Genomic DNA, 52,286 nt, shown 5'->3' with positions numbered 1-52,286 from the left:
AGAGACAGAGGCGGCACCGCGCGCAGCGGCGTGGGCGCGGCGCGCGCGGGCGGCGGGGTGGGGGCGGCGATGGGCTCCGGATCCACCGGCGGCATGAAGCCGACGACGGTCTTCTCCTCCGGTTCGTCCAGGCTGCCCAGCATGTCCAGCGAGTCGTCGTTGTCCGGGCCCAGCGAGTCGAGCGCGGAGATCTCCTCCAGGCCGGACGGGGACTCCATCTCCTCCGGCGGCGCGACGACGGGCTCCTCTTCCGTGCCCGTCACGGGCTCGGACATGTCGCTGAAGGCGTCGTCGAGCATGTCCAGGTCTTCCCCGGCCACCGCGGGCTCTTCGCCCGTGTCGACGGCGATCTCCTCGCCGAAGTCCGTCGCGGGCTCCTCGCCCAGCGAGTCCAGCGTGAGGCTCTCGTCCACCACCTCGTCGCTCGCGGGCGGCTCCGGGAAGCCGATGACGCCGCCCACGCGGTCGATGAGGACGTCCGTGTCCACCGGCTTCGCCACGTATTCGTCCGCGCGCGCCTTCAGCTTGCTGTGCGCCGCGAAGCCGTCCGGGCTGCCGATGATGACGATGGGCACCGTCTTCAGCTCGTCGTCCTTCTTCAGCTTGCCGCAGATGAGGTAGCCGTTCTGTCCCGCGGACAGGTCCACCGCCAGCACCACGAGGTCCGGACGCTCACGGCGGATCAGCTCCACGCTGCCCTTGCCGTCGCCCGTCGTCTGCGCGGAGAAGCCTCGCGACTCCATGGCCTGCTGCAGGGTGGTGGCGAGGGTGGCGTCGCTTTCGACGATCAGGATTCGCTTGGACATGAAGGGACGGCCATCCTGGGGGTGCGGCGCGCGGTGTGTCACCGCGTGAGACAGCAGCGGCGGCGCGCGAGAGTAAAGACGCCGTCGAGGCTATCGGCCATGCATGGGACCGTCAATCTTCACACCGGGCGCAACGCCCGGTATTCAGTTGAGCAGCCGACCACCCGAGCCCCCGGTTTCCGAGGGCTTCAGGGCTGTAGCGAGACAGGCTGCACGCTCACCGCGGGCTTCACCTGCGCGGGGCGCACGAGCCCGTTCGAGCGGTGCTCCTGATCCCGCAGCATCTGCAGGATGGCGGCGTCGTCCAGATCCGTCACCAGCTCGTAGGTGACGTCCTGATCACGCCACGTCACCACGTTGTACGCCTGGCTCGAGTCCACGGCGACGTTCTCCACCGTGGGGCCCTCGTCCTTGATCACCCGCTGACCCGTGGCCGGATACACGAACACGCCGATGTTGCGCTTGGGCTCGTTGGTGAGGCGGGGCTGCGTCTCGTAGCTGACGTAGACGACTTCCTGGCCGTTGAGCGTGGAGAAGCGCGCGCCCACGGGCCGCGCCTGCTGCAGGCGGGGCAGGGTGATGCGGTGCTCCACCTTGTCGTTGAACCACGCTTCGATCTGCTCCGGCGTGCCCGCGACGAACTCCAGGGGCCGCTGGCGCGTGTGGCGCTGCACGGCCTCCAGGATGGTGGCCTTCTGCGCCTTGCCGGACTGGTACATCATCCAGCCGCCGCTCACCGTCACGACCACCAGGGCCATGGCCCCGGCGCGCAGCCACTGGCCCACCTGCGCGCGGCGGTGCTCGCGGTGCAGGCCGGACTGGATGCCCGCGCGCAGTGAGGCCGGCGCGCGCGTGCCCTGCGTAGAGATGGAGTGCTTCGCCGCGCGGCGAAGCGTCTGACGAAGCTGCATCTCCTCGTCCACCCGCGCGACACACGCGGAGCAGCCTTCGAGATGCGACTCCACGTCGTGGCGTTCCTCGGGCTGGAATTCGCCGTCGAGGTACGGATACAGCAACCGCTCGAGTTCCTGGCAGGTCATGGGCGCTCGATGAGGTGGGCGGAGGGAAGCAACGCCCCTCCAACCTCTTTCTAGCCTGCCTTCTTCCGGCGCCTGAACTCTTCCAGATCCGCCGGGGCCGCCTGAACCGGCTCCCCGTCGTGCCGGAATACGCCCTGGCCTTCCGCGTACTCGCGCAGCGTCTTCTGCAGCAGCTTGCGGCCACGGAAGAGGCGGCTCATCACCGTGCCCACGGGGCACTCCAGGATCTCCGCGATCTCCTTGTAGGAGAACTCCTGGAGGTCCGCGAGGATGACCACCAGCCGGAAGTCGATGGGCAGCGAGTCGATGGCGCGCAGCACGTCGTCCGACAAGAGCCGGTCGAAGAAGTACTGCTCCGGGTTGGCCGCGAAGTCCGTCGCGTCCCGGCTCACGAAGCGCTCATGCACCGCCTCGCGCTCCACGCCCTCCACCACCGTGCGCTCCTTCACCTTGCGGCGATAGCGGTTGATGAAGGTGTTCGTGAGGATCTTGAAGAGCCAGGCCTTGATGTTGGTCCCGCGCTCGAACTTGTCGAAGAAGCGGTAGGCCCGCATGCAGGTGTCCTGCACCAGGTCCTCGGCGTCACGCTCGTTCTTGGTCAACCGGAGCGCCGCTGAATACAGCGGGTCCAGGTGCGCCAGCGCCAGCTCTTCGAATTCCTGCTTCGTCCGGTTGGGTTGCCTGAAGTCCAGCATCATGCTCCCGCCTTCCAGGGGCCCGAAATGATTGGGGAATGCGTCGCCTGCCTAACGGTCAATCTATGCACCGGAACAGACGGGTCAACAACGCTTTCCCCTGCCGCGCCGCCCGCATGCCCGCTTCTGGAGTGCGGAGACGTCCGGCGGGATCATTTATTCCACAGGGTGGGAACTGGACGGGACACCCGTCCAACCGTCCCCTCCAGGCAACCGGCCAGCACATGGCTGGCCGGCTGTGGAGCAGGCAACCGCTACATCACTTCTTGCCGCCGAGTGCGTCCATCAGGGGCACGTAGTCGTACCCCATGTCCTTGGCGACGGCCTCGTAGGTGATGTGGCCGTTGTAGGTGTTGATGGCGCGCTGAAGGGCGCGGTCGGACTTGATGGCCTCCACCAGACCCAGGTCCGCGATCTTCCGCGAGTAGGGGCGGGTGGTGTTGGTGAGCGCGAAGGTGGACGTCTGGGGCACCGCGCCGGGCATGTTCGCCACGCAGTAGTGGACGACGTCGCTCACCGTGAAGGTGGGGTTGTCGTGCGTGGTGGGCTTGCAGGTCTCGATGCAGCCGCCCTGGTCCACCGCCACGTCGACGACGACGGAGCCGGGCTCCATCTCGCCAATCAGCTCACGCGACACCAGCTTCGGGGCCTTGCCGCCGGGGATGAGCACCGCGCCGACGACGAGGTCCGACTCTCGCACGGTGCGCGCGATGGACTCCGTGTCCGACGCCAGCGTCTGCGCGTGGCCGAGGAACACGTCATCCAGGTAGGTGAGGCGCTCCAGGTTCACGTCCAGGATGGTCACTTCCGCGCCCATGCCGACGGCGACCTTGGCGGCGCACAGGCCCACCACGCCACCGCCGATGACGGCCACGCGACCGCGACGCACGCCGGGCACGCCGCCCAGCAGGATGCCCTTGCCACCGTGGGCCTTCTCCAGGCACGCGGCGCCCACCTGGATGGCCATCTTGCCGGCCACCTCGGACATGGGCTTGAGCAGCGGGAGGCTGCCGTCGTCCAGCTGGAGCGTCTCGTAGGCGACCGCCGTGACCTTCTTCTTGATGAGGGTCTTGGTGAGCTCCGGATCCACGCCGGCCAGGTGGAAGTACGTGTAGACGATCTGCCCGGGCTGCATGCGCTCGTACTCCGGCGCGATGGGCTCCTTCACCTTCACGATCATCTCCGCGCGCTTCCACACCTCATCCGCGGTGGTGATGATCTGCGCGCCGACGCGCTGGTACTCCGAATCCGGGATGCCGGAGCCGACGCCAGCGTTCGTCTCGACCAGCACCGTGTGCCCCGCGATGGTGAGCGCGCGCACGCCCGCAGGCACCATGCCAACACGGTACTCGCGGGTTTTGATCTCCTTGGGGACTCCGACGATCACGACTGCCTCCGACGAATGGGGGACTGCCTGGAAAACGTGGCGGACCCATAGACCAGGGCATGAGCGCTTTCAAGGCGCGCACGGGCGAGGCAAGGGGCCACGCGTGATGGGCCTCATTCATCCATCCATATGACGCGAGGCGTTGGACGCAAGGCGGCCCACCCGTGTTAGTTAACAGCGCATGACGCACGCGCCGAAACTGCTCTTCGCGGACCCCAAGGGCCGGGTCATGGAGCATCCCTACCTCATCGCCACCCTGCGCAGCGGCGAGGAGCTGGTGCCTCCGCAGGACAAGCCCATCGCCCTGCCAGCGACCGGGCGCCTGGTGCATCTGCCTGGCCGGCTGCCCGTGGGACTCAACCCGGACTCCGGTGAGCTGGAGCTGGTGCGCGAGATGAAGATGGGCGGAAAGACCTTCGTGCCCAATGCCGTGGGCGCGCTGCTGCCGCCGGGCTACACGCGCACGTTCCTGCCCGGGGAGGTGAAGGGCAGCGGACCCATCCTGCCGCAGTGGGCGTACACGGCGGCGGCGTGGGGGGAGAAGGGGCCGCTCGCGTGGGCCATCCACACCGACCGGCGCTCGCACTGGGAGCCGGAGGCGTACTCCACGCCGGAGCTGAAGGGCCTGGTCACGGCGCACATGGGGCGCTTCCCGGACAGCCGCGTGCTCAAGCAGCTGAAGACGTGCGCGCTGCTGTACCGGTGCTTCACGTCGCAGAACATCTTCTATGCGCGCGACGAGGGCGCCATCCCCGCGTCGGTGATGTGCAACGCGCGCTGCGTGGGCTGCATCTCGGATCAGCCCGCGGACGGCCCGCCGGCCTCGCACGAGCGCATGGATGACGGCCCCTCCGCGGAGGAGATGGCGGCCATTGGCCTGTACCACCTGGAGCACGCGCCGGGCCGCACCATGGTGAGCTTCGGCCAGGGCTGCGAGGGCGAGCCGCTCACGCGCTGGAAGTTCATCGCGGAGTCCATCCGCCTGATGCGCGCGAAGACGGACAAGGGCTCCATCAACATCAACACCAACGCCAGCCTCACGCACGGGCTCAAGGCCCTGCTGGACGCGGGGCTGGACGCCGTGCGCGTGTCGCTCAACTCCGCGTCCAAGGGGCTCTACGAGGCCTACTACAAGCCGGTGAAGTACGGCTGGGAGGACGTGGAGGCGTCCATCGCGCTGGCGCGCGAGCGGGGCGCGTACCTGGCGCTCAACCTGCTCCTGTTCCCCGGCGTCACCGACCGCGAGGGCGAGGTGCGGGCGCTGGAGGACCTGGTGCGCAAGTACCGCGTGGATCAGGTGCAGACGCGCTCGCTGTGCATTGATCCGCTCCAGTACCTGGAGGTCGCGCGCGGCGTGGGCGCGGGCGGCGAGCCGGTGGGCATCCGCACGTTGCTCCAGCGGCTGAAGGCGGCGCGGCCGGGGCTCATCATCGGCAACTTCGCGCGAGGCCTGGACGAGCGGGAGAACGCCGCGGGCTCACCGGAGGTTTGACCGTCCGGGAGGGAAGGGCTACGCAGGGCGGCATGTCCGCTTCCTCCTTCCGTTCCGCGTTCCGCCTCGCCGTCTTCTGTCTCTCCTCCGGCGCCGTCCTCGGTGCGTGCAGCAAGGCGCCCGAGGAGCCGGAGTTCGACCACGGCCTGAAGAAGCCGCTCGTGCGCAAGCTGCGCGAGGAGCTGACGGAGACGCCGTGCGACAAGGCGAAGGCGCAGCAGCTGGCGCAGCTGCTGCTGGACACCGGCGACATGAAGGGCCTCACCCGCGTGACGGACACGTTCGGTGAGAAGTGCGGCCCCAACATCGTCCTGCTCCAGCTGGCGTACACGGCCAACGCGCGCGCCGGGGAGAAGGAGCTGGCGCTGAAGGCCGCCACCGCGCTGGTGACGGCGCAGCCGGACAACGCGAGCTATCGCGTGTGGCGCGGCCTCTCGCTGGAGGCGCTGGGGCGGACCGAGGAGACCGCGGCGGAACTGCAGAAGGCCTTTGATCTTCAGCCCGGCCAGCGCCCCATCCTCAACGCGCTGGTGAAGTCCTACGACGCGCTGGGCAAGTCCTGCGAGGCGCTGGCCGCGTACCAGCGCTTCGTGGAGAACGCGAAGCCCTCCGAGGCGAAGTCCGCGGAAGTGCAGGAGCAGTTGCAGGAGCGGGCCGCCAAGACGAGCTGCCCGGCCCAGGAGACCGCGGCGACGCCCGACGCGTCCGTGACGCCCGAGGCGGCGGCGAAGCCCTGAAGCGCGCGGCGACTACTCGGCGCCAGGGGGCATCAGCTCCTTGGCGACGAGGTTGCCCATCACGGCGTCCTTGGGGATGTAGCCGTCGGCGCCGGCCTCGCGGCAGATGCGCTGGAGCTCCTCGACGTTCTCGCCGGAGCACAGCAGCACCTTGATGCCCTTGAAGAGGCTGTTGCTCTTGATGAAGCGGCAGAACTGTTCGCCGTTCACGTTGGGCATGCGCACGTCCAGCAGCACCAGGTCCGGGCGCGTCTGCTTCTTCAGGATGATCTTCGTGGCCTTGTCAGCGGTGTCCGCGACGTGGACCTCGAAGCCCTTGGACACCAGGTCCGCTTCGATGATCCGCGCGGTCATCTCACTGTCGTCCACGATGAGGATGCGCGGCTTGCGCCCCCCGGCGGCCATCGGGGCCTTGGGGAGTCCGCCGGAACCCGTGGCGGGTGCGGCCGGAGCCGGGGCGCCGATGAGGCCCATCACGCCTCCCAGCACGCCCTCCAGGCCTCCGCTCTTGAGGATGTAGCCGTCAGCGCCGGAGTTCTTCACCTTCGCTTCCAGCTCCTGCTCGGAGATGTCCGAGTAGAGGACGAGCTTGGAGGTGACGCCCTTCACCGTGCGGAGGTACTCGACGACGTCGTCGCCGAACATCTCCGGCATGTTCACGTCCATGAGGATGAGCGCGAACGGGCCCTCGGTGAGCTTCTGGTTGAGCGTAGCCAGGTCCGGCGCGCCAATGGCCTCATAGCCGGCGGCCGTCAGGGCCCGGACGGTAAGCTCCAGAAGCATCGGGCTGTCGTCAATGACCAGTACGCGGGACATCGTCCTCCTCAAGGGCTGCCAGCGCACAACCCTACACCTTTGGGTCACGATGGACCATCGAAACGGAGAGCAGGCGGCCGGTCCATCACCGGACGATGGACCCTTGACCCTCTTTATCCTGGTCTCGGATACTTCGCTGCCTTGACCCCGAACTCCTCCCCCCTCCAACGCGCCTTGCGCATGGCGCCAGACCGCACGGTGGCCGCCCAGGCCCGGCCGGAGCTGGAATTCTTCTGCTTCCGCGTGGGCGAGCTGCGCTTTGGCGTGCCCAGTGAGAACGTGCTCGAGGTGCTGCGCGCCGGGCTGCTCACGCCTCTGCCGCGCACGCCGTCCTTCATCCTGGGCGTCACCGGCCACCGCGGACAGGTGCTGCCCGTGGTGGACATGCTGCGCTTCCTCAGCAAGGGCGAGGCGCGCATCGGTCCGCGCACCCGCATCTTCGTGGGCGTCAGCGGCAACTACGTCTCCGGCGTGGTGGCGGACGTCGTGCTCGGCCTGCGCCGCATCCCCGTGGCGGACATCGTGCCGCCGCCCCTGGGCGGTGATCAGGCCGCGGAGCACCTGCTGGGCGTGGTGCATGGGTCGGGCCCGGCGGATGGCCTCAACCTGCTCAACTTCTCCAAGCTCCTTCAGACGGCCCGTCAGCGCGCGGTGGTGCGATGAGCGGCGACGTCTTCCTGGATGAGGAAGCCCCCGAGCAGGAACGGGTCCTGGGAGAGGTGGACGTCCTCTTCTTCCAGATTGGTGATTCGGAGTACGGCACGGACGCGTCGTCCGTGCTGCGCATCGACCGGGCGCTCCCGGACGACCTGACCGTGCGCGACCTGGGACTGCCCCACAGGGGGCACCGCGCGCTCGTGTTCGACACCCCCGAGGGCGAGGGCCACCTGAAGGTGGACGCCGTCAACGGGGTGCGCACCATCCCCGTCGCCGGGCTGCGCCGCATGCCGGCCGCCGCCTCGGCGGCTTCGTATGCGGTGGGCATCTGCCTGGATGAAGAGGCGGGCCGTCCCGTGTTGCTCATTGATTTGGCGGAAACCTTGAAGACGCAAGGAAGGCACTGACACACATGTCCCTGGAGAGCCCCAACGAGAAGCCCGCGAAGTCCCGCGGCGCGAGGAAGTCCCCGGGCGTGAAGGCCGGCGCGGAGTCCGTCATCGCCAACACCGTGACGGATCCGCTCAAGCCCTTCACCGACACGCTGATGGCGGTGCTGGCCGGCAACCTGAACGCGCGCGTGCCGCAGGACCGCGTGCAGGCGGACGCCACCGGCTTCGGCCACCTGCTCAACCAGGTGCTGGAGCAGTTCTCCTCCGCCGAACACCGCAAGCAGGTGGCGGCCCAGGAGATCGATCAGGCGCTCGACTCGCTCATCATCCTGGTGCGTGAAGGCGACCTGTCGCGCTGGAACACGTCCACCGAAGACCCCCAGCTCGGGCCCCTGCTGGAGGGCTTCGGCAAGGTCATCGAGACGCTGCGCATCTTCGTGCGGGAGATCAACGAGGCCGCGCTGCGGCTGTCGTCCTCCGCCAACCAGGTGCTGGCGGCGTCCACGCAGCATGAGACGTCCTCCACCGAGCAGGCCGCGGCCATCCACGAGACGACCGCGACCATGGAGGAGCTGAAGCACGCGTCCGCGCAGATCGCGGAGAACGCGGGCAGCGTGGCGCGCGTGGCGGAGGAGACGCTGGGCGCGGCCCGCGCGGGCCGTGGCGCCATTGGCGAGTTCATCCAGGCCATGCAGCAGATCCGCAGCGACGGCGTCGCGGTGGCGGACTCCATCTCCAAGCTGTCCAAGCGCGTGGAGCGCATTGGCACGGTGGTGGAGGTGATTGACGAGATCGCGGACCGCTCCGACCTGCTGGCGCTCAACGCGGCGCTGGAAGGCAGCCGCGCGGGCGAGGCGGGCAAGGGCTTCTCCATCGTCGCGGCGGAGATGCGCCGGCTGGCGGAGAACGTCCTGGAGTCCACCAAGGAGATCAAGAACCTGATCACCGAGATCCGCGAGGCCACGCAGGCCGCCGCGGGCGCCGCGGACGCGTCCAAGCACGCCACGGAGTCCGGCGAGAAGCTGGGCGCGGTGGCGGCGCAGGCCGTGGAAGGCATCCTCGCCGGCGTGCAGGAGACGAGCGACGCGGCCCGGGTCATCAACCTGGCGACCCAGCAGCAGCGCACGGCCACCGAGCAGGTGGTGGCGTCCATGGCGGAGATTGAAGACGTGACGCGCCAGACGACGCAGGCGTCGAAGCAGGCCACCGGGGCCGCCGCCGAGCTCACCCAGCTCGCGGCCCGGCTCGCCGAGCTCATCAAGCGTTTCAAGGCCGACTAGCAGGCGTTCTCCTGAGGGGAGAAAAGGGGACGAGGGGCGTGCATAGCGCCCTGACGCCCGCGACCCATGGACACCGAGGCCCTCAAGAAATCCCTCCTGAAGAAGTTCCAGGAGGTCACGGCCGACCGACTCCAGAAGATCCAACTGGGAGTCATCGACCTGGAGAAGGAGACCGCGGAGCAGGCCGCGGAGGACGTCGCGCGCGAACTGCACACGATGAAGGGCGAGGCCCGCATGTTGGGCCTGGCCGCCATCGGGCAGCTCGCGCACGCCGCCGAGGACGTCCTGCGCGCCGAGCGCGAAGGCAAGACCGCCACCGAGACGGCCACGGACGTCATGCTCCGTGCCTGCGACGTGCTGTCGGACCTCATCGAGGACCTGGACGCGGCCCACACCGGCTCGTCCGCCACCGAGGAGATGGTGAAGGCGCTGTCGGACGTGTCCGGCCACCCCGTGCCCGCGCTGGGCCCGGTGCGCAAGCCCGCCGCCGCGCCGCCCAAGCCCGCGGTGCAGGCTCCGGTGGCGCCTCCCGCCGCCATGGTGCAGGCCCCCGTGCCTGCTCCGGCGCCCGCGCAGGCCACGCCCCGTGCGGCGGAACCTGTCGTCGTGGCCGCGCCCGCTCCGGCCGCGAAGGAGGAGGAGGCTCCGAACACCGCGAAGAGCAACTCCATCGCGGACCGCAGCATTCGCGTGAACGTGGAGGTGCTGGACTCGCTGGGCCTGCTCGCCGGCGACCTGCTGGTGGAGAGCGCGCGCGGCCGGCTTCGCAGCACGGAGACGGCGCAGCTCTTCGAGCGCTTCAGCCGCCTGGGCGACCGCTTCCTGCGCATCTCCGAGGAGGTGGACGTCCCGGACACCATCCGCACGGAGCTGGAGCGCGCGGAGGCGGACCTGCACATGCTGCGCGACGACGCGTTCCGCTTCGTGCGCCGCAACGGGGACGGCATCAACACGCTGCACGGCAACCTGGCCCAGCTGGCGGACCACGTGGCCGAGGCGCGCCTGGTGCCGCTGTCCACCGTGTTCGACGCGTTCCCTCGCGCGGTGCGCGACATCGCGAAGACGCAGAACAAGGAAGTGGACCTGATCATCGAGAACGCCGACATCGGCGTGGACCGGTCCATGCTGGCGGACGTGCGCGACGCGCTGGTGCACCTCCTGCGCAACGCCGTGGACCACGGCCTGGAGTCCTCGGACTTCCGCCAGCAGATGGGCAAGCCCGACACGGGCCGCATCCGCATCCGCGTGCGCGTGGACGGCGACATGCTCCACATCGAGGTGGAGGACGACGGCCGGGGCATGGACACCGAGCGGCTCAAGCAGGTGGCCATCAACAAGCGCCTGCTGTCACCGGTGCAGGCCGCCGCGCTGTCGGAGCGCGAGGCCATCGAGCTCATCTTCCGCCCCGGCTTCTCCACGCGCGAACAGGTCAGTGAGCTGTCCGGCCGCGGCGTGGGCATGGACGTGGTGAAGCGCAAGGTGGAGACGCTGGGCGGGTCCGTGGGCGTGCAGAGCCGCCAGGGCCGCGGCACCACCATCACGCTGCGCCTGCCTCAGTCGCTGGCCCTCATGAAGGTGCTGCTGGTGCGCCTGGGCGACGACGTCTACGGCATGCCCGCCGCGGACGTGGTGGCCGTCATGCGCATCAAGCCGGATGACCGCATGGAGGTGTTCGGCACGCTGGCGGTGCGGCACCGGGGCAAGCCCACGGCGCTCGTGGCGCTGGGGCCGCTGTTGGGCCTCAACGGCGGCAACCGCTTCGACAAGCCCCCCGCGGTGGTGGTGCGCCACGGCGACGACTACGCCGCGCTGGTGGTGGACGGCTTCGTGGACGAGCGCGAGGTGGCGGTGAAGCCCTGTGGAGGAGAGTTCCTCAAGGGCGCGCCGTTCATCGCGGGCACGGCGGCGCTGGAGGACGGGCGCATCGCGGTGCTGCTGCACGTGCCGGACATCATGACGGAGGTGCGCCGCATGGCCCGCCCCGTCACCCAGGCGCCCGCCAGCCGCCGGCTGCGCGTGCTCCTGGTGGATGACTCGCCCATCGCGCGTGCGACGGAAGGCGCGCTCGTCAAGGCGCTGGGCCACTCCGTGGAGGAGGCCCAGGACGGCGAGGAGGCGTACGTGAAGGTGCAGAACAACACGTACGACCTCATCCTCACCGACGTGCAGATGCCGAAGCTGGACGGCTTCTCCCTCACGCGGCGGCTGAAGGGCACGCCCGCCGTGGCGCGCATCCCGGTCATCATCCTGTCGTCGCTCGCGTCGCCGGAGGACAAGCGGCGCGGCCTGGATGCGGGCGCGGATGCGTACCTGGTGAAGGGCGAGCTGGGGGTGGAGATCCTGGCGCAGTCCATCGATAGGCTGACCTGAGGAGCCTCTCGTGGGCGGCGGCACGGCGGTGATGGGACTGGCGTTCCGGGTACTCCTGGTGGGGCGGGGCCTGCGCGGGCTGGTGCGCGGGCTCTTCGAGGGCGAGTCTCTGGTCGCCGTGGGCCCGCCAGAGGCGGACTTCGTGGGCGCGGAAGCGGTGGTGCGCAGGCACTTCCCGGACGTGCTGCTGGTGGACCTGGTGTCGTCGGAGGCGCTGGGCGCCATCGAGCGCATCATGGCCCAGCGCCCCACGCCCATCCTCGCGCTGCACCCGGGCGTGCTCACCGGCCAGCAGGCGTTCCAGGCGCTGGCCATGGGCGCGCTGGACGTGATGGACCGGCCCATGACTCCGGGGCCGGACTTCTGGCACGCGGTGAACCGCAAGCTGGTGATGCTGGCGCAGGTGAAGGGCGTGCGCTCGCCGCCTTCCTCGCCCAAGGCCAAACAGCCGGTGCAGGAGGGGCCCACCGCGCCGTTCCCCCTGGTGGCGCTGGCTGCCTCGCTGGGCGGGCCGAAGGCCGTCGCGTCCGTGCTGCGGATGATTCCGCGGGGCTTCCCCGCGCCCATCGCCTACTGTCAACACATCAGCCAGGGCTTCACGGAAGGTCTGGCGCACTGGCTTTCCACGGAGACGGCGCTGCGCGTGGTCGAGGCGACGCATGACGCGTGGATGGAGCCGGGCACGGTGTACATCGCCCCTTCGGGAGGACATCTGCTGGTGAAGCCGGACGGCCGTCTGGAACTGGATACAGGACCTGCCCTGCGGGGCTTCCGGCCCTCGTGTGACATGCTGCTCACTTCGGCCGGGGAGTCTTTCGGCCGGCGGTGCATTGGCGTCATCCTGACGGGCATGGGCCGCGACGGCGCCAGGGGGTTGAAGGAGATTCGCGAGCGGGGCGGGCGCACCATCGCGCAGGACGAGGCCACGTGCGTCGTCTACGGCATGCCTCGCGAGGCCGTGCTCCTGGGCGCGGCGCAGCAGGTGCTGCCGCTGGACGTCATCGCGCCGACGCTCGTGCAGTGGGTGGACGCGTGCTGAACGTGGGCAACAAGGTGCTCCAGCAGCTGGCCGCGCTCCTCCTGGAACGCGCGGGGCTGAAGATCACCCTGGATGGCTACCACAGCCTGCGGCTCGCCCTGTCCACGCGCATGCCCGTGCTGGGGCTGAGCGACCCTGAGAAGTACCTGCAGAAGCTGATGAGCGTGAGCGGCGAGGAGGAGCTGCGCGCGCTCTTGCCGCTGGTGACGGTGGGGCACACGGAGTTCTTCCGCGACGCGAAGCAGTTCCGCGCGCTGGAGCAGAGCGTGCTGCCGGAGCTGCTCGCGCGGGCCCGGCGCGAGATGCGCAAGGTGACCATCTGGTCCGCGGGCTGCGCCACCGGCGAGGAGCCCTACAGCCTGGCGCTGGTGATGGCGGAGCTGGGGGCGCTCGCGGTGGAGGTGGACCTGTGGGCCACCGACCTGAACCTGGCCGCGGTGGAGGCCGCGCGGCAGGGGCGCTTCACCACGCGTCGCGCGATGGCCATTGGGCCGGAGCGGCTCAAGCGCTTCTTCCGGCCCGTGGAGGACGGCTACGAGGCGTCTCCCATCCTGCGCGAGTACATCCGCTTCGACGGTCAGAACCTGGCCGTGCCGGTGTTCGACAAGGTGGCGCCCGCGTCGTTGGACCTCATCCTCTGCCGCAACGTCATCATCTACTTCGACCTGCCCACCATCCGCGCGCTGATGGACCGCTTCCTCGCGGCGCTGCGTCCGGGCGGGCTGCTCTTCCTGGGGTACTCGGAGAGCCTGTTCAAGGTCTATGACCGCTTCGAGATGATCGAAGTGGACGGTGCGTTCGTGTACCGGCGCCCCTTGGGCGAGCGCCCCCGTCCGCCGCCGCCGCTGGCGCCCATGGCGTCGGAGCTCCGGCCGGGCAGCCCGGAGTCCTTCGCCGTGGAGCTGCGCCAGCGGATGCAGGCCAGCGCGGAGACCGCGGCCAGGCTGCGCACCGACGCGGCGGGTGCCAAGGCTCCGGACGCGCCCGTGCGCAGGCCCACCCTGGAGATGCCCGCGTTGGGCGCGCTGGCGGGGCGCCGCACCGGGGAGTTCCCCGCCGTCCGCCCGGAACCGGCCCGCACCGGGGAGTTCCCCGCCATCAAGGAGGATCCGACCCGTCCCGGAGAGCCTCCGCGCCGGACCGCGACGACTGGTTCCTTCGCGGCGGTGCGCGTGGATCCGCCCGCGTCCCGGCCGCTGACGGAAGCGGTGCCCGCGCGCCCCAGCGGTTCGTGGCCGCAGCTGCTGCCGCCCGCCGAGCGCTTGAACATGGCCGTGCGCAAGATGGCGCAGGGCGACTTCCCTGGCGCCATCGACGGCGTGAAGCGCCTGCTGGTGGACGAGCCCTCCGACCTGGACGCGCTCCTGACGCTGGGCAACCTGTACTCGCTCACCGGCCGCATCGACGAGGCGCGCGAAACCTTCGGTCAGGCGCTCCAGCGCGAGCCGCTGTGCGTGGAGGCGCGCGTCTTCGGCGGGGTGGCGGCGATGCAGGCGGGGAGCCTGACCGAGGCTCGCTCCGAGCTGGCCAAGGCCCTGTTCCTGGAGCCCACGCTGGCCATTGGCCACTACCTGCTGGCCCAGGTACAGGAGCGCACGCAGGACTTCGAGGCGGCCCGGCGCAGCTACCGCAACGCCGTTGCTCAGCTGAAGTATCCGCAGCGCCCGTTGGCGGGGCACTACCCGGAGATGCTCGACTCCGCGGAGGCCATCTCCCGCGCGGCCCGCTATGCGCTGGCCGCGCTGGAGGAGCAGCCGGGCTGAAAGCAGCACAGCCCGGCGCACGGCGGAACGACGTCAGTCCAGGTTGCCCTTCACCTGATCCAGGCTCTTGGACGGATCCAGCACCGCGCCGAACTTCTTCTGGATGTACGTCTTGGCCTGGCTGCGCAGCAGCATTCCGGGGTCGGTGCCCTCGCCGGAGATGGCCTTGTCCGTGATGACGAAGCTGGCGTCCAGGTTGATGCCCATCACCTTGCCGACGAGCTTCGCGCCCTCGTCGCCCTGCCAGTCGGACTTCACGCCGTACTTGGAGCCCCAGTAGTGGAGGAGCTGCTCGACGCGCTTCTTGACCTCGTCCTTGGGAAGGTTGTGGGGGACCTCGAACTTCATCGTGCCCATGGCTGACTCCTGATTCATTCCGCGAAAGCGGGTGCGTCCGTCCGGTTTAGTGACCCCGGGCCGGAAAGTGAACCGCCGTCTTCAGGGGGATGTCCACCGGCGGCCTACCGGGCTGTCTTCCGGCGGGACTTCTTCACGGTCGCGGGGGCCTCGGGCTGCTCGGCCGGGGGGCCCCAGCGCTCCAAGTACGGGTCCAGGTCGAACTTCTCCGCGGTGCGGAGCGAGCTCATGGGCCGCACCTTCCCAATCACCGCGCGCTCCTGGAAGGGCCGGTCGTGCAGCCCCAGGACCCACATGAAGTTGGAGACGCTCGCCGGGTCGCGTCCGTCCACCGCGTAGGTGTCGTTGAGCCGCGCGATGCGGGCCAGCGCTTCTTCCGGCGAGGGGCTCCACTCCAGGATCTTCTTCCCCCAGAGCATGCGCAGGTAGTTGTGGATCCGCCCTCGCTCCCGCAGCTCGCGCTGGGCCGCGTTCCAGAGCGCGTCCTGCGTGCGGCCCTGATCCAGATCCTCGAACGAGTAGAGGTGCGGGCGCGGATCCTTCCGGTGGCGTGAGAGCGTTTCGCGCGCCCAGCCGGGCAGGGAGTCCGTGCTCAGCTGCTTCGGGCCGGGCGTGTGGAAGCAGTAGTTGAAGCCCAGCTCACGGCGCACGAGCAACTCCTCCACGAAGGACTGCACGGCGGGGTGGTCCTTGCCCTTCGCCGCGATGGCCGCTCGCGCTGCCTCGCCGGGGAAGAGGTTGCCCCAGTGGAAGTAGGGCGACAGGTTGGACTGCTGGCCCAGGCCTGGATCATTCCGGCCGGTGTCGTAGCCCTCCAGCCGCTCGTGGAGGAACGCATCCAGCGCCTTGAGGCCTGCCTTGCGTCCACCGCGCTCGGAGACGGGCTTCACGGAATGATCCAACGCGAACGTGTCCAGCGCGGCGCGGGCCTTCACGGCGTCGGACAGCTCGAAGTCCGGTTGCAGCTTCGCGCCCGACACGCGGGGCTTTCGCTGGGGCAGCGTGCGCTCCAGGTACTCCGGCCACAGCTTGCGCAGCTTGGGGCGCAGCGCGTACGCGCCCACCTGGGCCGCGGGGATGCGCTGCATGGGCACCACGCAGGAGGCGTCCACGGCGATGAGCGGCACCCGCAGCGCCTTCGCCGCGCCGCGCAGGTGGCCCGGGATGATGTACGTGGGGAACAGGTCCGACACGACGGCCGCCGCGCGCCGGCCCAGGCTCGCGAGCCGCGGCTTGTGCTCCTTCTTCGTGCGCGGCAGCTCCAGCCAGTACTGCAGGCCGCGCGCGGCGCAGCCCTTCGCCATGTCCGCCATGCCCTCCAGGGCCCACGCGTGGAGCCGCTCCGATGCGTAGGGGTAGTCCGGGCGGATGGCCTGGTAGACGACGACGGGCAGGCCCAGGTGGTTGCCCAGCGCGATGGCGGCGTCCAGCGCGTGGTTCTCCTCCCACCGATGGTTCACCATGCACCAGTAGAGGACGAAGTCGCGCTGACCAGGAGGGAAGGGGGCTTCGTTCACCGCCTGCACGCGGGCGGAGTCGACGCCGAGTTCGGACCACGAGATGCCTTCGGGCATGGGCGCGCGAGAATCTTCGACACGCGGCGGAAAACCAACACGCGCGCACCGGTTGTGGTTTTCTGCCGGACGGCCGGACCCAAGGAGCGCCTCGCGTGTCACACCGTCGAATCTGGAACCTCCCTGTCACCGTCCTCGCGGTCGCGCTGATGTTGCCGGGCCTCGCACTCGCGCAGGCGGGTGGCACGGGCGTCTATCCGGCACCGCAGCCGCCGCCTCCGCCCGCGCCGGGCATGTACCCGGCGCCGTCCTCGCAGGCCGAGCCCCAGGCGGAAGAACCGCGGCCCGTGTCGCCCTCCAGCGACGCTGACGGGCAGATGCCTCCCTCGCGGCCGTCGAACATCGACGCGTATCCGCCGTCCACGCAGGCGAACCCGGATGACGTGCCTCCCCGCGCGAGCGACGCGCCGCTCGCGCCGCCGGATCCGGACCGCCTGCGCACCGAGCCTCAGGCGCCGTTGACGGAGGGCACGCGCGAGGTTCGCCCGGAGTCCATCCGCGACGAGACCGCGACGGCCGCCTCGCGGCTCCGACCGCCGCCGGAGGACAACGGCGTGTTCCTGGATGGCCAGCGCCGCCGGGGGCCGTTCCTGTCCGGTCCTGGCAGCACGCGCTTCGTGCTGCACCACACGGCCCTGGGGGCGCTGGGCGGCTTCTTCACGCAGGCGTTCTCGAAGGAATTCAACTTCGACCGCACCTCGCGCGAGTCCATGCTCGCGGGCACCCTCATTGGCGCGGGCCTGGGCTTCGGCGCCTCCGCGTGGTGGCAGTTCAACAACTGGGTGGACACCCCCATGGCGAACTTCACCATCCTCAACTCGGGCATTGGCGGCATGGCGCTCGCGGGCTTCATGGACCTCATCACCCAGGACGCGGGTGTGCTCACCTGGTCCGCGTTCCTGGGCGCGGAGCTGGCCGCGTGGCTGACGGCGGGCATCGGCGGCGGGCAATTGCCGCTCTCGGACGGCCTGCTGGTGGCGTCCGGCGCGGGCTGGGCGGCGGCGTACAGCGCGCTGTTCCTCGCCATCGTGCACTTCTCCGGCACGGCCATCTCCGGCAAGACGTGGAAGGACCTGCTGCTCATCTCCCCGGGCGTGGGCGCGGGCGTGCTGGCCCTGGCGACCATGCGCTACAACCCCACGGCGTCGCAGATTCTGCGTGCGGACCTCTTCGGCGGCGGTGTGGGCGCGGCGGTGCTGCTCATCTCCGGCCTGGTGCTGGGCGGCTTCAACCAGTCCACCCCCTACGTGCTGTCCTTCCTGGGCTCCGCGGGCGCCATCACCACCGTGAGCCTGTTGTGGGAGGAGAGCGTGGACCGGTCCTCCCTGCGCAGCGCCAAGGACCGGCCCTACAAGAACGTCTGGTGGTAGACGGCCAGGCGGACGGGCGAGCAGGCGTGATGGCACGCGGGGAAGGGCGGCATCACCTTTCCCCGGTATGGCGCGCGTCCTTCCATTCTCGGCCCTCCTGACCTCGCTGGGCTCCTCGCTGGAGCCCGATGACGGTCCTCCTCGCGGCAACGCGGCCCCATTGCCCACGCATGTGCGGCCCCTGCTGGAGGCCGCGAACCCGAGCGCCGAGCTGCGCCGGCTGCGCGACTCGGGCGGGCTGTTGAAGGACGCACGTCCCGCTCTCTACGTGGTGGAGCTGCACGGCCCCGCGGGCCGCTTCTCCGGTCCACCCGTGCGCTACCTGCTGTGCGCGCTGACGCCGGACGCGGTGCCGTCGCTGGAGCAGGACCCGTACCGGCCCCGCGCGTGGGAGGTGGAGCCCGCCGTCACCCTGGTGGCGGATGACCACGGCGCCCTCCGCGCCCTCCTGGCCGAAGCCGCCGAGCGCGGCATCTCCGTCTGGAAGGGGCAGTACGACGGCAGCCCGGTGTCGCTCCTGCGCATCGAACCGTCCCCGGTGTCCAAGCGCTTGCAGGCGGTGCTGGACGATGCGCCCATGCGGCCCCTGGCGGCCCTGAGCGAGCAGGGCCAGACGCTGGCCGCGGTGGTGCCGCTGTCCGAGCCGGGCCTGGAGCTGTGTCCCATCCACCGTGCCCTGAAGGGCGTGGAGACGTTCCAGGAGGACACCTTCCTCACCCTGGTGGCCGCGTACGCGCGCGTGACGGAGCTGGACGCGCCCCTCACCACGCCGCAGGGACTCTCCGCGGCGCGCGAGCGGCTGGCCACGCTGGTGCCCGGACAGCACGCCGTGCTGCTGGTGCTGCCGGGAGGCCGGGGCCGCATCCTGCGCTTCCGTCAGGGCCTGGACCTGGCGCACCTGAAGGGCGCGCCTCGAAACCCCACGCTGCGCAGCCTGGACCTGGCGCTGCTCAACGCGTTGGTGCTGCGCACGGTGCTGGGCATCCAGGAGCCGGAGGCGTCCGGACATCCGCAGGTGTTCCCGGTGCACGGCCTGGGCGCGCTGGTGGCGGGCGTGGAGGCCGGCACGTTCCAGGCGGGCTTCGCGCTCAACCCTCCGCCGGTGTGGGAGGTGCGGGCGGTGATGGAGGCCCAGGCCACGTTGCCTCCGCGCACCCTGCGCGTGGAGCCGCGCGTGCCCGCGGGGTTGCTCTTCATGGATCCCGAAGCCTGACGGCCCCCTGTGTGCGTGCGCTGACCGGCACCGCGCAGGACTGGCCATGGTGGGCTGACACAGCCACACGCCTTTCGCTGCACCCTGGGTGCGGCGGGGCAGGGTAGACTCCCCGGCCTCGGGGCGGGGTCCGGCCGCTCCGTCTTTGCGAAGGCAGGGTGTGATGCGCGTGGACTTCCGCCGCGCCGTGCAATGGCGACTCCGGGCCCGGATGGCCGCGGGCTTGAGCGGCTGGGGCGTGGCGCTGCTGCTGCTCATGGGCACCCGCGTGCTGGCGCAGACGCAGGCGGACCGGCTCTATCTGAGCTACGGCCTCTCAGGCGGCGGCTTGCTGGAAGCGGGAGGCGCCCGCATCAAGGAGCGGCGGACCCTGGAGCTGCGCGTGCCGCTGCCGCCACTCGTCCTGGGGCGCACGTACCTGCTGCCGTCGGTGGGCTACGAGACGCGGTGGATGGGCGCGGACGTGCCCGCCGTGCGCGATGACGCGGTGGATCGGCAGTTCCACCGCATCCAGTTGGGGCTCACGGTCGTCCGGCCCCTGGTGCCGCGCTGGCTGCTCGTCACGGGCGTGATGGCCAGCACCCGCACGGACTTCCAGTCCTCCTTCGACATGGCGCTGGACACGTCGTGGGTGGCGTTCGCGATGGCCAACTACCAGTTCGAGGACACGCCGGGGCTCGGGGTGACGTTCGGAGTGGTGGCGCTGTGGCCGTTCGACAAGCTGCCGGTGGTGCCCATGCTGAGCCTGACCTACAACCGGGGCCCGTACGTCCTGGAGGTGGGCCTGCCCCGGCTCACGCTGCTGCGCAAGCTGGGCGACACGGTGGAGCTGGGGCTGGTGGGCGCGCTGGACATGCAGGTGCTCCGCACCCGCTTCGACCCGGAGCTCCGGGCGCTGAACGCCAGCTACCTGCGCGAGACGCAGGTCCGCGTGGGCCCCACCGTGAACGTCCACCTGGGCCGCGACCTCTGGCTGAGCTCGTCGGTGGGCCTGTCGCTGATCAACGACTACGCGCTGCTGGACCGCCAGCGCGAAAGCCTGAACGTCCGCGGGCTGGACATGGGGCCCGCTCCGTACGCGCGCGTTGTCCTGGGCTGGCGGCCCGGACGGCCCCAGGCGAAGGCGAAGAGCCCGCGCCCGGCGCCCTGAGCACCGCGGAGCGGACCTACTGTCCCTCCGGGACGTCCGTGGCCTGCGGCGCCTCTTGTTTCGGCGCCTCATTCCTCGGGGGCTCTTCCGGGAGGGCGTCCTCCAGGAAGGGAGGGGGCGCCTGGGCCAGGAAGCGCTCCAGGTCCTCCCGCGCCGTTTCCGCCCGGGCGTCGCCATGCTGGGCGTAGCACGCGGCGCGCTCCATCAACAGGTCGCGGTTCCATGGGAAATGCGGCTCCAGGGGAGCGAGCCCCTCCACGCACATCGCCATGCCTCCCGCCGCGACCGCGAGCCTCGCGCGGACCAGCTTCCGCCGCTCCGTGGCCGCGCTGGCCGCGAAGGGCTGCTCGAGCGTCACGTAGAGCCGCCGGGCCAACTCCGGAGAGCGCTGGCCCACCCGGACCGCGGCGCCCAGCGCCGTGCGCGTCAGCTCCCGCGTCGGCCATGGATCCTCTCGCAGGGCCGTGAACGCGCGCTCGAGCAACGCCGTGGCGGGAGCATCCTGCTTCTGGGACTCCAGGTGCAGGGCCTCCAGGAAGTCCGCTTCGACGGGGAGGATCGTCCTCAAGGCCTGCACGGCCTCGAGCGCCTTGGGGTTGCGGGTCATCACCAGCGCGCGTGCCACCAGGTACTGCTCCAGGGGGCCGCGGGGCTCCCGCTTCATGCGCGTCCAGTGCCTCAGCGCCACGGCGTCCTGGCCCGCCAGCGCGGCGTCGACGAAGGCCTTGTAGGGACGGGCCTGTTCGGACACCTGCCCAGGGAGCGTGGTCCCCAGCCACAACCGCAGCTCTTCCACGCGCCCCCAGTCCGGGCTTCCCCCCGTGAACGCCAGCCGGTCCACCCCGAGCCGCCGCGACAGGCGGCTCATGTCCGCGGTGGAGAAGGAGATGGATTGGCCCAGGCCGCGCGCGAAGGCGAACTCCATGGAGGACAGGTCGTCCGTGTTGATCATGTTCGCGCCGCGCTCCGCCGCCAGCTTCGCCAGCCCTGCGTTCGCGATGAAGTGCGCGAGCACGCCCTCCAGTTCGTCCGTCCGCCACACGGCGGACAGCGCGGTGCGGAAGGGCTCCTTTGCAATGCGGGCGCGCAGCGCTTGCAGCTCGAGTGACCGCGGTTTCGTGGAGGCGATGAGCAGCAGGTCTCCGGACTGCGTCTGCCAGGTGTCCACCTCCGCGAACTCAGAGACGAGCGTGGCGTAGGCGCTCTGGACGGTGAGTGAATCCACTTCGTAGGCCTGGAGCCACTGCAGGAACAGGCCTCCCTCGGACAGCCGCTGCTTCGCCGCCTGGTAGAACTCGCGCGTGAAGAGGCTGGAGATGCCGGCGCGGTACGGGTTGGAGGGCTCGGAGAAGATGATGTCGTAGCGCTGGCGGGTGGTGAGCAGCACCTCGCGTGCGTCGCCGAAGACGGTGTGCACCTTCGGGTTGTTCATCACGTCCGCGTTCACCGAGTGGCTGCGGCGCGCGACCTCCAGGATGGCGGGCTCGATTTCGACCACGTCCACGCGCTCCATCTCCGGGACCCGGCCCAGCCAGCCCGCGGTGCTGCCCGTGCCCAGCCCGATGACGAGCGACGTGCGCGGCGCCGGGTGCAGGATCGCGCCGACGAGGCCCGCCATGACCTGGGTGGTCGCGTCGCCAATGGCGTTGCCGTCCACCTTGCCGTTGACGATGAAGTGCAGGGCGTCGTCATCCCCCAGCGCGACGCTGCTCTCCACGCCCTCGTGTTCCCAGGCGATGGCAGCCCGGCTGGTGCGCAGGAACCCGTCGATCCGCTGGTTGTTGGCGTTCTCCAACCCCGTCCGGCCCGCGCCCACGCCGGAGTGGCGCCACGCGGCGGTGGGCCCCTGCGCGGTGAGCAGCAGCACGGCGAGCGCGGTGGCCAGCACCGGCGCCACCAGGGCGCTGCGTTGGCGCTCCCGCTGGAAGGAGAGGAGGGCGGCGCCCAGGCCCAGCGCGGCGAGGAGTCCGGACACGGCCTGCCACGTCACTGGCGCGGTGAGCAGCGGAATCACTCCGAAGCCGCCCGCGAGCGAGCCCACGATGGAGCCGCCCGTGTTCCACGCGTACACCTGGCCCACCTGCCGGCCCGCGTCCTGCCGGCCCCGCCCGATGAGGGCGAGCAGCAGCGGGAACTGCACGCCGGACACGAACGCGGCGGGCAACACCACGATGGAGGTGATGAACGTCCAGCCCAGCGCCATTCCCGCCAGGCCCATGCCGCCCAGGGGGCGCAGCAGCGCGGCGAGGATGGCCAGCCGGTCCCCCAGCGCGAACGGCAGCGCCATCAGCACGGCCTCCGCGGCGCACGTGAGCGCGAAGCCCTGGAGCGTGGCCGGGCGGTGGCGGAAGAAGACGGTGTAGGCGGTGCCGCCCAACCCGATGCCCAGCAGCGCCAGGGCGAGGATGAGCCCGAACGTGAACGTCGTGCCGCCCAGGAGCGGTCCCAGCATCCGGTACCAGACCAGCTCCATCAGCAGGAACGCGAAGCCCACCACGGCCGCGGCCACGAGCACGAAGCCCTGGGGCGGCAGCGCGCTCGCGTTGGCCACGGGCCCGGTGGCGGGCGCCGCCTCGGCGGGCCCGGGCGTGGCCGGAGCGTCGGACTCCATCGAACGGCTCACGGAGCGCGCGGTGATGGCCACGAGCGCGTTGAGCAGGCAGGCGCACCAGAGCGTGGAGCGGTTGCCCAGCACCTCCAGCAGCAGGAACGTGGACGCCACCGCGCCCGTCACGGCGCCCAGCGTGTTGATGCCATAGAGCAGGGCGAGGTCGCGGCGGTGCGGATCCGCGTCGGAGAGCACCGCGCGCGCGGCGGCCGGGAGCGTGCCGCCCATGAGCACCGTGGGCACCGCGAGCACCAGCAGCGACAGCACCAGCCGCACGACGGTGCCCAGGCCCAGGCCCATCACCGGCGTGCCGCCCAGGGCGACGTAGATGGCGCGCACCGCCTCCACGAGGAAGGGGCTCAGCGCGGCGCTCGCGGCGATGAGCAGCTCCAGGTTCGCGTAGAAGCCCAGCGGCCGCGCCTGCCGGTCCGCCCGAGCGCCCAGGAGCGCGCTGCCCAGACCCAACCCCGCCATGAAGATGGCGAGCACCGCGGCCGAAGCGGCGGTCGAGGCCCCGAAGATGAGGCGGAACTCCCGCACCCACACCGTCTGATAGACGAGTGCGCAAAGCCCCGAACCGAAGAGGAGGGGAGCCACCCTCCAGACGCGTGTGTTCATCGAACCCTCGGGGAGCCGGCGCCCGTCCTTTTCATGACGGGTCGCGGCTCCCTGCCGGGTCCTAGTATCTCGTACGAGTTGTCCGGCTGAAAACAGTGAAGCGGGGCCTGCCTGCCCCTACGGCGCCGGTTTCGCGCGCTCGGCGGCCTGGCGCTCCTGGCGGCACCAGGCGAGCTGCTCCTGGAGGGTGGCCAGGGGCACGGCCAGCTCCAGCTTGAAGGACGAGCCGTCCGGCCGGACCTTCGCGAAGTCCAGGAGCTGCGCCAGGTCGTCCTTGCCGTCCGCCTGCGCCTTCATGCGCGCCATGGACAGCGCGCCGCCCAGGGACTTGCCCAGGTCCGTCATCTTCTCCGCGTCCAGGCCCGTCACGTTGGCCACCATGGCCACGTCGCCGCTGGTGTCCAGGTGCAGCTCCACGTTCTGGGCCACGTCCGTCAGCCGCCGCGCCAGCTCCTCCTGGCCCGGCCCCAGCAGCTTCGCCAGGGTCTCCACCGCCAGCACGCCGTACATCTCGCCGTAGGTGCTGTTCTCATCCAGGAGCGGCGCGCCTTCCTCCTGGCCGCGCCCATCCATGCGATCCAACACCGTCTTCACGGAGTCCGGCGACTTGCCGAACACCAGCATCTGGTTGTTCCAGGTGCCCACCGCGCTGTCCATGCGCCCGCGCTGCGTGCCGCCGTCCGGCAGGGCGAAGGTCGTGTCCCCCGGCTCGTACACGCGCGCGCCCGGGCCGTGGTCGGACGCCACGCGCTCGCCCAGGAGCTCCTGGTACTTCGCCTTGCTGAAGTCGCCGGAGAGGATGACGCCCTCGTCGGTGACGACCAGCCGGTCCAGGTCCTGGAGCGGATCCACGCCGCTCAGCGCCTTGAACTGCTCCAGGTTCTTGCCGCCGTCTCGCAAGAGGCAGTCCATGAGCAGCTCGCCCACGGGCGAGTAGCGGAGCGCGTTCGCCTCGATGACCACCGCCGTGCGGCCCGGGCCGCGGGGCAGCGCCGCGAGCAGCGGGTCCCTCGGCTTCGCCGGCGCGGCCACGCCCGCGTCCACCACGGCGGGCATCACCCAGGTGCGCCGCTTCTCCGCGCGCTCCAGGTCCGTGCCCCGCATGCGCCGGGGGAACTCCACGTCCGGAGCTTCCGCGGCCGGCTTGTCGCCCTGGCCCGTGAACATCAGGACCGCGCCTCCGGCGAACAACAGCAGCGCCCCCACCAGCCACACCCTCCTGCGCCCGCGCGAATCCATGGTTCAGCAGTCCTTTCCTTCGAAGTGCCAGAAGCCCACGGAGAGGGCCCCCAATCCGAACACCAGCACGCCGCCCAGCAGCATGCCCAGCGAACCCTTCTCCAGCGGCGTGGAGCTGGCCAGGTCCGCCGCGCGCGACGCCAGCGCGGACAGCCGGGGCAGCACCAGCGTCACCGCGTCGAACGCCGTGCGGCCGAAGCCCGACTCCAGGTAGCGCGACACGTCGGTGCGGAAGCCCGCGAGGATTCCGCCCACCAGCAGCACGAAGCCCGCCGCCGAGCACAGCGCCGCGCTGCGCACCAGCGTCGCCGTGGTGAGCATCACCGCGTACACCGCCGCGAACCCCACGCACGCCAGGCCCCCGGCGATGAGCGGCCCCACCGTCCAGTACCCCGTCTTCACCCCGAAGATGAGCGTCAGCCCGCCCGCGGCGTACACCGTGCCGCCCAGGGCCAGCGTCATCACCCCCAGGAACGTGCCGGCCAGCAGGTGCCAGCGCTGCAGGGGCAGGGAGAGCAGGTGCTCGATGCGGCCGGGAGACAGGAGCCCCGGCGCGAAGTCCGAGCACGCGACGATGCCGAAGAGGATGCCGCCGTAGAACACCAGGTACGCCGCCGCGCGGTACATGGGCCGCAGCGCCACGTCCACGGACATGATGTTGGAGCGCATCACCTCGCCGAACAGGCGCGTCGCCGCGAGCGCTCCGTCCACGACCTCCAGCTTGAGGCTGAGCGCCACGGTGGCCAGCACCAGCGTGAGCCCCACCATGAAGGCCATGATGAACTTGCGAGACGCCGCCTCGCGCAGCACGTAGCCGGCGATGACGAAGACAGGGCTCTTCACGCCGCCACCCCCGGCCCGCCCACGGCGCCCAGGAGCACCGCCTCCAGGTCCGCGCCCTCGCGCTTGAGCTCCATCAGCAGCGCGCCCGAGGCCCGCGCCCGGTCCAGCGCCGCGTTGAGCACCGCCACGTCCGCCGCTTCCACCGTGTACACGCCGTCCTCCCTGCCACCGACCATGGGCGTCACGCCCGCCCGCGCGTCACCGCCCACCGCCGCGCCAGTCCTTCCACCCCGCGCTGGATCCGCCACGGCCATGAAGCCCGCCGCCGTCAGCGCCTGCGTATCCGCGCCGGGCGCGAAGCGCACGCGCCAGCGGGCCCCCGCCTTCGCCAGCTCCTCCAGCCTGCCTTCGCGCAGCACGCGCCCGTCCGCGAGGATGGCCACGCGGTCGCACACGCGTTCCGTCTCCGCCAGCAGGTGCGAGTTGAGGAACAGCGTCACGCCCTTTCGGACCTCCTCCTGGAGGATGCGGCGCACCTCCAGCCGGCCCATGGGATCGATGCCGTCCGTGGGCTCGTCCAGCACGAGCAGCGCCGGGTCTCCCAACAGCGCCGCCGCCAGCCCCAGCCGCTGCCGCATGCCCTTGGAGTAGCCGCCGATGCGCCGGTCCACCGCGTCTGAAAGCCCCACGCGCTCCAGCAGTCGCGCGTGCGCGGCTGCGTCGACCTTGAGCCCCTTGAGCCGGGCCACGGTGGCCAGGAACGCGGGCGACTTCCACGTGCCGGGCAGGTGCAGCCGCTCCGGCAGGTAGCCGATGCGCGCGCGGATGGCGGGATCCTCCGGGGACCCGCCCAGCACGCGCACCGTGCCCGCGGTGGGCCGGACGATGCCGAGCACACTCTTGATGAAGGTCGTCTTGCCCGCGCCGTTGGGGCCAATCAGCCCGAAGGCGCTGCCCGCCGGGACGTGGAGGTCCATGCCCCGGAGGGCTTCATGGCCGCCGCGTCCGAACGCTCGGCGATACGTTTTTCGCAGGCCCTGCACTTCAAGGGCGGGAGGAGGAGTCGTCACGGTTACGACTGTAGACGACCCGCTGGGCGGATGATTGCACCCGCATGGAAACCAGTGCCCTCGGGGGAGGGACGGGCGGCCCTGCATGCGGGCTGCCCCTCCGCGTTCCCGCGTTCGCGCCGATGGGAAAGGCCTTGCGCACCCTGAGCGCGCGTGGCGCGACGCGACACCTCGTCTTTCCCGGGCGTTGCACTCCTGGGAGTTCCAACGGTGCCCCTGGTCCAGACCCTGCAATGCCAGTCATCGACCCGCGGGACGAAACGCCAACCCTCGCGGACACACCACACGGGAGACATGGGCATGACGTGGGCAAACGGGACCGAGCAGCAGCTTCAGGACGCGCGCCGTGAGCTGGAGGCCGCCGAGCGGGAGCTGAACACCGGGACCGAGGCGGCGCGGGTGCGCTATGCCCGGGCGCTGTACGAGGCGGACCTGGCCGGGCGGCGGGCCGACCGCATGGCGCGCGATTCCCGCCGCCAGCAGCTGACCTGGCGCCCCGTCGCCGGCTGAGCAGGCGGATTCAGGACGCGGAAGGGGTGAAGCGCGGGGCCCGGCGGTTTATACCGGCGACCCATGGCCCACCCCGTCCACCGTCCCCGCAGGCTGCGCCGCTCGGCGGCCCTCCGTGACATGGTGAGAGAGACGCGTCTCTCGCCCACGGACTTCATCTATCCGCTGTTCGTCGTGGAAGGCCGGGACGTTCGCCGTCCCATCTCCTCCATGCCGGGTGTCTTCAACTTCTCGCTGGAGCACGCGGTGAAGGAGGCGAAGCTCGCGAAGTCGCTGGGCGTGCCCTCCGTCATCCTCTTCGGCATCCCGGACCACAAGGACGCGCGCGGCACCCAAGCGTACGCGACGGACGGAATCGTCCAGCGCGCCATCCGGGAGATCAAGTCCGCGGAGCCGGACCTGCAAGTCATCGCGGACGTGTGCCTGTGCGAGTACACCGACCACGGCCACTGCGGCGTGCTGGACGGCAACCACGTGGCCAATGACGCCACGCTGCCGCTCCTGGCCCAGATGGCCGTTACCTGCGCGCAGGCGGGCGCGGACATCATCGCGCCCTCGGACATGATGGACGGCCGCATCGGCGCCATCCGCAAGGCGCTGGATGAGGTGAGGCACCAGGACACGCCCATCATGGCGTACTCGGCGAAGTACGCCTCCGGCTTCTACGGTCCCTTCCGTGAGGCCGCGCAGAGCACGCCGCAGTTCGGCGACCGCCGCGGCTACCAGATGGACCCTGGCAACGTGCGCGAGGCCATCCGCGAGACGGCGCTGGACGTGGAGGAGGGCGCGGACTTCATCATGGTGAAGCCGGCGCTGTCGTACCTGGACGTCATCCGCGCGCTGCGCGAGAACTTCGACCTGCCGCTCGCCGCGTACAACGTCTCTGGCGAGTACGCGATGCTCAAGGCCGCCGGGCAGAACGGCTGGGTGGACTACGAGCGCGTGATGTTGGAGGTCCTCACATCCATCAAGCGCGCGGGCGCCGACCTGGTCATCACCTACCACGCCCTGGAAGCGGCCAAGCTCCTGTAGGCGACACCCGGGCGCCCGTGTTCGGCGGAAGGCTTGATCGCTTCCGCCGCTTGCGCCCAAATGGTCCCCACAACGATGCCCACAAAGAAGAAGCGGCCGGGACGCAGAACCGAGAAGCCTCCGCCCAGACGTGGCGCGACGTCCAAGGTCCGTAAGGGCCCTGCGCCGCGCACCCCGTCGAGCCAGCGCCCCGGGAAGGGTCGCGCTCCGGTGGTCCGTGAACCCGGGCCGTTGCAGTACAAAGTGGTGGAGCTGTCCACGGTGGACGAGGGAGCGCTGGAGCGCACCTTGAACGAGTGGACCGCCAAGGGTTGGAACCTGGACGGCGTGCAGTTCGCGATGCGCGAGTCCTCCAAGCGCCCGGCCATGGCCTTCATCTTCTTCACCCGTGAGGGCGAGGCCGCGCGGCACGACGAGGACGACGCGCGGCAGAAGCTGTTGCGCATGTCGGAAGGCGGAAGCCCCACGGCGCGGCTGGCGGCGGAGCACGCCGGAGAGCACGCGCAGACGGTGGTGCCCTTCGTCCACCCGCTGTCCGCGCACGAGCGGCTGGCGAAGCTGGCGGGACTGGACGAGCCGGAGCCCACCGAAGAGGGTCTCACGCTGGAGCCCGAGGAGTGAGCACCGCCCCCGATCGCAGTCTCATGGCGGAAGGCCGGAGCGCGGGCCGCGTGCTGCGGCTGGTGCAGGAGGACGCTGGGCCGGACTCACCGTACCCGAAGGCGTCGCTGCTCCTGCGCCTGGGCGCGCGCGTGGTGGACTGCGCGGTGGCCTGGGGCCTGTACGTGGTGTGCGGGGCGGCGGGCGCGGTGGTGGCGCTGCTGTTCCTGCTGCTCGCGGACGGGATGCTCCAGGGGCAGAGCGTGGGCAAGCGCATCTTCGGCGTGAAGGTGATGCACCTGCCCACGCGCTCGGCCGCACGGCACCGTGACAGCACGCTTCGCAACGCGCCGCTCGCGCTGGTGGTGCTCTTGGGGATGATGCCCGCGCCGCATGGCGTGGTGGCCGCCCTGGCGGGCTTCGTCGTGATGGGCGGAGTGGAGGCGTGGCGCGTGCTGCGCGACCCGCTGGGCCTGCGGCTGGGAGACACCTGGGCGCAGACGCAGGTGGTGGACGGGAAGGTTGTCGCGGGCGCGACGGTTGCAGCCCGCACGCCGGTGGCCGCCACGCGCGCCCCGGGTCGTTTGATGTCAGCGGCGAAAGTGCGCCGCGGCAAGGCATTCAGGAAAGGGAGACGGGGTAAGCCATGCGCATCGCGCTGACCTACAACCTGCGGCTTTCGGACTCGGAAGAAGAGGCGGAGTTCGACACGCAGGAGACGGTGAACACGCTGGCGGGAGCCATCGAGCGGCTGGGCCATCGCCTGGAGCGCTTCGAGGTGAGCGGCCCCGCGTCGCGCACCGTCGCCCGCCTGGAGGCGTACAGCCCGGACCTCATCTTCAACACGGCGGAAGGCCGCCGCGGCCGCTTCCGTGAGGCGTTCTACCCGGCGCTCTTCGACGAGCTGGGCTTCGCGTACACGGGCTCGGACGCGTACGCGCTGGCGCTCACGTTGGACAAGCAGCTCACCAAGCTCATCCTCTCCAAGCACGGCATCCGCACGCCGGGCTGGCAGTACGTGGAGAAGCTCAGCGAGCTGCAGGCGGAGAACCTGCGCTTCCCCGTCATCGTGAAGCCCAACTTCGAGGGCTCCTCCAAGGGCATCACCCAGGACTCCGTCGCGGAGACGCTGGAGCAGGTGCGGGAGAAGGTGGCGAAGGCGCTGGAGAAGTACCCGGCGGGCGTGCTGGTGGAGGAGTACATCAGCGGGCGCGACCTCACGGTGCCGTTCCTGGCCGCGGTGGACAACGACTTCGACGGCGTGCTCGCGCCGGTGGAGTACGTCATCGACCCGGAGGCGTCCCAGGGCCGCAAGTACGCCATCTACGACTACGAGCTGAAGACGCGCCGGGAGAAGTCCGTCTCCGTGCGCGCCCCCGCGAACATCCCGGCGAAGATGTCCGAGGACGTCCGCAAGATGGCGCAGAAAATCTTGCAGGTGCTGGACTGCCGCGACCTGGGCCGGCTGGACTTCCGCGTGTCCGACGCGGGCGTGCCGTACTTCCTGGAGATCAACGCGCTGCCCAGCCTGGAGCCGGGCGCGGGCATCTACGCCGCGGCGGAGCTGGAAGGGCTGCACCTGGACGGGGTCATCAACTCCATCATCCAGAGCGCGGGCAAGCGCCACAAGATCCGCGACTCCAAGAGCCGCCAGGGCCGGCCCGCGCGCAAGTCCGGTCCGCTGCGCGTGGGCTTCAGCTTCAACGTGAAGCGCGTGAAGCCCAGCGCCACGGCGGAGACGGTGCAGGAGGACAGCGAGGCCGAATACGACTCGCCCAACACCCTCCAGGCCATCCGCGAGGCCATCGCCTCCTGGGGCCACGAGGTCATCGACCTGGAGGCCACGGCGGAGCTGCCGACGGTGCTCTCCAGCACGCCGCTGGACGTCGTCTTCAACATCGCGGAGGGCTTCAAGGGCCGTAACCGCGAGAGCCAGGTGCCAGCGATGCTGGAGCTGCTGGACATCCCGTACACGGGCTCTGATCCGGCGACGCTGTCGCTCGCGCTGGACAAGGCGCTGGCGAAGAAGATCGTCCGTCAGGCGGGCATCCTCACGCCCAACTTCCAGCTGATGGTCACGGGCAAGGAGCGCCTCAACAAGGAGTTCACCTCCTTCCCGCTCATCGTGAAGCCGGTGGCGGAGGGCAGCTCCAAGGGCGTCGTCACCAAGAGCGTCTGCTACTCCGAGACGGAGCTGCGCGACGTGGTGAAGGAGATCGCCGGCAAGTACCAGCAGCCCGCGCTGATTGAAGAGTACATCGGCGGCCGAGAGTTCACGGTGGGCCTGCTGGGCGAGCGTCGTCCGCGCGTGCTGCCGCCCATGGAGATCGTCTTCCTGGACAAGGCGGAGAAGAACCCGGTCTACAGCTTCCAGCACAAGCTGGATTGGACGGACCGCATCCGCTACGACGCGCCCGCGAAGATCGAACCGGCGCTGCTGGAGAAGCTGCGCACGGCGGCGCGCAACTCGTTCATGGCGTTGGGATGCCGCGACGTGGCGCGCATCGACTTCCGCATGGATGACAAGGGTCGCATCTACTTCATCGAGTGCAACCCGCTGCCCGGCCTCACGCCCGGCTGGAGCGACCTGGTGCTCATCGCGGCGGGTGCCGGTATGGACTACCGGACGCTGATTGGCGAGATCATGGCCCCCGCCATCCGCCGCTACAAGGAGCGCGAGGCACGCCGGGCCCAGACGGAGAACCCGGCTGGTACCCACGCACCGCCGCTCAACAAGGTCGTGCAGCGGATCGAGGAGCAGAACGCGCGGGCCAACGCGACTGCCGCCGCGACGGCCTCACCGCAGGAGCCGACGCCTCCGCCGCGCCCGGAGCTCAAGTCCTGAGCGTCCGCTGAAGCGCGGGCAGGGAAGGGGACGGTGCCCGAAAGGCGCCGTCCCCGTTTCATTTCAGCCGTCGTTGAGGGACTGGGCCCAGCCCTTCTCGAAGTTGTCGTGGTACGCCTGCCACAGCGCGTCCGAGTAGAACTTCACCAGGTTCTCGTCGTTGTACCGCAGCGAGTTCTTGGACAGGTTGTGCGAGCCCGTCAGCACCATCTTGCGCACCGTCCCGTTGAAGTTCCCCGAGTAGACGAAGTGCTTGCTGTGCGTGAGCACCTCGCGCGGCGTGCCATCGCTCGTCTTCACGTTGTTGGCGGAGACGTCGTAGAGCTGGCGCAGGGTGATGTTCTTCGCGCCGGTGAGCTTCGTTTTGATGCCCGCGTCCATGTCCGTGTAGAGCACGCGCACCCGGCAGCCCAGCTTGCCAATGCGCACCAGCTCCGTGGCCACGATGACGCGGCTGTCGTTGAAGTGGTTCTGGTTCACGTCCAGCGTGCAGCCCGACACGTACGTCTTGATGTAGTCCGTGAAGTTGTTCGTCACGGTGTAGGCGAAATGCAGGGAGGGCTCGAAATCGTTCCAAGGCTTTTCCAAGCCCTCCCCGGGTGGCTTCATGGCTACAAGGTTGAGCTATAAGGATGCCCCCCCTTGTCGCGAGAGTTCTGTCCAGTGTCCTCGACTCCAACATATTGGCCCTTGCTTGAGGCAGCGCGAGCCGATGGCCTTTCGACCCACACATTGGATGCGGTTGTTGGACCGCTTGCGACGCTCGTCGCGCTTCGATGGGCCGACGCGCACGATGCTGAGCGGGAGACCGTAGCAGTCCTCAAGGGCGAGAAGCCGCAGACCATCCTCCCTAAAGGGCTTCGCTGGGCTACTTGGTGTGAGGCTCCTCGTCCACTGAGCGAGAGCGAGGTGCGCGTCCTCTGGAGCGGCATTCATTCTGCTCTTATGCTTCCAGCCTCCGTTGAAGAAATGCCGCACGAAGTGCAGCTTCCCAGCGGTCGTTTTCTTGCGGCCATGATGGCCTGGGTCAATGAACTCCCCTTCGACACGCCCGCTGCACGTCGCATGGCAGGCGAGGCGTTAACTGAGGTTGTGCTCCGAGCGCTTGAACTCACGCGTTTCGGTGGCGAGTTCATTACGCCGCGGCTCGTCAGCCAGTTAATGGTAGCTCTCGCGAATCCTTGTCCTGGCGAGCGCATCTACGACCCTTGCTTTGGCACCGGCAGCCTGCTGATCGAGGTGAGCCATGTGCTGAGGAATAAAGCTGGTGAGGTCGCGCTAGGCGAATCGACGCGAGTTCAGGAATCTCCGTTGTTTGGTGTTGAGCGTCAGCCAGACCTATATCTCGTTGCCTTTGTGCAACTTCTGCTCGGAGGCGCCCGCCCTGCACTGATGCTCGGGGATGCTCTTGAGAGTGAAGTGGCTAGCCGTCATCAAGAGCAAGGGTTCGACTGCGTTTTCATAGATCCTCCTTGGGGAATGAAGGTTGAAGGCTCCCATCTGTTTGACTTCCCAATTAAGGGACGTACGAGCGAGAATCTGTTCGCTCAGCATGCTGTGCGCTCCCTTCGAACTGGGGGACGTGCCGTACTAGCGGTGCCCCCTGGGCTGTTGGAGCGTGGCGGGGCAGACCGAGATCTGAGGAAGTCGCTTCTCGAAAACTACCGTATTGATGCCGTTCTGCGCTTCCCGGCTAGAGCATTTCGAGGGTTGCGGAGTATCCCTCCGGCACTGGTGCTTGTTCGTAATGCCCCTCCTTCAGATTCAGTGCGTTTTCTCGATTTGGTTGTTCTACCTGAAACGGCAACGGCCTGCTTCAATCTTGCTCGCGACCTCTTGGCCGGCAACGATGTAGCACCGCACACTGTGCGAGATGTTCCCGTCTCTGAATTGCTTAAGATGGATGCGCAGTTCGTCGTTCCAGCGGAACGAGAAGTTGCGGACGATGTCCTGAGTGGGTTAGCCGCCAAGGTCGACTTAGTCGCTCTTAGAGATGTAGTGCAAATTGTCTCGGGCTTTCAACCGCCGCCCCAAGCTGTAACGGACCATCGTGTCGAGAACGCGCTGCCGCTGCTTCGCATCAGCGATCTATCCGATGGGGTAGTGCGAGTTGGCGACCGGTACCTATCCCCATCGAAAGCGGCTAGGCTTCCGCGACCTGATCAACTCGTACGGCGGGGAGATGTGCTTCTCTCCATAGATGGCACAATCGGCAAGGTTCAGCATATTCGCACGGTGTTCGCGACTTCGCGTGATGCTCTTGTGAGTTCGGACGTGGTGGTAGGGATCGCGCAGAAAGGTCTAGTAATTCTCCGACCGACGACTCCCTCACTTGATGCGCGCTTTCTTGCAGCTGTGTTGGCAAGCGACACGCTCCAGGCATTGTTGCGCAGGCTTGCGCGTGGCGTGACCATCGCCCATCTGCCGCTTAACGTATTGGGAATGGTGAGGGTGCCCGTGCCGCCGCTTGCAGTGCAGGAGCGAGTGTTAAGACGTCTTGTAGATCAACCAGGGGACGCTCTAGATGCTCTGATACTTGTGCTTGCAGGTGACGATGAGGATCCGCTACTGCGTCTCTTCCGGACCAGTCCCGCGCTATCTCGCCTCATTGCAGACGCAGTTCCGGAATCATCAGAACTCCGGAACCTCACTTTTGAGGCATTAAGGGAACTGCGACAACTTCGCAATGCAGTTGCGCATCCTATGGCTAACTCGAATCTCCTGCGTGGAGCCGAGCTAACCGGTGATGCAGTCCAGCTTCTACTGGTTTTAGGGGCAGTACCTGCTCAGGCGCTGCGTCGAGGAGGCGAAGCATCATTTGAGGCTGTCAGTGCCGCACAGGACTTGGCGGTTGCGGCGATGCCAATAGTGAGACGCCTCCCCGGCGCGCTGGGGCGGTACGCTTCGCGCCTGATTGAGCGTTTGGCGCAATGGGGAGAGACAGAGCGCTTGGACCTCCTTGCGCAGGTACAGCTTGCCGTAAAGCACGATGAGCGCGAATTCTGGAAGGACGCCGAAGGAAAAAGTCACACCACAGTCCAAGTAACGCTGCAAGGCGCGATGCCTCTCCGAGACGTCGTGGTGCAGGTTCCTGGCCTGCTTCAAGACGTGCACATCGTTGAGGAATTAAAGCCGGGGCAAAGCTTCGAACTCGATTTGGAACTTCCACCTGGATCGAACTGGCAGGGACACGAATCCGGTGGTGGCGTTAGGAAGCCTCTGTACTGGGCTGCCGAGAAACCAGATGGAGAGGGCCTCACAGGCGAATCTGAAGTCCAGGTCTGGTTTATGTGGAGCAATTGGGGGCCGAGCGGTCCCTTTGCACCAGTTCTCCATATGGAACAGTCGCCAATTGGAGATCGGTGGCTGGATTACGGAACCAGTCCGTACGTGGCGGGCGACGTTGTCGACGATCCGGGCATGTTCTTTGGGCGCAAAGCCGTGCTCGCCGACATTCATACTCACGTTGGCGGCGGCACTAAGGTAATTCTCCTTGAGGGCAATCGCCGCACTGGGAAAACCTCGATCCTGCGCCAACTGCAGCGCCCAGAGATAGGGCTTGTCGACCGATGTGTCCTTGTTGAATCCAGCCTCCAGGGGACCATTGGGGATCCCCTGCGAGACGGCATTCCAACAGAGAAGGTTTTCCGCATGCTCGTTCGAGACATTGGGGACGCTTGCGCAAAGGCAGGCATGCAGGTGCCCCTGCCGGGCATGGAATCTGTGGTTGAACTTAATGCTTTTCGCTTTAGGTTTTTGAAATATTTAGATGTGTATTTTTCTGGCATCGATCCCTATGAGGCATTGCAGATCTACGTTGACATGGTTGTTGCTGCAATTGCCCCGAGGCGGCTGCTGTTGATGCTTGATGAGTTTGATAAGCTTAAGGTTGGTATCGACAACGGCGTTACAAGCCCCTTGGTTCCGGAGAATATTCGCAACTTGCTTCAGACCCGCCCCAACGTCGCTGCCATTATTTCGGGATCGCGTCGCCTCAAGCGCCTTCGTGAAGAATACTGGTCAGCACTTTTCGGGTTTGGGCATCGGATCGGCGTAGATCCGCTGGCTCCATCCGAGGTCGCCGACCTAGTAAGGCGACCTGTGGAGGGTCGCCTTGCCTTCAGTGAGGATGCCATTCAGACAATCACACGGACGACGGCCTGCCAACCCTATTTGGTCCAGTCGCTCTGTGCTCGGGTTTTTGAACTTGCAAAGCGCAATAATTGGCGGCGCATTCGAGCTGCTGAGGTGGATGATGCCGCTAGTCATATGGTCTATGATAATGAGCATTTTCGTGTGCTTTGGAACAGCGCGGCGACCGAGCGTCGACGATATCTCCTCTGGCTCTGTCACCGTCTTGTTGACGAACCGCACCGGATGAATGCGGCGCTGCTCACTCAACGCCTCGAGGAGGCTGGTGTAGTTGTTCCCGTGGACTTAGTGGATGACGACCTCAGATTTCTCATTGAGCTTGAGCTAATCGGACTGAGGAACACGGAGCACGGGCCTCAGTATGAACTTGCCTTGCCGCTGATGGGACTATGGATGAACAAGAATGAGGATGCTGAAGCCCAGCGGCGTAGAGCCGTCAATGAGGCGCAGGGGGGCGTATCAACATGACGACTTTTTGGGGGCGAGCCTCGCTGCTTCAGCGAATAGAGGAGTTGCTCCATGGCCGCCATCACGTCTCGATCGTGGGGGCGCGAGCGATGGGCAAGACTTCCTTGCTTCAGCAGGTCGTGCGCCAGCACGCTGCGGGTTCTAGACTGTTCGCTGGCGCAGGCGTCGTTGACCTGCGGCACAATCCACCCACTTCCACCCACGCAACCCTTAAGAGAGTGGGAGAGGTGCTGCGCGACATGTTCAGGACCACATCCGGACAGTCGTTTGCATTCTTGGCTGATGAGATTGATCTCAACGGGTCGGTAGAACGCCTCTATGATCAGTTGAAGTTCGCTCTCGATATTGTGGCCGAAAGCGAGCAGCGTTTGCTGCTCGCTCTAGACGGATGTGATGCGGTCCTGCAGAACCCAGAAATTCCAATCGATTTGTGGAACAGTATACGGGCGCTCGCCCAACGGAACTCACTAAGTCTCATGACCGGCACCCGAGACCGATTGGTGCAGCTTTGCTACAACCCTGAGGCTCGTGATTCTCCATTTTTTAATATTTTTTATAGTACGCCTCTTCTCGTTGGGCCATTTAATGAGGCGGACTGGGGGGGCTTGTCCTCGGCATTCGGTATGAGCTTCGATGCCGCCGCGATGAAGGAGGTAGTCAACTGGACTGGCGGCAATCCCTCGCTTGTCTCTCTGCTTTTAGAGCGCATCTTGGAGTCTGCGCCTGAGCAAGTGCAAAAACGCGATGTGGATGAGGCGGCGAATGGGCTCCTTGCTGGCGAGAGTATGGTTCTTGAGGCGATGTGGAGGGATGGGGGCGAAGAGAATCGCGGCGACATAGTACAACTCACACGTGGAGAACTGTCCGCAGCCGATTTTCCTGACGACCGCCTGAAGTTCTTGCTGGAACGTGGCATCGCAGTGTGCCCCGGGAGCAAGGTCAAGCTGGCGAACCGCTTCATTGAAAGGCTCGCTACAAGGAGGCAGGGGGATGTAAGCAGCGCGAGACGACTTTTTGAGCAGCCGAATGATTATGAGTCAAACATCCGTTCATTGCTCGAGCTCCGCCTGGTGCATGTTGGTGGGGGAGATCCCGAGCTTCGTCGCTTGGTGAAGCGAGCGATTCAAGATGTTTCCAGTAATCCCGCTGGGTGTTTGGGTAATGCGCGTGACATTGTGGAGCGAGCCTTGGAGTTCGTGTGGAATGCTGAGGCACCAGATGGTTGTGTTCCAGAGGCATGGGTTCAACACTGGAAATTCAGTGGTGTCGGTGGAATTGTAGAGAAGCTTCCCGCAAGTCGTCGGCTTCCTTCGCTGGATAAGAGAGGGGAGCACTGCGCTATTCTTCGACTGGCCACGGGGACAGTGGAAGTGTCGCAGCAGGCGAAGTGGCTAACGAAGCCGACGTTTGTGATTATTGAGTTTCTTGTGAGCTTGGGGAATGCGAGGAATCATCGAGATCGATTTGAGTTTACGATCGGATTTTCGGCTGCGTTCTGTATGGTGTGTGTTGAATTGATTGCGGCTCTTTATCGTGAGTTTGATGGTGTAGGTGGGTAGTGGTTTAATGGGTAAGTGGCTGGCGTGGAGCGTAATTGCTGTGAGCATCTTTAAGGGCCTGCTGAGTTGAAGCGGCGCTTGGGCGTTGCTGAAGCGCGGGCAGGGAACGGTGCCCGAAAGGCGCCGTCCCCGTTTCATTTCAGCCGTCGTTGAGGGACTGGGCCCAGCCCTTCTCGAAGTTGTCGTGGTACGCCTGCCACAGCGCGTCCGAGTAGAACTTCACCAGGTTCTCGTCGTTGTAGCGCAGCGAGTTCTTGGACAGGTTGTGCGAGCCCGTCAGCACCATCTTGCGCACCGTCCCGTTGAAGTTCCCCGAGTAGACGAAGTGCTTGCTGTGCGTGAGCACCTCACGCGGCGTGCCGTCGCTCGTCTTCACGTTGTTGGCGGAGACGTCGTAGAGCTGGCGCAGGGTGATGTTCTTCGCGCCGGTGAGCTTCGTTTTGATGCCCGCGTCCATGTCCGTGTAGAGCACGCGCACGCGGCAGCCCAGCTTGCCAATGCGCACCAGCTCCGTGGCCACGATGACGCGGCTGTCGTTGAAGTGGTTCTGGTTTACGTCCAGCGTGCAGCCCGACACGTACGTCTTGATGTAGTCCGTGAAGTTGTTCGTCACGGTGTCGCTGGACAGCTCGTTGTCGTTGCCCGTGCGCGGGAAGAAGTAGGCGGTCCACGGCGCGTTGGGGGAGCTGTAGTAACCCTGGCCCGTGGTGGGGTTGTAGTAGTCCGTCGTCTTCGAGCCGCCGCGCAGGTCGTTGTGGTAGCCGACCCAGTAGTCGTACCAGTCCCAGTCCTCGTAGCTGACGACCATGTCGTTCCAGTAGTTGTTCTGGGAGTAGGTGTTGTTCCAGGAGCCCTGCACCACGACGCGCTGGATGCGGTTGCCCTGCGGATCCGTGGTGGTGGAGAAGGTGAAGATCTTGTCGTGCATGATGGTGCCCTCGCGGTCGAAGCCCGCGATGCACGCACTGCCCGCGCCCGTGCCGTTGCACCGCGTGAGCTCCAGCCTCAAGCCGTCCGGGCACGAAGCCGCCGGGGGCACGTAGCTGCTCAGGTCATGGATGACGCCGCCCGCGGAGAACTCCGAAGCGGCGCCGCCGTTCTGCTCGTCCACCACCAGCCGCACGATGACGCCCCGGCACAGCGCCGCCTTGATGTCCGCGTTCAGGTGGTCCGTCGTCCACAGGAACATGGCGATGCGGATGTATGAACCCTTGGGGCTGTTTTGGATCAGCCGGGCAACCTCGTCCTTGATGCGGTAGTCCCGCGTGCCCGTGTTGTCCGGCTGGTTGAAGACGGCGTAGAGCCCGGGCACGTTCGTCGCGCCCTGGGCCTGCTCCGCCAGATTCGGATCCGTCTGCGCCTCGGGATGACACCCGGTGAGCGCGACCACTACCAGTCCTGCCACCGCCAACAGCCTTCTCATGACCTGCCTCCGTTTCTCCGTCTTCAACCATTTAAGCTGAAATGGTATGGAAAGCGGAGAAAGCAGGAGTCAGTGTCATTTCGCGGGCGCGAAGCCGCCGTGGAACGTCGGGGGCAGGGCGTGATCGAAGTGGCAGCGCGCCACGGGTCCGTCCTCCAGGTGGCGCGCGTCCAGCACGGCGATGTGGGACGTGTCCGACTTCGCGTCGAACACCTGCGTGAGCACCCAGCCGTCGTCCTCGGCGCTTCCGCCTGAGCGGGGGACGAAGATGGGCTCGGAGGGGTAGGTGCCCTCGCCCAGGGACGCCGTCGTCATGCGGCCCGTGGCCACGTCCACGCGCGCCACGCCGTCGAAGAGGCCGCGCCGGGCTTCGTCGCTGCGGTGCGTGCCCACGTAGACCGTCTGGTTCTCGCGGTTCACGACGCTGGGGGCCACGCGGGGGAATTCGCAGCTCACGTCCAGCCGCTGCTCCGTGCGGAAGGTGCGTGCCTTCAGGTCCACCACCGCCCGGTGCAGCATGCCCTTCGCGTCCAGGGACGTGGCGCCGTGCACCAGCTCGCCCAGCCACTGGTTCGTCGTGAAGTCGGGATAGCGCACGTAGTCCACCACCAGCGTGTCGCCCTGCTCGTACGCGTTGCCGAAGTGCCACAGGTAGAAGGCGTCCGTGGTGATGCGCACCGGGTGCGCCACGTCATCGATGGGCACCACCAGCACCTCCGTGCCCGCCTCCGGCTTCCACCGCAGGTTCTCCGAGTACGTGCCCATCCGCAGCAGCATGCGGAAGAGGTTCAGGCGCAGCGGTGACAGGAAGAAGACGAGGTAGCGGTCCGTGGCGATGAAGTCGTGCACCATGGTCGCGCCCGGCAGCTTCACCGCGCCCAGCCGCTGCGCCTTGCCGCCATCCGGCAGCGCGTAGAGGTCCGCCAGCGTCTCGCGGCCGTAGCGGATGCCGAAGTTGTAGGACGCCTTGCGCGACGGAACGCGGTGCGGGTGCGCGGAGAACGTCTCCACCACCGTGCCGTCGAAGTCCGTCTCGCCCAGCGTGGACAGGTCGTCCTGGGACACCTCCACCGGGATGCTGCCCTCGAAGAGCGCGTACAGCTTGCCGTTCCACGCCATCACGGACGTGTTCGCGGAGTTCTTGCGCACGTTGCGAAGCTTGTGCAGCAGCGGCGTGGGCGTGCCGTACGCGCCGTAGCGCTGCGAGTGCGCCTCGCGCTCCGCGACCATCGTGGGTGTGTCCAGCAGCCGCGACGCGCCCGTCACCCCGTCCGCGCCGAAGCGCACGCCCAGCATCCCGCCATCCCCGTCGAACCAGTGCTGGTACTGCCGGCCATGCACGTCGAACGTCCACGGCCCCACCCGGTACAGCGAGCCCCGCAGCCCTTCCGGCACCTGGCCCTCCACCCGCAGCGGCTCGAAGCCGTGCTGGCGGGGGAGCGTGCGGAACGCCCGCAGCCAGCCCGGCGCGGAGGAGGACATCGTCTGCTTCATCGCGGTCGTCATGACGGCTCCCTTTCCAGTGCAACGTAGGGCGCGAGAGAACCCCGCGCCGCCCATCTTGTAGACACTGTAAACATCGCATGTTATCGGTGTCAACATTGATGTTGACGCTGGAAACTTCGCGCGGCGGATGGTCAAGTCGCGCGGGCGACAGTGGGCGCATGAGGAGGCACGGACGGTGGCGACGCGAGGCAAGCGGAAGCAGGCGGCGGAGGCACCCGAGGACAAGGGCCGCTACCACCACGGAGACCTCCGCCAGGCGCTGGTGGACGCGGCGGTGGTGCTCATCGCCGAGGAGGGCTTCGGCGCGCTGTCCCTGCGGGAGGTGGCCCGGCGGGCGGGCGTCACCCACGCGGCGCCGTACCGGCACTTCGCGGACAAGGAGGCGCTGCTGGAGGCAGTGGCGCACGAGGGCTTCCGCGCCATGGCGCGCGAGATGCGCGAGCGCATGGCCCCGCACACCGGCCCCCTGGAGCGGCTGTACGCGGCGGGCGAGGCCTACGTGCTGTTCGCCATGCGCCACCCGCCGCACTTCCGGGTGATGTTCGGCCCGCACTTCACCCGGCCCATGTCACCGCCCCCGGAGCCGGAAGGAGAGCAGGGTGCCTTCACGTTGCTGGTGAGCAGCATCGAGGCCGGACAGGCGGCGGGCCTCCTGCGCCCCGGCGAGTCGCGGCCCCTCACGCTCACCGCGTGGTCGCTCGTGCACGGGCTCGCCTCGCTGTTCGTGGATCAGCAACTCGGTGAGTCCCAGCAGGGCGCGGAGGCCGCGGAGTCGCTCGCCCGCGTGCAGACGCGGCTGCTCGTCGAGGGGCTGAAGACACCCGCACGCGGCTGAACCTTCGGGACAGTTGGTAGGGAAAGCAGGGTTGACCGTAGGAGATTGTCGGGTACGGTCGGCGCCATGGTGCGGATACCGGAAGAGAATGGGCCGAGGGTCCGGGCGCGGGAGCTGGGACTTCCGCTGGGGCGCTTCAAGCCGGGGAAGTACAACGCCATCACCGACGTGGAAGGCGTGTTGGTGGGCCACACCACCATCATCGAAGGCTCGGGGCCGTTACGCCCCGGCTACGGTCCGGTGCGCACGGGCGTCACGGCCATCCTGCCCAACCTGGGCAACATCTTCATGGAGCGCATGAGTGGAGGCGGCTTCGTGCTCAACGGCGCGGGCGAGGTCTCCGGCATGACGCAGCTCATGGAGTGGGGCCTCATTGAAACGCCCATCCTCCTCACCAACACCATGGCCGTGGGCGCCGTGTCCGACGGCGTGGCCAACTACCTGGTCCAGCGCTACCCGGGCATCGGTGACGAGCACGACGTCATCATCCCCGTGGTGGGCGAGTGCGACGACTCGTGGCTCAACGACGTCTCCGGCCGCCACGTGCGCCAGGAGCACGTCTTCGCCGCCATCAACGCCGCGAAGTCCGGGCCGGTGCAGGAGGGCAACGTCGGCGGCGGCACCGGCATGGTGACGTGCGACTTCAAGGGCGGCATCGGCACGTCGTCGCGCAAGCTGCCGGAGGTGCTGGGCGGCTACACGCTGGGCGTGCTCGTCATGTCCAACTTCGGGAAGATGCACAACCTGCGCGTGGGCGGCCTGCCCGTGGGCGAAGTGCTGGTGGAGAAGTTCAAGAACACCCCCCACCGCGGCAAGTCCTACGGCTCCATCATCGCGGTGGTCGCCACGGACGCGCCGCTCTTGAGCCATCAGATCAACCGCCTCTGCAAGCGCGTGGGCCTGGGCATTGGCCGGGTGGGCAGCTACGCGGCGCACGGCTCGGGTGAAATCGTGGTGGGCTTCTCCACCGCGAACATCATCCCCAGGCGCACCCAGAAGATGGTCTACAAGATGAAGATCCTCCTGGATCAGCGTCTGGACCCCCTCTACGAGGCCGTGATGGAGGCCACGGAGGAGGCCATCCTCAACGCCATGTGCATGGCGGAGCCCATGACGGGGGTGAACGACAACTACTCGCCGGCGCTGCCCCTGGACGAGGTCCGCCGCTTCGTGGACGCCTGCCGTCCCATCTTCGCCTCGGTGAAGAAGCGCCCCCACCAGACGAGCGCGCCGGCCTCCAAGGAGCGCCCCAGCGACGAGGACCGGGAGGGGGAGGTGACGCTGGGCAGCGCCCTGCCCACCCAGGTCCGCGGCGCGGAGGGCATTCCCTTCCCGACCCGTCCGGCCCCCAACGAACCCCCTCCGGACGGGGCGCCAGGGCCCTCGCCGGAAGCGAACGCGGCGCCTGTCCCGGGGGACCCCGAGGGTTCCTCTTCCGGGAGCCCGTAGGCTTCTGATAGGTAAGCTCCCCTTTGCTCCATTCCGGAGACCAGGAGCCACCCACATGGCCAACAGCAAGAGCAAGCACCGCCGCGTGCAGATGAAGATCCGTCAGCACTGGAAGAAGCGGATCAAGAAGCAGAAGGAAGCCGCCAAGACCGCAGCCGCCGAAGGCAAGAAGAAGTAGTTCTGCCGCCCTGGCGCCGCTCCCGGCGGCCCTGGCTTCACTGCCGGGTCGCCGTGAAGGGGCGCGCCACGTTGCATCTTTGGGCGCTGGTCCCCTGGACGCGCGAGAACTGGCCGCTGAAGTTCCCGGTCAGGTTGCTCTGGCCCAGGCCGCCGTCCTCGGCTCCGCCGGTGTGGGTCGCGGTGAGGGTGTAGGTGGCGCTCACCCCGCCGTCGCCGCTGGGCAGCGGCGTGCCGATGAGCGTCAGGTCGCCGGTCGCGTACACCTGACCCGTCAGCGCCACCCCCGCCAGTGAGGCCGTGAGCGCGTTGCCCCCGGTGCGCTGGATGTTCAGCACCTCGCCGTCCGCCAGCGGCTGGACGTTCAGGTTCACGCACTCGGCGGACAGGCCCGCGTCCCCCAGGAACGTCAGCGGATACGCGCCCTCCACGGCGGGGCAGTTGTCGGTGCATGCCACGCTCTGGCTCTCGTCGCAGCCAGCGGGAGCGAGCATCAGGAAGGTGCTGGACACCACTGCGGTGGCGACGGCTGCCAGGGGAACGAAACGTCCAGAAGTCATGGATGGCCTCTTGGTGAAGCGAGGAGCGGACTTCCTGGTGGGAATAACCATTCCTACGTTGTGTGCAGTCGTTCTGGGGGACGGGGTGGGGCGGTGACGGCGGGCGATTCGAAGCGGTGGTCCAATTTCATTTTCGCGGGGCTGTTCGCGCTCGCGCTGATTCTCTTTTCACGCATCCTGCTGCCGTTCCTGATGCCGGTGCTGCTGGGCGGCTTCCTGGTCGTCCTGTTCATGCCCATCCAGGACTCCTTGGACCGGCGGCTCCAGGGCCGCAAGTCCCTGACGGCCGGACTGTCCACCCTCGCGGTGTTCCTGCTGATTCTCGCCCCGCTGGCCCTGGTGGGCTGGATGGTGGCCCGGGAGGTGCTCCAGTTCGTGGGCCAGGCGCAGGACCTGTTGGATCAGGTGGACCTGCGTCACCATTTCCTCAACAGCCTGCCCCGGGGTCTTGCCCGCTACGTGCACTTCGATCCGGAGAGCTCGGAGACGGAGCGCCTGTTGATGACGGCGGTGTCGGGCGGCGCGGGGCTGCTCGCGGACGTGGTGGGCGCCGGCACGGAGCTCCTCGTCAACATGTTCCTGATGACGGTCGCCATGTACTACTTCTTCCTGGACGGCCGTCGTCTGGTGAACGAGGTGGCGCGGCTGATTCCCCTGGAGCGCCGCTACTTCGACGCCTTCTCCCACGAGTTCACGGACGTCGCGTACGCCATCATCTACGGCAACACCGTCACCGCGCTGGTGCAGGGCGCGGTGGGCTTCGTGGGGTTGCTCATCGCGGGCGTGCCGCACGCCGGGGTGTGGGGCGCGGCCATGGTGCTGGTGGCGCTGGTGCCGGTGGGTGGCACCGCGCTCGTGTGGGGGCCCATTGGCGTCATCCTCATCGCGGCGAACCGGGTGAGCGAGGGCGTGTTCCTGCTCGCGTGGGGCACGTTCCTGGTGGGCAGCATCGACAACGTCATCCGTCCCAGGCTGTGCGGTTCGCGCATGGCGCTGCACCCGCTGCTCGTCTTCCTGTCCATGTTTGGCGGGCTGGCGGTGTTCGGGATGATGGGCCTGCTGGTGGGGCCGCTCATCGCGTCCATCTTCATGGCCATGGTGCGCATCTACCGGCGCGACTTCCTGGGTCGTGCGCAGGAATCCCAGCCTGCACCCGTGGTGTCCCAGGATTCCTCGCCTTCGCTCACGCCGCAGCCGGCGCCGGTGCCCTCCACGGCCAGCGTGGGTCACGTGATGAACGCCTGAGCCCCGAGCCTGGACTTCGCCCCGGCGCTGGGTGAACCTGACCGGAGCATGACGACCACCCGAAGCGCGAGGGTCCTCTCGGGACTGCCGCGGACCCTGGCCCTCGTCGGAGCCCTGTCGGCTCCGGCCGCGGCGGCCTCCGACGTCCTGACGCCGCCGGCCTTCCATGGCACCCGGGAGTCCCCCGCGTGGCTGTCGCTGCGGCTGGGCACCGGACCGTCAGGCAAGGCGCAGTCGAAGGCGGAGCCGGAGGTGGGCGCGCCCACCTGGGTGCGGCTCAACCTGTCCCTGACGGCAACGTGGCGGCGCTACTGCGCGCGGCCCGGCGTGGACAGCTGCGGCGCGTACGACAGGCTGCCGGAGGAGGATCAGCTCGGGGACACGTCGGACTTCAGGTCGTCGTATCCGTACCTGGGGCTGGCGCTGGAGGTGGAGGTGCTGCCCCTGGCGCGCGCCACCCCGTCGGTGCTGCGCGGGCTGGGGTTCAAGCTGGGGGCGCAGCGGGGCTTTTCCAATTCCGACGTGACGCTCACCGGGGACGGCGGCCAGACGCCGGTGCGCGAGGTGTCCGCCACGGACACGGCCTTCACCGCGCAGGCGATGTATCGCTACTACTTCCGCTTTGGCACGACGCGGCCGCAGCAGGGTTACGTGGGCGCGCGCGCCGGCATCCAGACGCGCGCGTTCGACGTGGAGCAGTCCACGGACAACCCGCTGACCGGCACGCACCGCGTGTTCCCGTCCGTGGCGGTGGACCTGTCCGTGCCGCTGTTCAGCTCGGTGCGGCTGGACGCGTCGGGCGGGCTCCTGCTGTCGCCCAAGCCGGGGCACTCGCCGGAAGCGGACGGGGGCCGGCGGGCGCTGGAGGTCCGCGACTACGGCACGTCCGTGTCCAGCTTCGGCTGGAGCGCGGAGCTGGGCGTGTCCGGGGACATCTGGGGACCGTTCGGCTACGAGGTGGCCTGGCACCTGGAGCACTTCAAGGACAGCTTCTCCGGGCCCGGCACGCTCACTGGTTGGAACAACGGAGGAGCGGCCGAGGAGACGTACTCCAGCCTGCACGCTGGCTTGATCGTGACGTACTGACGTTGACGCTGTCGGGCGTGCGACATCGCCCCGGAGCGCGGGTGTCGGCACTCCGGAACGATGACTACCCCTTGCCTCCACGGCCTGTCACAGGCCCGTGACGCAAGGGGGACGCTGCTCGGTGCGAACAAGGCGATGGTGGACGCGGGGACTGGCGGGGCTGGCGTGCTTCGCTCTGGTGGCGTGCGGCGGCGGTGACACCCCATCGCCCACGAACGACACGCCTTCCGGCACGGACTCCGACGCGGGCACGCACCCGCAGTCCGACGCGGGCACGATGGATGGGGGCACGCAGCCGTCCTCCGACGCGGGAACGGGTTCGCAGTCCGACGCGGGCACCGAAATGCCGGACGCGGGGACGGCACCGCGGGCCTGCGCACCCACGGCGGGCGACACGCGCTGGGTGCTGGAGGGCGAGGCCTTCACCGCGCAGGTGACGTGCGCGACGGGCCTCAAGGAGGCCGGGCTGCGCTTCGGGGTGAAGAACCTGCCTCAGGGCGCCACGTTCGACGAGTCCACCGCCACGCTGCGTTGGACGCCCGCGCTCAACCAGGGCGCGGTGTGGATGCTCACGCTGGAGGAGCGCACCACCGACGAGACGGGCACGCTCAAGGTGGGCGTGGCCAACAATGACAACGCGCCGGGCAAGGTCGACATCGTCGACCCCGCGGCCTACACGGAGGAGTACGGGCTGCCCGTGGTGCACCTGTTCTTCGACCCGGCCGTGGGCCTGACGTCCGGAGGCTACCGGCCCGCGGAGGTGGTGTACCGGGGCCACCGCTTCACGATGGAAGCGAAGTACCGCGGGGCCACGTCCAGCGTGTTTCCCAAGCGCAGCCTGACCTTCAAGTTCGCGGAGGACGACCTGTTCTCCGAGCCCGTCTTTGGCGACGGCTTCAAGGACCGCAAGCGCCTGGTGCTGATCACCCCGTTCAATGACAACTCATACCTGCGCTCGCGGCTCGCGTTCGACCTGTGGAACCGGCTGTCGCCCGACGCCGTGCGCATCCGCACCTTCAGCGTGGTGGTGTACGCGAACAACAAGTACCGCGGCCTCTACACGGCGGCGGATCACGTGGACAAGCGGCTGATGGAGTGGAACGGCATCGACAACGACTCGGACCTGTTCAAGGGCGTGGACGCGGACGCCAACTTCTCCCGCCTCAAGCGCAATGGGCAGACGAAGGAGCACCTCCACGTCGGCTTCGAAAAGGACGAGGGCACGCCCGAGCAGAACCAGCCCCACGCCTTTGACACGCTGGACGCCTTCGTCGCGTGGGTGGCGGACTCCAGCGCGGACGGTTTCCGCCAGGAGTTCGGGACGAAGCTGAAGGCGCGGGACTACGAGGACTGGTGGATCTTCAATACGCTCATCCAGGGCAATGACTCGCAGGGGAAGAACGCCTATCACGCGTATGACCCCAAGGCGGGCGGACCGTGGCGCTTCATCCCGTGGGACCTGGACGCGAGCTTCGGGCAGAACTACGACACCACGCGCACCAGCGCCACGGCGCGGCCCACCTACGCGTATGACAACCTGCTCTTCAAGCGGATGCTCGCGGAGTCCACCATCGCGGGCCCCATGCGCGAGCGCTACCGCCAGGCCCTGAAGAACGAGCTGAGCGAGGCCGCGGTGCAGGCCCTGATTGACGGCTACGTGCAGGAGCTGGGACCGAACGCGCAGCGAGACGAGGCGCGGTGGGCAACGGAGTACCGCGACTTCGCGAAGCCGGAGGCGGGGAGCGACGGAGGGTACGGCAACTTCCCGGACTGGCACCTGCGCCAGGACTTCAAGACCCACGCGGAGGAGGTGGAATACATCCGGCAGTGGGTGCACACGCGGTGGGGCGCGTTCCAGTCACAGCTGCCGTGAGGTTGGCGGCGCGGCGGGGGGAGGACCTCGCCGCGCCCACCGGGACTACCACTGCGAAGGGTCGGCGTCGGCGAACGTCGTGCCGGCGGCGATTTCGTCGAACCAGATGCTGCGGTTGGGCTGGGAGCCCTGCATGGAGCCGCTGTCGTGCCAGCCATTGGCGTAGAGGCCGACGCGGAACTGGAAGTAGCGGTCGTCAGCCACGGTGGTCGCCAGATTGAACTGCTCCAGGACCTTCACGCCGTCGAACCAGAGCTTGATGTAGCCGGTGCTGTCGCTTGCCCACTTCACCTGCATGATGACCTTGTGCCATTCCCCCGCGCTCACGGTGGCCAGACTGGGGAAGGTGACGGTCTTCTGGTTGCAGACGGTTCCCTGCTTGACGCGCGTGTAGAGCTGGTTGCCGGACAGCCACACCATGGTGGACGGCATGTAGTCGTCGCAGCCGGTGTTGGAGAAGTCCGCGATGAACTGCGCGATGTTGTAGGACTGGGGTTGGAACTGCCAGTCCTGCTGCAGGCGGAACGTGAAGCCATAGAAGCCCGTGTCGCCGCGGCGGTAGACGTTGTTCCTCACCACCTCCGAGTGGTACCGGCCCGTGTAGTTCGGGTCGTAGATCTGCGTGACCTTGATGGCGGTGGGGCCCTCATAGGTGACGTTGGTGACCTCGTTCACGGAGCCGTTGTGCTCCCGGTTGATGGAGTTCCAGCCGGTGAGTGTTCCGGTGTTGCGGAAGATCTCCGCCGCCTGCGCGCTCAGCCCCAGCGCGAACAGCGACACGCTAGCGGCGACGGCGAAATGCTTGGGCTGCATTGAAAAGCCTCCACTGAAAATTTACGGCTTTGGCGATATTGCTGGTTTTTCTAGCTTAGCAGATTCGTGCCTCGTTTGTCTTGTTAGCGTGGAGTTCCCCTTCCGGGAGGCTCCATGACGGCGATGCGATGGCTGCTGGGGGTCGTGATGATGTCCCTGGCGTGTGCCTCCGGGCCGCCCGTGCGGGGGCGTGAGCTGCATCAGGGCTCGCGAGTGAGCGCGGGTCTCGGGTGGCAGGGCCGGTCCAGGGGAGGAGAGACGGCGGCTCCCTTGGAGTTCCGGGCGGTCCGGGATGCCATCCAGGAGGTGTCGGACTCACTGGATGGCATCGCCCGGGGGCTCGCCAGGCTGGAGGACGGGGGCGCGGGCATCGGCGGGCACGGCGGTGTCTTCACGCGCTACCTCGAACACGGCTCGGGGCAGGTGGCCGGGATCCGCGGTCTGATTGAGGACGCCACGTTGTTTGAGGAGGCTTCGGAGGCGGTAACGGACGACGAGTTGGCGCGGGGGCTCCTCCGAATGTCGGGCCAGCGAATCGAAGCCGCGCTGGGCAGCGTGATGTTGCTGGCCGCGTGGCTCGACTTCCTCCAACTCGCGGATGCCGTGCTCGCGCAGTGCCCCTTCTACAGCGTGGAGCAGCTCTTCGTGGATCTGGCCCGAGTACAGGGGCGGATCGATCCGAGCCTGAAACGGCTTCAGTCGCTGGAGCCGGAGCAGGTGGAGTCCGCGGCGGTCGCGCTGCCGGGGCAGATGGGGGCCCTCACGCGCGAGTTCCAGTCCATCCGCGAAGGTGTCCGCGCGTCGGCGGAGCTGGGCGGGAAGGTCGTGGCGGCGGCGCGGTTCCTGGAAATGCTCACGCTGGTGTCGTCCCTGAAGGCGTCACTGCCACGACTGCCGCCAGCGGCTCCCGCGACCCTTGGCGTAGGGCTCGTGATGGGGTCGGGCGGCGTGATGATGGGCTCCCGGATTGTCGTCTCTGCGGAGTGGGTGGAGCGGATGCGGGCGCTCGTCCAGGCAGGTGTCCTCTCCGCGCCAGTCGTCAGCGCGGCGGTCCGCGTCCACGCCGGACAGCTGCTGATGTCGCAGGGCGGTCAGGACCTGCCCAAGGGCGTCCGCGAAGCGCTCGGTGATGGGCCAGAGGTCCGTGGCATGCGCGAGACCGGCAGGGCAGGGGCCGGAATGTCGGATGCGCCGCGGCACCACGTGATGCCGCGAGAGCACCGGGAGTGGTTCGAGAAGCGCGGCTTCAAAGGGGCGATGGACATCGACCAGTTCTGCGTCCGCCTGGAGCGTTCGCACCATGAGGCCATACATGGTGGCGGTGATTGGAGGCTGGGGCGCACCTGGCCCGGTGAATGGAATCAGCTGATCATGAAGGCGCTTCGCAAAGCTGAAGTCGAAGCGGGCAAGAGGTTGACCCGCAACGAGGTCCTGGACATCGTGGCGGACTGGATGAGGACCTACGACATCTCCATGAATTTCGTTCGAGGGAGCAGACGATGACGGACGGGCGTTCCTGGAATGGCAACTGGAAGGTTCGCATCCATGAGCGGCTTCAGGAGCGTGGTTTCAAGTCGCTCACCGCGTTCGCAGAGGCGCATCCGGCCATGCCGTTCGTGGAGCTGGCGGAGGAGCTTGGGAAGGACGATGTCGCGGGTGTCCAGGTCCTCCGTGGACTGCTTGTAGAGGCGGAGCGGAGCAAGCAGGTCACACGGTTCGTACGCGACGTGTTCGTTCGTCACTTCGCCTACAGCCTTCCGAAGGGATGGCCATCCGAGATGGATGATCAATCCCGATTTCAGCTCGCCAAGGCGCTCGCCTACTGGTCCACTGACGCTCCTGATAACTACGAGCAGCGGGTCGAGCGGGCCATTCGAGCCCTCCGCGCCAATCCACCCCCGCCAGGCTGGCGTCCCCTCGGTCCCAACGACGAGCTTCTCCTCACGTTGCTGCCTGACGAGCAAGCCTGAAGGAGTAGCGGTCGGCGACCATCCCGGTTAGCTTTCGAGTCGCGTGCGGAAGCCCCAGGGTGGGGCCTCTGAGCCCGGACGAGGTGCGCCGTACCCGGTCACGACAAGACGACGCCTTAACGGGAGTCGTGCGTCATGTCGCCGTCGTGGATCCTCCTCATCATCGCGGGCCTTCTCGAGGTCTGCTGGACGCTGGGCCTCAAGTACACGCAGGGCTTCACCCGGCCGCTGCCCAGCGTGCTCACGGTGGCCGCCATCATCGCGAGCATGGGCCTCCTGGGCCTCGCGGTGAAGCAGCTCCCCATCGGCACGGCCTACGCCGTCTGGGTGGGCATCGGCGCGGCCGGCGCGGCGATCGCGGGCATGGTGCTCTTCCATGAGCCCGCCACGCCCTCGCGCCTGTTTTTCCTGGTCCTGATGATCGTCGCCATCATCGGGCTGAAGGTCACCAGCGGAACGCACTGACCTCAAGACCGTGGGGGAGTGAACCCTCCTCGTAGATGGGCTTCCAAAGCGCGCATCCCCCGAGCACAGGATGCGCGCCGGTTCCCATCACGCGAGGTGACGGCGATGAGCGACGCGAAGTTCGAGCTGTACTACTGGCCCGGCATCCCCGGCCGGGGCGAGTTCGTGCGGCTGGTGCTGGAGGAGGCGGGCGCGGACTGGGTCGACGTGGGCCTCCTGCCCGAAGCCCAGGGCGGCGGCGCCAAGGCCATCACGGCGATGATTTCCAAGGGCTCCGTGCCCGCGTACGCGCCGCCCGTGCTCAAGGTGGGCGACGTCGTCTTCTCCCAGGCGCCCAACATCTGCTCCTACCTGGGTGAGCGCTTCGGCCTGGTCCCCGCGGACGAAGCCTCGCGTCTCCATGCCCGTCAATTTCAGCTCACCGTCGCGGACGCGGTCGCGGAAGCACATGACACGCACCACCCGCTCGCCGTGATGAAGTACTACGACGAGCAGAAGGACGCCGCGAAGCAGCGCGCCGAGGATTTCCGCACCCAGCGCATCCCGAAGTTCCTGGGCTATTTCGAACGCGTGTTGAAGGCAAACACGCAGGGCGGCGGGAAGTTCCTCCTGGGCCGCGACTTCTCCTATCCGGAACTGGCGCTATACCAACTGGTGGAAGGCCTGCTGTATGCCTTTCCCAATGCCATGCGCCGCGTCGCCCCGGAGGTTCCCGGCGTGATGGCCTTGCGTCAGCGCGTCGCGGAGCGCCCTCGCATCGCTGCCTACAAGAAGTCCCCGCGTGCGCAGCACTTCAACCCGCACGGCATCTTCCGGCACTACCCGGAGCTGGACGACCCGAACGCGACGAAGTGACCCTGAGGCACCTCGACGATCTCCCGGGCGAAGAACAGGTCCTCGCCCACGCCGGCCACGCGCACCTGGATGAGCGGGTCGCTCGGGTACTGCATGGGCGGATCGTCGAACACCAGCGCCACGACGACGCCCACGCGGCCCAGGAAGCGCTCCGACACGGAGTCATCCGGCTCCGTGCGGACGATCATCACCGCCGCGCCCATGCGCACCGGCGCGCCGTCCACGTCTTCCATCAAGATGAGCGAGGGGTCGTGCTTCATGGTGCGTAGGTCCGGGGTTTGAGTCGTTTCGACAGCGCCCAGGTCACGAGCGTCAACAGCGCCCATGCCCCCAGGTGATAGGTGGCCACGTGGCCGGGGCCCTGCTCACACGCCAGCTCGCCCACGACCGCGCCCACCGTCCCCACC

Annotated in this window: 45 protein-coding genes and 1 riboswitch; of the genes, 28 read left to right on the top strand and 17 right to left on the bottom strand. The window is 68.1% G+C overall.

The annotated features are described in order from the left end of the window. The 4 genes from D7V77_RS07270 to ald all read right to left on the bottom strand — a co-directional run. On the bottom strand, positions 1 to 806 hold an 806-nt coding region (locus tag D7V77_RS07270; protein WP_147452007.1), incomplete at its 3' end, for a PleD family two-component system response regulator. 188 nt (positions 807 to 994) lie between these two features. After that, positions 995 to 1,846 carry an anti-sigma factor gene (locus tag D7V77_RS07265; protein WP_120575531.1) on the bottom strand — a complete coding sequence of 284 codons (852 nt, stop codon included), beginning with the start codon at positions 1,844 to 1,846 and terminating at the stop codon, positions 995 to 997. Positions 1,847 to 1,896: 50 nt separating this feature from the next. Beyond that, positions 1,897 to 2,541, bottom strand: coding sequence for a sigma-70 family RNA polymerase sigma factor (locus D7V77_RS07260; RefSeq protein WP_120563274.1), 645 nt, complete (start codon positions 2,539 to 2,541; stop codon positions 1,897 to 1,899). A 259-nt stretch (positions 2,542 to 2,800) separates the two neighbouring features. Further along, positions 2,801 to 3,928 carry an alanine dehydrogenase gene (gene ald, locus D7V77_RS07255; protein ID WP_120575530.1) on the bottom strand — a complete coding sequence of 376 codons (1,128 nt, stop codon included), beginning with the start codon at positions 3,926 to 3,928 and terminating at the stop codon, positions 2,801 to 2,803. 181 nt (positions 3,929 to 4,109) lie between these two features. Here ald and D7V77_RS07250 point away from each other — a divergent pair, with 181 nt between their 5' ends. Beyond that, the gene (locus D7V77_RS07250; RefSeq protein ID WP_120575529.1) at positions 4,110 to 5,420 is read left to right on the top strand and encodes a radical SAM protein; all 1,311 of its coding nucleotides are present in this window, start codon (positions 4,110 to 4,112) and stop codon (positions 5,418 to 5,420) included. Positions 5,421 to 5,452: 32 nt separating this feature from the next. Further along, positions 5,453 to 6,157: a hypothetical protein gene (locus tag D7V77_RS07245; RefSeq protein WP_120575528.1), complete on the top strand. Its 705-nt coding sequence runs from the start codon at positions 5,453 to 5,455 to the stop codon at positions 6,155 to 6,157. A 12-nt stretch (positions 6,158 to 6,169) separates the two neighbouring features. Here the strand turns inward: D7V77_RS07245 and D7V77_RS07240 are convergent, their stop codons facing one another. Next, positions 6,170 to 6,973 carry a response regulator gene (locus D7V77_RS07240; RefSeq protein ID WP_120575527.1) on the bottom strand — a complete coding sequence of 268 codons (804 nt, stop codon included), beginning with the start codon at positions 6,971 to 6,973 and terminating at the stop codon, positions 6,170 to 6,172. Between the two features lie 180 nt (positions 6,974 to 7,153). On the opposite strand from D7V77_RS07240, the gene D7V77_RS07235 reads away from it, so the two are divergent. The 6 genes from D7V77_RS07235 (at position 7,154) to D7V77_RS07210 (ending at position 14,474) form a co-directional block, all read left to right on the top strand. Then, complete coding sequence (locus D7V77_RS07235; RefSeq protein ID WP_120575526.1) at positions 7,154 to 7,636, top strand: chemotaxis protein CheW; 483 nt, start codon at positions 7,154 to 7,156, stop codon at positions 7,634 to 7,636. Beyond that, positions 7,633 to 8,037: a Frizzy aggregation protein FrzB gene (locus D7V77_RS07230; RefSeq protein WP_120575525.1), complete on the top strand. Its 405-nt coding sequence runs from the start codon at positions 7,633 to 7,635 to the stop codon at positions 8,035 to 8,037. The genes D7V77_RS07235 and D7V77_RS07230 overlap by 4 nt, the downstream gene beginning before the upstream one ends. A gap of 5 nt (positions 8,038 to 8,042) precedes the next feature. Beyond that, positions 8,043 to 9,302, top strand: a complete 1,260-nt coding sequence (locus D7V77_RS07225) for a methyl-accepting chemotaxis protein (protein ID WP_120575524.1) — start codon at positions 8,043 to 8,045, stop codon at positions 9,300 to 9,302. Positions 9,303 to 9,368: 66 nt separating this feature from the next. Beyond that, positions 9,369 to 11,672, top strand: coding sequence for a hybrid sensor histidine kinase/response regulator (locus tag D7V77_RS07220; RefSeq protein WP_120575523.1), 2,304 nt, complete (start codon positions 9,369 to 9,371; stop codon positions 11,670 to 11,672). 37 nt (positions 11,673 to 11,709) lie between these two features. Next, a complete protein-coding gene (locus D7V77_RS07215) occupies positions 11,710 to 12,711 on the top strand; it encodes a chemotaxis protein CheB (RefSeq protein ID WP_120575537.1) in 1,002 nt (333 codons plus the stop codon). Next, positions 12,705 to 14,474, top strand: coding sequence for a CheR family methyltransferase (locus D7V77_RS07210; protein ID WP_120575536.1), 1,770 nt, complete (start codon positions 12,705 to 12,707; stop codon positions 14,472 to 14,474). The genes D7V77_RS07215 and D7V77_RS07210 overlap by 7 nt, the downstream gene beginning before the upstream one ends. 33 nt (positions 14,475 to 14,507) lie before the next feature. Here the strand turns inward: D7V77_RS07210 and D7V77_RS07205 are convergent, their stop codons facing one another. Together D7V77_RS07205 and D7V77_RS07200 are read right to left on the bottom strand one after the other, a co-directional pair. Beyond that, positions 14,508 to 14,831, bottom strand: coding sequence for a polyhydroxyalkanoic acid system family protein (locus D7V77_RS07205; RefSeq protein ID WP_120575522.1), 324 nt, complete (start codon positions 14,829 to 14,831; stop codon positions 14,508 to 14,510). A gap of 104 nt (positions 14,832 to 14,935) precedes the next feature. Continuing rightward, entirely contained in the window at positions 14,936 to 16,405 is a 1,470-nt protein-coding gene (locus tag D7V77_RS07200; protein WP_120575521.1) for a deoxyribodipyrimidine photo-lyase, read from the bottom strand. Between the two features lie 95 nt (positions 16,406 to 16,500). On the opposite strand from D7V77_RS07200, the gene D7V77_RS07195 reads away from it, so the two are divergent. The 3 genes from D7V77_RS07195 (at position 16,501) to D7V77_RS07185 (ending at position 20,138) form a co-directional block, all read left to right on the top strand. Beyond that, positions 16,501 to 17,775 carry a hypothetical protein gene (locus D7V77_RS07195; RefSeq protein WP_172809522.1) on the top strand — a complete coding sequence of 425 codons (1,275 nt, stop codon included), beginning with the start codon at positions 16,501 to 16,503 and terminating at the stop codon, positions 17,773 to 17,775. A 67-nt stretch (positions 17,776 to 17,842) separates the two neighbouring features. Next, entirely contained in the window at positions 17,843 to 18,988 is a 1,146-nt protein-coding gene (locus D7V77_RS07190; RefSeq protein ID WP_120575519.1) for a DUF1015 family protein, read from the top strand. Between the two features lie 163 nt (positions 18,989 to 19,151). Next, positions 19,152 to 20,138, top strand: a complete 987-nt coding sequence (locus tag D7V77_RS07185; protein WP_120575518.1) for a DUF6268 family outer membrane beta-barrel protein — start codon at positions 19,152 to 19,154, stop codon at positions 20,136 to 20,138. A 16-nt stretch (positions 20,139 to 20,154) separates the two neighbouring features. On the opposite strand, the gene D7V77_RS07180 is transcribed toward D7V77_RS07185, so the two are convergent. From D7V77_RS07180 to D7V77_RS07165, 4 genes are all read right to left on the bottom strand, one after another. After that, positions 20,155 to 23,343: a fused MFS/spermidine synthase gene (locus D7V77_RS07180; RefSeq protein WP_233596742.1), complete on the bottom strand. Its 3,189-nt coding sequence runs from the start codon at positions 23,341 to 23,343 to the stop codon at positions 20,155 to 20,157. 138 nt (positions 23,344 to 23,481) lie between these two features. Next, entirely contained in the window at positions 23,482 to 24,603 is a 1,122-nt protein-coding gene (locus tag D7V77_RS07175) for a hypothetical protein (protein WP_120575516.1), read from the bottom strand. A gap of 3 nt (positions 24,604 to 24,606) precedes the next feature. Continuing rightward, positions 24,607 to 25,380, bottom strand: a complete 774-nt coding sequence (locus tag D7V77_RS07170; protein ID WP_233596743.1) for a hypothetical protein — start codon at positions 25,378 to 25,380, stop codon at positions 24,607 to 24,609. A gap of 62 nt (positions 25,381 to 25,442) precedes the next feature. After that, a complete protein-coding gene (locus D7V77_RS07165; RefSeq protein ID WP_233596741.1) occupies positions 25,443 to 26,363 on the bottom strand; it encodes an ABC transporter ATP-binding protein in 921 nt (306 codons plus the stop codon). Between the two features lie 393 nt (positions 26,364 to 26,756). Here D7V77_RS07165 and D7V77_RS07160 point away from each other — a divergent pair, with 393 nt between their 5' ends. The 5 genes from D7V77_RS07160 to D7V77_RS07140 all read left to right on the top strand — a co-directional run bounded on the left by D7V77_RS07160 (position 26,757) and on the right by D7V77_RS07140 (position 31,443). Next, complete coding sequence (locus D7V77_RS07160) at positions 26,757 to 26,966, top strand: hypothetical protein (RefSeq protein WP_120563278.1); 210 nt, start codon at positions 26,757 to 26,759, stop codon at positions 26,964 to 26,966. A gap of 63 nt (positions 26,967 to 27,029) precedes the next feature. Then, positions 27,030 to 27,998, top strand: a complete 969-nt coding sequence (gene hemB, locus D7V77_RS07155; protein ID WP_120575514.1) for a porphobilinogen synthase — start codon at positions 27,030 to 27,032, stop codon at positions 27,996 to 27,998. A 210-nt stretch (positions 27,999 to 28,208) separates the two neighbouring features. Further along, positions 28,209 to 28,619: a hypothetical protein gene (locus D7V77_RS07150; protein WP_233596740.1), complete on the top strand. Its 411-nt coding sequence runs from the start codon at positions 28,209 to 28,211 to the stop codon at positions 28,617 to 28,619. A gap of 23 nt (positions 28,620 to 28,642) precedes the next feature. Next, positions 28,643 to 29,260, top strand: coding sequence for an RDD family protein (locus tag D7V77_RS07145; protein WP_120575513.1), 618 nt, complete (start codon positions 28,643 to 28,645; stop codon positions 29,258 to 29,260). After that, positions 29,245 to 31,443, top strand: coding sequence for an ATP-grasp domain-containing protein (locus D7V77_RS07140; protein WP_120575512.1), 2,199 nt, complete (start codon positions 29,245 to 29,247; stop codon positions 31,441 to 31,443). The genes D7V77_RS07145 and D7V77_RS07140 overlap by 16 nt, the downstream gene beginning before the upstream one ends. Positions 31,444 to 31,506: 63 nt before the next feature. Here D7V77_RS07140 and D7V77_RS07135 read toward each other — a convergent pair whose 3' ends face one another. Next, positions 31,507 to 32,031, bottom strand: a complete 525-nt coding sequence (locus D7V77_RS07135) for a phospholipase D family protein (protein ID WP_158624352.1) — start codon at positions 32,029 to 32,031, stop codon at positions 31,507 to 31,509. 321 nt (positions 32,032 to 32,352) lie between these two features. Between D7V77_RS07135 and D7V77_RS07130 the strand changes: the two genes are divergently transcribed. Then, positions 32,353 to 36,063, top strand: a complete 3,711-nt coding sequence (locus tag D7V77_RS07130; RefSeq protein WP_147452006.1) for an N-6 DNA methylase — start codon at positions 32,353 to 32,355, stop codon at positions 36,061 to 36,063. Further along, positions 36,060 to 37,622: an AAA family ATPase gene (locus tag D7V77_RS07125; RefSeq protein WP_120575510.1), complete on the top strand. Its 1,563-nt coding sequence runs from the start codon at positions 36,060 to 36,062 to the stop codon at positions 37,620 to 37,622. The genes D7V77_RS07130 and D7V77_RS07125 overlap by 4 nt, the downstream gene beginning before the upstream one ends. A gap of 139 nt (positions 37,623 to 37,761) precedes the next feature. Here the strand turns inward: D7V77_RS07125 and D7V77_RS07120 are convergent, their stop codons facing one another. Further along, positions 37,762 to 39,045 (bottom strand): phosphatidylserine/phosphatidylglycerophosphate/cardiolipin synthase family protein, encoded by a 1,284-nt coding sequence (locus D7V77_RS07120; RefSeq protein WP_120575509.1) that lies wholly within the window; start codon positions 39,043 to 39,045, stop codon positions 37,762 to 37,764. 75 nt (positions 39,046 to 39,120) lie between these two features. Beyond that, positions 39,121 to 40,551 carry a carotenoid oxygenase family protein gene (locus D7V77_RS07115; RefSeq protein WP_120575508.1) on the bottom strand — a complete coding sequence of 477 codons (1,431 nt, stop codon included), beginning with the start codon at positions 40,549 to 40,551 and terminating at the stop codon, positions 39,121 to 39,123. A 175-nt stretch (positions 40,552 to 40,726) separates the two neighbouring features. Between D7V77_RS07115 and D7V77_RS07110 the strand changes: the two genes are divergently transcribed. The 3 genes from D7V77_RS07110 (at position 40,727) to D7V77_RS07100 (ending at position 43,013) form a co-directional block, all read left to right on the top strand. Then, the gene (locus D7V77_RS07110) at positions 40,727 to 41,386 is read left to right on the top strand and encodes a TetR/AcrR family transcriptional regulator (protein WP_120575532.1); all 660 of its coding nucleotides are present in this window, start codon (positions 40,727 to 40,729) and stop codon (positions 41,384 to 41,386) included. Positions 41,387 to 41,452: 66 nt separating this feature from the next. Then, the gene (locus tag D7V77_RS07105; RefSeq protein WP_120575507.1) at positions 41,453 to 42,835 is read left to right on the top strand and encodes a P1 family peptidase; all 1,383 of its coding nucleotides are present in this window, start codon (positions 41,453 to 41,455) and stop codon (positions 42,833 to 42,835) included. 55 nt (positions 42,836 to 42,890) lie between these two features. Beyond that, a complete protein-coding gene (locus D7V77_RS07100) occupies positions 42,891 to 43,013 on the top strand; it encodes an aminopeptidase (protein WP_120560766.1) in 123 nt (40 codons plus the stop codon). A gap of 37 nt (positions 43,014 to 43,050) precedes the next feature. Here D7V77_RS07100 and D7V77_RS07095 read toward each other — a convergent pair whose 3' ends face one another. Next, on the bottom strand, positions 43,051 to 43,572 hold the full coding sequence (locus D7V77_RS07095; protein ID WP_121752695.1) for a hypothetical protein: 522 nt from the start codon (positions 43,570 to 43,572) through the stop codon (positions 43,051 to 43,053). Between the two features lie 93 nt (positions 43,573 to 43,665). On the opposite strand from D7V77_RS07095, the gene D7V77_RS07090 reads away from it, so the two are divergent. From D7V77_RS07090 to D7V77_RS07080, 3 genes are all read left to right on the top strand, one after another. Next, positions 43,666 to 44,817, top strand: coding sequence for an AI-2E family transporter (locus D7V77_RS07090; protein WP_120575505.1), 1,152 nt, complete (start codon positions 43,666 to 43,668; stop codon positions 44,815 to 44,817). A gap of 48 nt (positions 44,818 to 44,865) precedes the next feature. Then, positions 44,866 to 45,903: a hypothetical protein gene (locus D7V77_RS07085; RefSeq protein ID WP_120575504.1), complete on the top strand. Its 1,038-nt coding sequence runs from the start codon at positions 44,866 to 44,868 to the stop codon at positions 45,901 to 45,903. A 121-nt stretch (positions 45,904 to 46,024) separates the two neighbouring features. Next, positions 46,025 to 47,776: a CotH kinase family protein gene (locus D7V77_RS07080; RefSeq protein ID WP_120575503.1), complete on the top strand. Its 1,752-nt coding sequence runs from the start codon at positions 46,025 to 46,027 to the stop codon at positions 47,774 to 47,776. 45 nt (positions 47,777 to 47,821) lie between these two features. On the opposite strand, the gene D7V77_RS07075 is transcribed toward D7V77_RS07080, so the two are convergent. Next, entirely contained in the window at positions 47,822 to 48,589 is a 768-nt protein-coding gene (locus tag D7V77_RS07075; RefSeq protein WP_120575502.1) for a polysaccharide lyase, read from the bottom strand. A gap of 114 nt (positions 48,590 to 48,703) precedes the next feature. Between D7V77_RS07075 and D7V77_RS07070 the strand changes: the two genes are divergently transcribed. From D7V77_RS07070 to D7V77_RS07055, 4 genes are all read left to right on the top strand, one after another. Next, positions 48,704 to 50,092 carry a DUF2380 domain-containing protein gene (locus D7V77_RS07070; protein ID WP_120575501.1) on the top strand — a complete coding sequence of 463 codons (1,389 nt, stop codon included), beginning with the start codon at positions 48,704 to 48,706 and terminating at the stop codon, positions 50,090 to 50,092. Next, the gene (locus tag D7V77_RS07065) at positions 50,089 to 50,559 is read left to right on the top strand and encodes an NUDIX hydrolase (protein WP_120575500.1); all 471 of its coding nucleotides are present in this window, start codon (positions 50,089 to 50,091) and stop codon (positions 50,557 to 50,559) included. Before D7V77_RS07070 ends, D7V77_RS07065 begins: the two co-directional genes overlap by 4 nt. 48 nt (positions 50,560 to 50,607) lie before the next feature. After that, a riboswitch (guanidine-III (ykkC-III) riboswitch) is annotated at positions 50,608 to 50,677 on the top strand. Positions 50,678 to 50,694: 17 nt separating this feature from the next. Beyond that, positions 50,695 to 51,024 (top strand): quaternary ammonium compound efflux SMR transporter SugE, encoded by a 330-nt coding sequence (gene sugE / locus D7V77_RS07060; RefSeq protein WP_120575499.1) that lies wholly within the window; start codon positions 50,695 to 50,697, stop codon positions 51,022 to 51,024. 105 nt (positions 51,025 to 51,129) lie between these two features. Next, positions 51,130 to 51,879 (top strand): glutathione S-transferase, encoded by a 750-nt coding sequence (locus D7V77_RS07055; protein WP_120575498.1) that lies wholly within the window; start codon positions 51,130 to 51,132, stop codon positions 51,877 to 51,879. On the opposite strand, the gene D7V77_RS07050 is transcribed toward D7V77_RS07055, so the two are convergent. Next, positions 51,843 to 52,139: a Carotenogenesis protein CarS gene (locus D7V77_RS07050; protein WP_120575497.1), complete on the bottom strand. Its 297-nt coding sequence runs from the start codon at positions 52,137 to 52,139 to the stop codon at positions 51,843 to 51,845. The genes D7V77_RS07055 and D7V77_RS07050 overlap by 37 nt on opposite strands. Positions 52,140 to 52,286 lie beyond the last annotated feature (147 nt).

The sequence above is a fragment of the Corallococcus sp. CA041A genome (genome assembly GCF_003612075.1).
In the GTDB taxonomy this organism is placed as follows: domain Bacteria; phylum Myxococcota; class Myxococcia; order Myxococcales; family Myxococcaceae; genus Corallococcus; species Corallococcus exiguus.
The sequence above is the reverse complement of the archived record's forward strand: the minus strand, read 5'-3'. Positions and strand labels throughout refer to the sequence as shown.

Excerpts from the sequence above, each read along its gene's own strand:
- D7V77_RS07250 (WP_120575529.1), top strand. The coding sequence starts at position 4,110 with ATGACGCACGCGCCGAAACTGCTCTTCGCGGACCCCAAGGGCCGGGTC.
- D7V77_RS07200 (WP_120575521.1), bottom strand. The coding sequence starts at position 16,405 with ATGCCCGAAGGCATCTCGTGGTCCGAACTCGGCGTCGACTCCGCCCGC.
- D7V77_RS07190 (WP_120575519.1), top strand. The coding sequence starts at position 17,843 with ATGGCGCGCGTCCTTCCATTCTCGGCCCTCCTGACCTCGCTGGGCTCC.
- D7V77_RS07095 (WP_121752695.1), bottom strand. The coding sequence starts at position 43,572 with ATGACTTCTGGACGTTTCGTTCCCCTGGCAGCCGTCGCCACCGCAGTG.
- D7V77_RS07230 (WP_120575525.1), top strand. The coding sequence starts at position 7,633 with ATGAGCGGCGACGTCTTCCTGGATGAGGAAGCCCCCGAGCAGGAACGG.
- D7V77_RS07220 (WP_120575523.1), top strand. The coding sequence starts at position 9,369 with ATGGACACCGAGGCCCTCAAGAAATCCCTCCTGAAGAAGTTCCAGGAG.
- D7V77_RS07120 (WP_120575509.1), bottom strand. The coding sequence starts at position 39,045 with ATGAGAAGGCTGTTGGCGGTGGCAGGACTGGTAGTGGTCGCGCTCACC.
- D7V77_RS07085 (WP_120575504.1), top strand. The coding sequence starts at position 44,866 with ATGACGACCACCCGAAGCGCGAGGGTCCTCTCGGGACTGCCGCGGACC.
- D7V77_RS07055 (WP_120575498.1), top strand. The coding sequence starts at position 51,130 with ATGAGCGACGCGAAGTTCGAGCTGTACTACTGGCCCGGCATCCCCGGC.
- D7V77_RS07065 (WP_120575500.1), top strand. The coding sequence starts at position 50,089 with ATGACGGACGGGCGTTCCTGGAATGGCAACTGGAAGGTTCGCATCCAT.
- D7V77_RS07260 (WP_120563274.1), bottom strand. The coding sequence starts at position 2,541 with ATGCTGGACTTCAGGCAACCCAACCGGACGAAGCAGGAATTCGAAGAG.
- D7V77_RS07050 (WP_120575497.1), bottom strand. The coding sequence starts at position 52,139 with ATGAAGCACGACCCCTCGCTCATCTTGATGGAAGACGTGGACGGCGCG.
- D7V77_RS07240 (WP_120575527.1), bottom strand. The coding sequence starts at position 6,973 with ATGTCCCGCGTACTGGTCATTGACGACAGCCCGATGCTTCTGGAGCTT.
- D7V77_RS07185 (WP_120575518.1), top strand. The coding sequence starts at position 19,152 with ATGCGCGTGGACTTCCGCCGCGCCGTGCAATGGCGACTCCGGGCCCGG.
- D7V77_RS07070 (WP_120575501.1), top strand. The coding sequence starts at position 48,704 with ATGACGGCGATGCGATGGCTGCTGGGGGTCGTGATGATGTCCCTGGCG.
- D7V77_RS07125 (WP_120575510.1), top strand. The coding sequence starts at position 36,060 with ATGACGACTTTTTGGGGGCGAGCCTCGCTGCTTCAGCGAATAGAGGAG.
- D7V77_RS07145 (WP_120575513.1), top strand. The coding sequence starts at position 28,643 with ATGGCGGAAGGCCGGAGCGCGGGCCGCGTGCTGCGGCTGGTGCAGGAG.
- D7V77_RS07160 (WP_120563278.1), top strand. The coding sequence starts at position 26,757 with ATGACGTGGGCAAACGGGACCGAGCAGCAGCTTCAGGACGCGCGCCGT.
- sugE (WP_120575499.1), top strand. The coding sequence starts at position 50,695 with ATGTCGCCGTCGTGGATCCTCCTCATCATCGCGGGCCTTCTCGAGGTC.
- D7V77_RS07225 (WP_120575524.1), top strand. The coding sequence starts at position 8,043 with ATGTCCCTGGAGAGCCCCAACGAGAAGCCCGCGAAGTCCCGCGGCGCG.
- D7V77_RS07100 (WP_120560766.1), top strand. The coding sequence starts at position 42,891 with ATGGCCAACAGCAAGAGCAAGCACCGCCGCGTGCAGATGAAGATCCGT.
- D7V77_RS07105 (WP_120575507.1), top strand. The coding sequence starts at position 41,453 with ATGGTGCGGATACCGGAAGAGAATGGGCCGAGGGTCCGGGCGCGGGAG.
- D7V77_RS07170 (WP_233596743.1), bottom strand. The coding sequence starts at position 25,380 with ATGGCCTTCATGGTGGGGCTCACGCTGGTGCTGGCCACCGTGGCGCTC.
- D7V77_RS07165 (WP_233596741.1), bottom strand. The coding sequence starts at position 26,363 with ATGGACCTCCACGTCCCGGCGGGCAGCGCCTTCGGGCTGATTGGCCCC.
- hemB (WP_120575514.1), top strand. The coding sequence starts at position 27,030 with ATGGCCCACCCCGTCCACCGTCCCCGCAGGCTGCGCCGCTCGGCGGCC.
- D7V77_RS07075 (WP_120575502.1), bottom strand. The coding sequence starts at position 48,589 with ATGCAGCCCAAGCATTTCGCCGTCGCCGCTAGCGTGTCGCTGTTCGCG.
- D7V77_RS07115 (WP_120575508.1), bottom strand. The coding sequence starts at position 40,551 with ATGACGACCGCGATGAAGCAGACGATGTCCTCCTCCGCGCCGGGCTGG.
- D7V77_RS07235 (WP_120575526.1), top strand. The coding sequence starts at position 7,154 with ATGGCGCCAGACCGCACGGTGGCCGCCCAGGCCCGGCCGGAGCTGGAA.
- D7V77_RS07140 (WP_120575512.1), top strand. The coding sequence starts at position 29,245 with ATGCGCATCGCGCTGACCTACAACCTGCGGCTTTCGGACTCGGAAGAA.
- D7V77_RS07175 (WP_120575516.1), bottom strand. The coding sequence starts at position 24,603 with ATGGATTCGCGCGGGCGCAGGAGGGTGTGGCTGGTGGGGGCGCTGCTG.
- D7V77_RS07265 (WP_120575531.1), bottom strand. The coding sequence starts at position 1,846 with ATGACCTGCCAGGAACTCGAGCGGTTGCTGTATCCGTACCTCGACGGC.
- D7V77_RS07245 (WP_120575528.1), top strand. The coding sequence starts at position 5,453 with ATGTCCGCTTCCTCCTTCCGTTCCGCGTTCCGCCTCGCCGTCTTCTGT.
- D7V77_RS07205 (WP_120575522.1), bottom strand. The coding sequence starts at position 14,831 with ATGGGCACGATGAAGTTCGAGGTCCCCCACAACCTTCCCAAGGACGAG.